Source organism: Vibrio sp. 10N.222.52.B7, assembly GCF_041474275.1.
Lineage (GTDB): Bacteria > Pseudomonadota > Gammaproteobacteria > Enterobacterales > Vibrionaceae > Vibrio > Vibrio crassostreae_C.
On sequence record NZ_JBFRTU010000019.1, the window covers coordinates 57672 to 115342 of the forward strand.

The following is a 57671-nucleotide window of genomic DNA, read 5'->3' on the forward strand; positions in this document are numbered from 1 at the left end:
TGGCGTTGTTCAGACACCATATCTTTGAAGCTTGGGCCTTGTGATAACTGAACGATCACTTCGTCACCTTCTTGTCGCAATACAGCACCGCTAATATCGATACTGTTGTTGTCATGCAACCTCAAGGTGCCGGCCATTGAAAAGCCACGATAAACCGGAATGATGTTACGCATCATCAGGCGTACACCCTTTTCAGAAACTTCGCTGACATGAAAAAGCTCATCCTTAATTCGCATCACCGGACGAGCCTTTTGAGGGTACTTTAAGCGGTAATATTTGCGTTTCTGGGTGAATGAATCTTCACGCATTAGTGACTCCCTGTCTCTGTTATTTCGGTCAAGCAATAGGCTGTAGCTTCAATTGGTCTCAAATAAACACATTCACCAAATTGATAGCTAATAATTATATCGACTTCCCGAGCTAATGCTTTAGAGATTTATACAGAGAAACACGGATTGCTTAGCATTCAGTAAAAAATGAGAACTGAATCGGAAATGAAAACTAAGATGGAAACGAGAACTAAGCCGGAAATGAACTGAACCAATAGCTAAAAACCCAATTCTTCGCATCGCACCCTAAAGCTGAAACAATGCCAACTGAATGCTGAAGCCCACGAATAGAATCCCACACACAATGTTCACCATTTGCGAGGTGCGCTTTTGAACTAACAAGCGCTTAAAGGTATCCGCCATTAAGATCACAACTAAGAACCACATCGACACCACTGACGCTTGAATTGCACCAAGTATCAAACTGTCTGTCACAATCGCATCTGTTGAAACAAATTGAGGGAATATAGAAAGATAAAACAGGACAATTTTAGGATTCAGTAGATTAGTGAGAAGCCCTTTGAAAAACTGATGATATAGCTTACTTCCCGATGCGCTCACCACAGAGAGCACGCCCTCTTGAGCGCGCAGCGCCGCACGAAAATGGTTATACCCAAGCCAGACAAGATACAAAACCCCAGCCCACTTTAGCCCTTCAAAGGCCATGGGAGTGTTCGACAGTAATAAGCTTATGCCGTTAGCCGAGATAAAGGCATGAAAAAAGAAACCACATGACACGCCCAACACGTTCACAAATGCGAACAGCTTCCTTTGAGTTAAGGCTGTGCTTAATACCAACAGCGCATTTGGGCCCGGGATAATGGCAATAAAAAACACGATAACGATAAACAGCCAGATACTGTCCCAACACATTTCGATCTCATTTCATGAACATTTTTAGGGCGGACATTGTACGTCCATTCAGTGCCATTACAATATGATAAACGCTTAATTATCGCGTATAGCTAACAGACATAATTCGCGCGTATAATGAATGTGTTTATCGTCTAACATACAAAACTGATTCTCTAACATTTGTAGCCCTGATAGACTCCACCTCCTTTTTGATACTTGGTTCATTTATGTCATTTGATAGCCTAACCCTTAACGCAAAAACCGTCTCCGCGCTCTCATCTCAATTCAATAAGCCGACAGAGATACAGCAAGCGGTAATTCCTACCATTATTGCGGGGAAAGACGTACTCGCATTGGCTCAAACGGGCAGCGGTAAAACATTGGCGTTCGGCTTACCTTTACTGAATAACATCAACCAAGATGTGAATGAACTGCAAGCACTGATCATTGTTCCAACCCGTGAACTTGCATCTCAAGTGACCAAATCTTTAGAACCGATCGCGACAACGCTCAATATCAAATTGGTAACGCTAACGGGCGGCGTAAATACTGATGATCAACAGCAACAATTATCGACTAAACCACAATTAGCCATCGCCACACCGGGCCGCCTACTTGCTTTAATCAAAAGTGATGAACTGGATATAGCTCGGTGTTCATCATTGGTTCTTGATGAAGCCGACCGCCTGATCGACATGGGATTTTGGCCAGATATTCAAGCGATTACTTCAGCACTACCGAGCAAACGTCAGTCACTGTTGTTCTCTGCGACACTTCCGCCCGAATTAGTAGGTCAGGCTGAAGAGCTTCTTTCAAATCCAGTTAAGGTCACGACACATCAAGAAAACAGCGTGGTCGCGGCTATTGAAGAAACCCTGTATTTAGTGAACAAAGGCAGTAAAGCTCAAGCGCTCATCGCACTACTCAATCAACACACATGGCCGCAAGTATTGGTATTTATTGGCGCAAAAGACAATGCCGATGCATTAACCAAACGATTGAATAAAGCCAAAATCAGTGTGAGTGCGTTACATGGAAATAAGAGCCAAGAAGAACGAGAGCAAGCATTAGAAAGTTTCAAAAATGGCGAGACTCGTGTGCTTATCGCGACAGACGTGATGGCTAGAGGCATTCATATTGATCAATTACCTGTCGTAATTAACTTCGAATTACCTTCTCACTCAGCAACTTACGTACACCGCGTTGGTCGTACAGCAAGAGCAGGAAGTACTGGCTGCGCGGTCTCTCTGGTTAGCCACAGCGAAACTGACTACCTCAATGCGATTCGCACCTTGACCAATAAGCCGTTAGTGCTGCAACCATTAGAGGGTTTCCCGGTTACCGACAAACCTGCATCTGAAACGACCGCTCGCAAGCGTCCACCTAAAGATAAAATGGCCAATCGAAGAACAGCTAAAAAGAAAAGCATTAAGCAATTTAAAAGCAAACCAAATAGCTCTAAGTAACCAGAAATAACTCTAAGTAACCAGAAATAGAATGGTCAGCTCAGTTTGTACTGGGCTTTTTTATATGCAACAAAATACAAATTCACACCCAAAAACTTCCCTAAAGTTGCCAACTTAAATGACACTTTTGTGAATTATGATGCCAACGTATTGATTCTTGGTTGCTCAAAAAAAATACTCTTAAATCACGTTGACGCCCCTATATCTAGCAACTAGATTTTTCTATTAGTGTCTACAACAGGAGGTCATTGAAATGAAACGTGCTAGCTCTACATATCGATTACAACTGATTAAGGAAGTGGCAACTCGCCGAGATCGTCAACGTTCCAATGACCCGATGGCAAACTACATACAAACCCTAATAGATAATAAAGATGATTGTGATACTTCGGTTGAACGCAACCAGAGGTTCAGTGGCAGTCATTTTGATGAGCACATAGGTGGTTGGGTAAGTGACCACTGGGGTAACAAGTAGGACAAAGAGAGTAATCCAACCAGCATAATCGCTGTAGAATTCGTCTCCGAATTAACCTATCATCTGCAACAATTCCCTATCCTAGAGTAAGCAGAAAGTGTCTGAGTTAAAAAGAGAAAAAGAAGTGATGGTTGCCTTCCAAGTGATACCTCGCGTTAAAGAAGGCAACAACTTCGAAGTGGTTGATAAAGCCATTGAAGTTGTGAAAGCTGCCGATGTGCCTTTCCAAGTCGGTGCGATGGAAACTACGATGAAAGGTGAACTCAACCAATTACTCGATATCGTTAAAAAAGCAGAACAAGCTTGCTACGATGCAGGGGCGGTAGAAGTGATCACAAACATTAAGATTCACAGTAAAACCACCGAGGCCGATGATACATTTTGCACGTACCATCGTGGTGTAACGAAAGCGAATCACATGTTTGTTTAATCACATTTTTGTTTCTGAAAACTGAGCTTTAAGAAAGGCTCTGAAGAACCAGTGGTGTTATTGGAAAGGCATGTCTGAGAGGTGAGAAAGGATTTCCATTCGTTCTTCTTCTGACATCGAATGCCAATCACGCGGAGTCTCTTCAGGGTCATCTTTTGCCCCGATCGGTTTTCGGTCAAGTGCTTTGACTGGCTCTTTTTTGATTTTTACGTTCTTTTTATTCATACCGACACCACTCCTTCAGGTACAAAGGTACCTACTTTAATATTACACCCCAACCATTATGTAAAGTAATAGTTACTTCGGAGTTAAATAAAATCTAAATACTTCCTCTTTAGCCAAAAAGATCTCTTTGGGGACTGGTATTTCCCTCTTCATCGACCTGCTTACCAATCAAGTTTTTTTGATTCATTATTTTTCTTCTATAGCGCTGACGACACAGCTTTATCACGTGCAATTGTTCTGACGGTGTCATCGACATCCAATTAAAGCGCTCTTCTCTCTTGCGCATACAACCGTTGCAATAGCCTTTGTCATCGCTTGAACAAACCCCAACGCAAGGGCTTGGAACTTGGAAAAACTCTAACTGCTCCACCATGCCTCCTTACACATTCAAAATTACGCTTACTCTCTCAAAAATAAGCGATTAATTTGTCGCCTGGCTCGTGAAATCCATACTAAACTATGACCTTATACTGACACATATAGTGTTTTGTAAACTATACTTTGAACCCATCAAGTTACACTTATCCGGTAACTTCGTTCTTTCCTTTGGAGCCTTATAATATGAAGTTTAGTTCAAAAAAATTACTAGCAGTAGCCGCTTTACCTATGATGCTAGCAGCATGCACAACAACAGGTGACAACGCGATGCAAGTAACACCAACCGATCTACAGCACCATAATTGGGAACTTGCGCAAATTGATGGCAAGGACATTGTGAAAAGCGAAGACCAAGCAGCTCCTCGTCTAGAGATCGGCGAAAAGATGACTGCAAACGGCATGGCTGGTTGTAACAACTTCTTCGGTCAAGGCGAGCTGAAAGACGGTCAATTCCGTATCAAGCAAATGGGCATGACAATGAAAATGTGTCACGGCTCTGCGATGGAAATCGAACAATCGGTTTCTGCTACTCTAAGCGAGTGGAGCGACGTAACGCTAACAAACGATACGCTAGTACTGAAAAACGATGTACACACGCTAACGTACACAATTCGTGACTGGGTAAACTAATCCGTCATCGAAACCAAATACTGATTAAAGGAGCCTGATGGCTCCTTTTTTATTGTCAGCTTGCCCTCACTACTTCTTCAAAATTGACGCTCATCGCCGACTTTTCGTACCAGCCTCCAATAAACCTCAAAAATCTCTCATTTAGATGCAATAAATTCAACGGTTCAGCGGTCTGTTGCTAGGATGGCAAAAGCCTAGAGTCTGTCGAGTTTTCGAGATGATTACGTATCGAACAAAACTCGACCGCGAACTCCCTGCTTATTCTCAAGTAATTGATTGAATTTACTGTTGAATTAGAATTTATTTCAGAAACAGATAGAATAACTATTAGGGCATGTTGATCTTTCGTTAACCACGAAGGGTCAATACGCACTAGGGAGTTCGAAAATACAATGCTCTTGCCCGTTCACTACCAAATGGAAAAGTTTATGAACAAGATAGTAAGTACGTTAGGAATCATGGCAACCGTTGCATACAGCGCAACCATTTATGCTGATGAAGCAACATCCACCGACAGCTGGAACCAAATAGAACAGCAGGCAGAGGGAGAAACTGTCTACTTTCACGCTTGGGGCGGAAGCCAAGAGATCAATCGTTACCTACAGTGGGCAGGCAAGAAATTACAAAGTGACTACGGTGTCACGTTAAAGCATGTGAAAGTGACCGATATTGCGGAAACCACCACTCGACTGCTTGCTGAAAAAGCAGCAGGAAAGAACAGTGAAGGCAGCGTCGATATCGTCTGGATTAATGGCGAGAACTTCCGCTCGATGAAAGACAACGCGCTATTGTTTGGGCCATTTACAGAGTCACTTCCAAATTGGCAGTATGTCGATAAGTCTCTGCCGATTGATGTTGATTTCTCAGAGCCGACAGAAGGCTTGGAAGCACCGTGGGGCGTGGGACAACTTGTGTTCATTCACGATCAAGAGACACTACACAACCCGCCACAATCGTTTTCAGAGATGTTGAGCTACGCTCAAGCTTTCCCAAATCGCTTAAGCTACCCTCGCCCACCAGAATTTCATGGCACGAGCTTCATTAAGTCTCTATTGATTGAACTAACAAACAATAACCCTGCACTGGCTCAGCCGGTTTCAGAAGACAACTTCCAAGAAGTGACGGCACCACTGTGGGCTTACTTAGATAAATTCCATAAAGTGGCTTGGCGCGGTGGCAAACAATTCCCAGCAGGCACATCGGAAAGCATCCAACTTCTGGATGACGGACAGATCGATCTCGCGATTACGTTTAATCCAAACTCTGTTTATTCAGCACAAGCCAGTGGTCGCTTAGCCGAAACCACTAAGGCTTATGCTCTAGAAAGCGGCGCTCTATCTAACATTCACTTCCTGGCGATTCCTTGGAATGCCAATGCAACCGCAGGTGCTCAAGTGACCATTAACTTCTTATTGAGCCCGGAAGCACAGTCTCGCAAGGGTGACCTCAATGTTTGGGGCGATCCTTCGGTTCTGAGCAGCAAATACCTGACTGGCAGCGCTAAAAACACCCAGCAATTTAAATCGGTTGATGAACCACACCCTAGCTGGCAAAACGCGCTCGAGAAAGAGTGGCTTAAGCGATACGGTAACTAGTCTTCATGCTACGCGCTCTATATTTTGTTGTTATAGCTGTATGCATTATCCCGACCATTCCTGGGGTAGCGGGAGTCGTGGCTTCGTCACTGAGTTTCATCCCGCCCCTTGGTTTAGAGGAGCCGACACTCAACGGTTTTAGCCAAGTCTTTCAATGGGAAGGGGCTTGGCACTCTATTGGCTTAAGCCTAGGTTCAGCAATTGCAAGCAGCTATATAGCCTGCTTCCTGACCTTTTGTATTCTTCAAGCCTCTTGGGGAAACAAGTTTTGGAGAAAGATTGAGTTTACGCTATCGCCAATGCTTGCCATTCCACATGTAGCTTTCGCTATCGGCTTTGCTTTTCTGTTTAGTCCAACGGGGCTTGGCGCAAGAGCGGTACATCACTTGCTCGGCGAATCGGCTACCAGCTCTGAATTGGCGTTATTGGTGAAAGACCCATACGCGTTCGGCTTAATTATTATGCTCGCACTCAAAGAAGTCCCCTTCTTATTGCTGATGAGCATTTCGATACTTCAGCAAATTGATGTAGAGCGTATCACCAAGGTCAGTGCATCGCTCGGTTACAGCCGCGCTCAGATCTGGTGGAAATGTATTTTCCCACAATGGTTTACCAAGCTTCGTTTCCCAATGCTGGCGGTACTCGCTTACAGTGTCTCGGTTGTCGATATTGCTTTGATCATAGGCCCAACCAACCCGCCGACCTTTGCCGTTTTGGTATGGCAATGGTTCAACGATCCGGATCTTAACCTACTTCCGCGAGCTGCTGCTGGTGCCATCGTTTTGTTTGGTTTAGCTTCGTTGATCATCGCCTTGGCGCGTTTAGTTGAATGGGCGGTTCTTAAGTACTTTCGAACTTGGCAGTATTCCGGAAGAACAGGGGCAAACCTTCCGGGGAAAACGGTATTCACTGTCCTTGCTAGCCTTTCACTGCTGATCATTCCTTTAATGGTAATTTGGAGCGTTGCTCAGCGTTGGCGCTTCCCTGATTTACTGCCGAGCCGCTACAGCATGCGCTTCTGGGAGTTCGAGTGGGATGCCATCATGAGTACTGTGGGTCAAAGCTTATGGATTGGTCTGATTGCCGCTTCAGTCGCTTTGTTGCTTGCGCTGGTGGCTCACGAATACAGAATCAAATACAAGTGGCAAGTTCCGGGCTTCATTATCGCTATTCCAATGCTAATACCACAGCTTTCAGTGTTGTTTGGTATGCAAGTCACGACCCTCTACATCGGCAGTAGTGCCTATGAGTTCTGGGTGATTTGGGCGCATGTTTTCTTTGCTTTCCCGTTCGTGTATCTGTCTTTGGATGGCCCGTGGAAAAGCTTCAATGATGGGTTGATTAAAGCCTCGCTGAGCCTAGGTAAATCGCCATTTCAGAGTTGGTATTCGATCAAACTACCAATCTTGCTTCCTGCGATTGCCTTTGCTTGGGCGGTCGGGATCAGCGTGAGTTTGGCCCAATACCTTCCAACATTAATGCTCGGCGCGGGCCGTATTAGCACGATCACCACAGAAGCCGTTGCACTTACCAGTGGTTTCGACCGCAGGGTGACAGCAATCTATGCCATTTGGCAGGCCCTATTGCCTCTGTTCTTTTTCTCTTTAGCGATATTAGTCAGCCGACTTCAACTCAGATATCGCCGTCTTACTTTTAAAGGTTTCCTAAGTAATGAGTCTGTACCTCAACGACCTCGCCATCCGTAAAACCGATGGAGATTCGCTGTTCTCAGCGCTAAACGTCACATTAGAATCTGGCCAAATACTGGCTTTGATGGGGCCGAGTGGCTGCGGAAAGTCGACCTTACTGGATGCGATTGCTGGTCACTTAAGTGAAGAGTTTTCGTACTCTGGCACCGTTGTGTTGAACAATATTCAGCTCGACGAGCTTCCATCACATCAGCGTGAAGTCGGTATTTTGTTTCAAGATGACTTGTTGTTTCCGCACCTCAAAGTATGGGAAAACTTGGCCTTTTCGTTACCGAACTCTGTTAAAGGTTCCGCTCGCCAAAAACAAGCAATGGCTGCACTAAAAGACATAGAGCTAACTCACTTAGCTGAATCTTTCCCGGATCAAATATCCGGCGGTCAACGCGCAAGAATAAGCTTGACTCGTATGTTGTTAGCCAAGCCTAAACTCGCCCTGCTTGACGAACCGTTCAGTAAGTTAGACCAAGAGCTCAGAGCACAATTTCGCGATTGGGTCTTCGAACAGCTGACCAAAGCGAATATCCCTACATTAATGGTCACGCACGACGAAGCCGATGTACCTCAAGGGGCAGAAGTACTGTCTTGGCCATGGAGAAGTAACCATGCTGGATAAGTACTCCATTAAGGTCATTAAGTGGCCATTAAATCAGTCTGCTAAGTTACTAAACCAATTGGGTATCACGGCCAATCAAACCACGTTATTCGGATTTCTGATTGGGTGTTTAGCGTTTCCAGCGTTGGCATTTCAACAATATGAGTGGGCGTTAGGCTTCATTGTGTTTAATAGAGTATGTGATGGGCTTGATGGAGCCTTGGCTCGAATCCAAGGCATTAGTGATGCGGGCGGTTTCCTCGATATCAGCCTAGATTTCCTATTCTACTCGCTGATCCCTTTTGGATTTGTCATTGCCAACCCAGAACACAACGCCATTGCCGGTGCATTTTTGATTTTCTCTTTTATCGGCACAGGCAGCAGCTTTTTAGCGTTTGCGGTTATGGCAGGCAAGCGAGGCATTGAAAACCCAGTCTATAAGCATAAGTCTCTGTACTACATGTCAGGGCTAACCGAAGGCACTGAAACCATCGCTTGTTTCATCGCGTTTTGTATTTGGCCTCAACACTTTGCAGTTATCGCTTACACCTTTGGTGCAGCTTGTTGGCTAACCACGTTCATGCGTATTTATTTTGGTTTTCAGACACTAAAAAACCAAGCTAGTTAATAAATGAGTTAGTTTCTTGCACCTATAAAAACGCCGCTCATTGTGAGCGGCGTTTTCTATATTAGTATGGATAATGCCCGCTAAATCATGACATCAAGCTTCAGCTGAAGCCGTGATTTTAAACCTCAATACCTTTAGGCTTGAATCAAGGTCGACATCGACAAACTCAGGCGGGTTGTCCAGACGCTCAATGAACTCAACGCTTGGTGCTTCTTCTGCCATCGTCTCAATCAGGAAGTTTGGTGATACTGCTGGTGAGTTCACACACGCAATCACTTCACCGCCTTCAGTTAGAAGTTCAGGCAAACGACGTAAGATTTTTTTGTAATCTTTGGTTAGAGCAAAGCTGCCTTTTTGGAACGAAGGTGGATCGATGATAACGAGCTCGTAAGGACCGCCCTTCTTGATTTTCCCCCACGACTTAAAGATATCGTAGCCAAGGAAGTTAACCGAGCGCATATCGTGTTCATTCAGACGGTGGTTATCGCGACCTTTGTTTAGCGAGCCACGTGACATGTCCACGTTCATGCATTGACGAGCGCCACCAGCGATAGCCGCGACAGAGAAACCACAAGTGTATGCAAACAGGTTAAGAACGTTCTTATCCTTGGCATTATCTTGTACCCACTGACGACCATTACGCATGTCTAGGAACAAACCGAAGTTCTGATTACGGCCAATGTCTAATTGGTACTTAAGGCCATGCTCAACCACAACCGGAGAGTCATTCAACTCACCCCATAGAACCTCTGAAGGCGCACCATCGGCATAACGGTGTTGCAGAACAATGCTTGTGCCCTGCTTTGATTGCCAGATATCTTTGTTGGTGAGTTCAACCAATCCAGCTTTAAGAGATGACAAGAATTCATCGTTGACTTCTTTAAACACGTTAACCAGTAGCTGTCCATCAACCCAGTCACATGTCAGTTGCTCTAGACCAGGCCAAAACTTACCGCGCCCGTGGAAAATACGGCGTAGTTCGTTTGGTACTTCATTAAGTTGCTGTTCAATATGACTAAAAAACAGAGGTAAAGCTGATGCTTCCATTATTTCACTCACTTAGTGTTTAGCTTTGGCCAAGTTAATGACCAAGGTTCAAGCCAACTGTCCAAACCGTTCGACACGGTTTCCTGATGCCACTTCTCACCCAAAGAGTTTAAGCTCCTTGGGTCGCAGACATATTCGTAGGCTTGTGATTGATAGGCAAATCGAATCGCGAAGGCATGTAGATAACCTCTGTCAGCCTCACTCGATGGATTATAAATAGGGTCACCAACAATGGCTGAGCCGATCGACTTCATCGCGACACGGATCTGGTGAGTTCGCCCTGTATAGGGTTTGCATAACAGCAGACGCTCACCGGGTTCAGCCGTTGCTGATAAAAACTGAGTAATCGCCGGGTTCTCTTTGGATGTCAGAAGTTTCCAACTTGAGCGTCGTGAACGCTCCATGTCTCCTGAGATCAAACCTTGCTTTTTCTTTGGCTTCTTAGAGCCAATCGCAAGGTAGTATTTTTCTACTTCACGCTTTGCAAATAGCTGTGAAAGCTCGCTCGCCGCCGACGCATTTTTTGCCAGCAGCAGAATGCCCGAAGTCATTTTATCTAGTCGATGAACGAGATACAGCTTAGGCTCATTAATTGCCTTAGCAACTTCTTGAAGCAACATGGTATCGCCATCGTCTTTGTGGACGCTGACTCCAGGATGCTTATTGATAAGTAAAAAATCAGAGTGGTTCAGAAGAATATCGAACATGTAAAGGCTAGCTCCATTGTAGAACGTGGAGTATACCTCGTCTGAACCCAGATTCCAGCTACGAAAAAGCCCAACTCACTCAATAAATATTGAATCGTTGGGCTTCTTTTCAGCAACTAGCGATCAGTGCGTGGTCTTTACTCGATTACCAATAGGTAAATAGAACCAAGCTACCGCTTTACCCCAGTTTAAACTTACCAACTAATGCTTCTAGCTCAGCAACCTTAGCGTTCAAGCCTGATGTATTTTCGGAGCTACGAGTTGCTAGCTGCAGAGATTGCTCAGAGATATCGCTAATCGCGGTAATGTCCGCTGCAATTTCTTTGGTCACAGCCGTCTGTTCTTCTGCCGCAGTCGCAATAGAGTTAACCATGCTTTGTACATTGCCCGCACCGCTCACAATCGCTTCTAGAGCCGAAACCGCACCTGAGCTTTGCTCAACACCAATCTCAACTAAACGACAGTTATCTTGAGTGTAAGTCACCGCTTCTTGAGTGCCCGATTGAATCGATTGAATGATGCCCGAGACTTCTCGTGTCGCTTTGGTTGTTCTTTCTGCTAGCGCTCGCACTTCATCGGCTACCACAGCAAAACCACGACCAAACTCGCCTGCACGCGCAGCCTCAATCGCAGCGTTAAGAGCTAACAGGTTAGTTTGCTCAGCAATGTCTTCGATTACCTTGATAACGCTACCAATCTGCTCACCGTGAGAACCTAGAGTATTCATTTGCAACGACATATCGCTCATTTGAGTCGACACTTGTTGAATACTCGCCACCATCTCAACAATCACGTTGCGGCCATCTTCTGCAGAGGTTTCTGAGCGACGTGCTTCTTCATAAGTAGACGTGCCCTGCTGCGCCACTTCTGAAATGGTCAAGCTTAACTCTTCAGCAGCCGTTGCAATTAAGTTGGCCTTATCAGCTTGAGCAGAAGCGCCCGTTACGATGTCTTGACTAATAGAAGATAGTTCGCCCGTAACAGATTGAACTTCATGGGTCACAGAAGAGATAGAACCTAATAAGTCCACTAACGACTTCTGCATCTGGTTAATCGACTTAGCCAGTTCAGCCAATTCATCACCAGAATCATCAATAATGTCGCCTGCCGTTAGGTCACCATTTGCTACACGTCGTGCTACTTGTTCTACACGAGTAAGACGATTGGTAATAGAGCTAGACAATAGATACGCAATCACACAACCAAAGACAATCGCAATAGCAGACAACACCATGATGGTGCGCTCGATGGTAGTAAACGTGTCGGTTAGTGTCAGTAGTGACTGTTCTGTATCTGCGCGCTCACTTGCTGACGCTTGATCCAGTAAGTTCTCAATAGGGATAAGATTGCTCTCATACAAAGATCGTAGCTGTTGAATATTGGCTAGTAGCGCAGCTTCATCATTGATCTTCGGCACAAGCTTTGATTCAAACTCTTGAGTGAAACGCCCCATCAGGTCTTCAATTCGCTGAATACGGCGGTGGTCTTCCGAACCTCTACTCTCCAAACGCTTAGCCTGCTCGATAGCTTGAGCAAATTCGTTCTTGTTGGTTCGATAATCATTGAGTGCATTATCGACCAGAGTGATTGCACCCAGAGCATCTCGATAGACATCTCCAGCTTCATCGATCAAAACAAGGTAGGTAACGGTACCCGGTACATCATCTAATCTAATCTCATCGGCGCTCTTATGAGCGCCAATAACTTCCATCCATACAATACCGACTAACGTGACAAGCACCGCCAATATAGAGCCAAAACCGGCATACAGTTTCTTTCTCACTGACAATTTCAAACAACACCTACCTAAATCAAAATATAGCTCTAACAGCTATTCGTTCCATTTATATCGGCTATCAGACGGATACCTTTAATGGTTATTTTTCTTAGATAATTAAGTTCCAGACATAAAAAAACGGGAGCTAATGAGCTCCCGTTTATCAAATTACTTTATCTTGCGATTAGAACTTCTTAGAAATCAGCGCAAAACCAGCAATGATACCAATACCTAGTAGCATGATTGCACCTTTACCGCTATCGAAGCCAGAAGAGATACCCATGAACGCAACGATTGCGATAGCTACAGGGATGATGTACTTAACTAGTGTGTACCATAGACCAAATAGTGGGAAAGAGACTTCACCGTCGTTAGTGATTTCTTTCTCTAGGTCTGCACGGTTTAGTCTCCAACCAGCGAAGATACATACCAACATACCGCCAACCGCTAGGAAAATCTTATCCGTTAGTAGGTCGAAAATGTCGAACGCGCCAGTATCAAACAGTGTTGGACCGAAGCCGCCAAGTGATAGAGAAGCGAAGATACATAGAATCGCCATTACAACACTTGCAGACAGTACCGCTGTTACACGCTTCATGCCTTTCTCATCGATTAGGTAAGAAACCACAACTTCAAGTAGAGATACTGAAGATGTTAGTGCCGCAACACTCAAACCAACGAAGAACATAAGAGCAAATAGAAGACCGATTACGCCGCCCATTTCAGCGAATAGCTGAGGAACAACAACGAATACTAAACCAGGGCCCGCTGCAGGTTCCATACCGAACGCGAACATTGCAGGGAACATTGCAACACCAGCTAGAATAGCAACACCAGTATCCATTGCGGTTACCATTGCTGTTGTCTGAACTAGGTTCTCTTTCTTCTTAAGGTAAGAACCGTATGTCATCATACAACCCATACCAAGACTTAGAGAGAAGAATGCTTGACCTAGAGCGGCTAGGATTACATTGCTGTCTACTTTAGAGAAGTCAGGACTGAATAGGAACTCAAGACCAGCCATCGCGCCCGGAAGCATAATGCCTTTGATTGATACTACAATAAGGATAATGAAAAGAAGCGGCATCAGAATCTTACCTGCTTTCTCAATACCACCAGAGATACCTTTCATAACGATAACAACGTTAAGTAGTAGGTATAAGCCCATCCACATTAGTGGTTGAACTGGGTTTGAGATAAAGCCACCAAAGCTATCACCAATTGCTTCTGGTGCGTCTAGAAGACCACCTGCAATTTTACCGATGTATGCGATTGACCAACCGCCTACTACTGGGTAGAAACCCATGATAAGTAGACCACTGAATACGCCGATAACGCCAGCGAACGTCCAACGACGGTCAGTTGTTTTAAATGCACCTACTGCTGATTTTTGCGTATGACGGCCAATCGCAAATTCAGTCAGCATGACACTGAAACCAATAAAAATTACAAAAAACAGGTAAATGGCAACGAATGCACCACCGCCACTTTCGCCTGCTGTGTATGGGAATTTCCAAATGTTACCTAAGCCAACAGCAGAACCTGCTGCAGCCATTACGAATCCTAACTTCGAACCCCAGGTATCGCGGGGTGTTGTGGTTGTATTACTAGTAGCCACGTGTACTCCAAACTTTTGTGTTATGTGATGTTGTGTTTTGCTTTGGGTGGCGTCTTTAAAAGGAAGGTGTATAAATAAATTTACACACCTAAAAGATTTGATTGACGCTCGTTGTCTAGCAAGTAAACCAGTTTAAGAATAAAATTGGAAGAGCATACCGTACAAATTTCGTTAAAGATGTAAATTTTTATGGTTAAATGCCGACTTTTCATACAAAACAATCGTTTTCTTCTTAAGTTGACCAAAAATTAACAACTTTAACCTATTTACATCTTTTGCTCTATTTTGTAAATAGTTGATTCCTTAAATTCCCATATCCGTTAAATAGCATTACTATCTAAGTGTCTCTTTTTTCGAGTATTCAATGTGGATAAGCTTTATCATTTTTTAACTTTGGCCTCTGTTGTTTTGTACTGGGTTCTCGTAGCCGGTGTGACGTTTCGTGTTGTACTAAAACGACGCTCTGTCAGCGTTTCTCTTGCTTGGCTAATGGTTATCTACATTATCCCGATTGTTGGTGTAGCTTGTTACTTCCTTTTTGGTGAGCTAAACCTAGGCAGAAAAAGGGCTGAACGCGCTCATCGTATGTTTACCCCTTTCGGCGACTGGTTCCGTCAATTGAATGATTGCCAACTTCACCAACCAGGGAAAGTCGGCTCCCCTATCCATAAGATTGACGAGCTTTGTAACAATCGAATGGGCATCCCTGCACTCAGTGGAAACACTCTATCGCTGCAATCTTCACCAAACGAGATCCTACACGCAATTATCGAAGATATAGAAAATGCACAAACCAGTATCAAGATGGTTTTCTATATTTGGCATCCAGGTGGCCTGACCGATTCGGTTGCCTCTGCGCTGATTCGCGCTGCAAAACGTGGCGTAGATGTTAAAGTTTTGCTCGATTCAGCCGGTAGCCCTCGCTTTTTCAAAAGCCACTGGCAGTCAATGATGAAGGACGCAGGCGTTCAAGTCGTACAAGCACTAGAAGTGAGCCCATGGCGTATTTTTTTACGTCGCCTAGATTTAAGACAACACCGCAAAATCATTGTGATTGACGAGACTATCGCCTATACGGGTTCAATGAACATGGTCGATCCTGCTCACTTCAAACAAAGTTCCGGCGTTGGTCAGTGGATTGATGTAATGGTCAGAGTGACTGGGCCAACCGTTAATGTGTTATCCGCTATTCATGGCTGGGATTGGGAAGTTGAGACTGGTGAACGCATTCTCCCTGATATACCTGAATGCCCAGTTGAAGAAATCATGACACATCATCCGGTTCAAGTAGTGCCGTCTGGCCCTGGCATGCCGGAATATTTGATCTTACAAGTACTGACCATCGCCATCAATCAAGCGAATCATTCTGTACGTATTACTACACCTTATTTTGTGCCAAGTGCTGACTTACTCGAAACACTTAAGATGACAGCTCAACGCGGCGTAACTGTAGAACTGATCATTCCACACAATAACGATTCACTAATGGTTAAATGGGCTTCTCGTGCGTTTTATACCGAGTTGCTTGAAGCTGGCGTGAAGATCTATGAATTTTACGGTGGCCTTCTTCATACCAAATCGGTAGTGATCGATGAAGAGTTTTGCTTGATCGGAACCGTCAATATCGACATGCGCAGTTTGTGGCTCAACTTTGAAGTGACTCTGGCTGTGGATGATGTGCATTTCACGCAAAAACTGTCTGAGCTGCAGAAATCTTATATCTCTTCATCCCACTCTGTAGAGTTAGAACAGTGGGAGCAAAGAAACCTTAGTAATCGCTTCTTTGAGAGGCTGTTCTACTTGTTCAACCCACTCCTATAATTCCAGCAATGAGTCGATTATGGCTCGTTGTTTCCCCATCGATCATTTTTAACCTTTCACTGTTAACTGAGTGAAAGGTTAAAAATCGTAAGAAAAGCGCAAAAAATCCCCGCTCCGCTCTTGCTTTGAACACTCTTGGCATGTTTTAAATAGGACATAACCGATTGATAAGGAATTCACAGCATGTCCGAGAACAAAACCACTAAACTTATCACTGCCGGTCGTGATAAGAAGTGGACCAATGGTGTTGTTAACCCACCAGTACAACGCGCTTCAACTGTCGTATTTAACTCAGTAGAAGAGAAGCGTAAAGCTACGATTAACCGCGCTAACAAGACCCTTTTTTACGGACGTCGTGGAACCAACACTCATTTTGCCTTCCAAGATGCGATGGTTGAAGTAGAAGGCGGCGCGGGTTGTGCACTGTACCCGTGTGGTACAGCAGCAATTTCGAATGCCATTCTCTCTTTTGTAGAAACAGGTGATCATATTTTAATGGTTGACACCTGCTACGAACCTACTCGTGATTTCTGTGACACCATCATGAAAAAGATGGGGGTAGAGACAACTTACTACGAGCCAACGATTGGTGAAGGTATCCAAGACCTTATCAAGCCAAACACTAAGGTGCTGTTTACTGAGTCTCCAGGCTCTGTCACCATGGAAGTGCAGGATATTCCAACACTAGCGCGTATCGCTCATGAACATGACATCATCGTTATGCTAGACAATACTTGGGCGGCTGGCGTGAACTTCTCACCGTTTGATTTTGGTGTTGATATCTCGATTCAAGCAGCGACCAAATACATCGTGGGTCACTCTGATGTGATGCTAGGTACGGCAGTCGCCAATGAGAAATGCTGGGATCAACTAAGAGAGCAAAGTTACTTGATGGGGCAATGTGTCTCACCTGATGATGCTTATTTAGGGCTTCGCGGCATTCGTACTCTTGATGTGCGTCTACGCCAACACGCAGAAAGCAGCTTGAAGGTCGCAAAATGGTTAGAGACTCGTCCTGAAGTTAACCACGTTCGTCACCCTGCTCTTGAGTCTTGCCCAGGCCATGAATTCTTCAAACGAGATTTTACTGGCGGTAATGGCTTGTTCTCTTTTGTACTAAACAACTCTAATATCAAAGCGACGACAGCGTTACTTGATGGAATGACACATTTTAGTATGGGTTACTCTTGGGGTGGATTTGAAAGTTTGATTCTAGCTAACGAACCAAGCAGTTTTGACAGCTTGAGAACTGTTGCCAATCCTAATTTCGAAGGTACCTTGATACGTGTTCATATTGGGTTAGAAGATGTTGATGACCTGATTGCTGATCTAGAGGCGGGATTAGAACGTTATAGCGCTCTGATTTAATCTGAGACGATAGGTCTAATATGCAAAAAAGGCAGGATATTCCTGCCTTTTTCTGTTTAAAGCATAACTCAAAATACTCATATTCAGATACTTCAGCTCATAATACAAACCGCTCATAGTCCAGAAGCTTTCAAAGCCAATATTGAACCTTAAAGCACATCCACTTAAAGATCTCAGAGCGATGAAAAAATGGCTATGAATTTTTCAATTTCTAAGTGATTGTTCCGCTGAAATAAATAACACTTTATTTGTGTGGGCAACCGACTAAATGATCATTAACCATACCTGTCGCTTGCATAAACGCGTAACAGATTGTTTCCCCTACAAACTTAAAGCCTCTTTTTTTCAAAAACTTACTCATTGCTTTAGATTGCTCGGTAGAAGCGGGAACTTGAGACATCTCAGTCCAGTTGTTTTCTATCACCTTGTTATCGACAAATTGCCACAAAGCATTTGATAAAGAGCCAAACTCTTTCTGGAGTTCAAGTGTTGCTCGAGCATTACCGTATACAGAGGCGATCTTGCCCTTATGCTTAACCACATCGAAGTTTTCAATGATATGAGGCACGTTGTCTTCATTCAACTCAGCTAGCTTGTTTAAATCGTAATTATCAAATGCAGCACGATAGCCTTCACGCTTTTTAAGGATCGTAATCCAGCTAAGACCCGCCTGAGCGCCTTCTAAAGTAATGAACTCAAACAGAACTTGGTCATCATAAACAGGCACTCCCCACTCTGCGTCGTGGTACTCCCTTTCAAGCTCATGTTTAAGCGCCCATGCACACGTTCTATCCACTGTATTCGCTTCCATTTCGATAGTCTCTTTTAGTAATCGTACATAAAAATAATGCCCCAATTAGGGGCATTATTTCAAAGGTTAGTTGACGTTAAGCCACTTCAATTTTATGGAATAAACGATACAGCACAGGTACTACGATTAGCGTGAGTACAGTCGCAAAGCCTAAACCAAACATGATGGTTACTGCCATTGGTTTAAAGAAGATGTCCGGTAGTAGAGGGATCATACCAAGAATGGTGGTGATCGCAGCCATACATACCGGACGAACACGACTCAGTGCCGCATCAACAACCGCTACATATGGATCTTTACCGGACTTCATCTCAATCTCAATTTGGTCAAGCAGTACGATACCGTTCTTAAGTAGCATCCCGGATAAACTCAAGAAGCCTAGCAATGCCATGAAGCCAAATGGTGTATTCAAGGCTAATAAGCCTGTCGTTACCCCGATTAGCGCTAATGGAACCGTTAGCCAAACAATTAGCGGTTCTTTGACCGAGTTGAACAAGAACACGGTAATCAAGAACATGAACAGGTAACCCATCGGCATAGTGGTAAACAGAGACGCTTGTGCATCAGCAGATGACTCATATTCACCACCCCACTCCAACGAATAACCCGGTGGCATCTCAATCGCTTCAATTTGTGGCTGTAAGCGTTTCTGTAACGTCGAAGCCGTTTCTTCACCCAATAGGTCGTTGTCGGCCATTACCGTCAGCATACGCTTACGGTTCTTACGGATGATAAGTGGATCTTCCCATTCCAATTCGTAGCCAAGCGTCACTTGCTGCAACGGAATATATTCGCTTAATGCCGGGCTCCAAATCTTCATACCTTCGATGTTGCGAATATCAACTCGCTCATCTTCAGGTAAACGAGCCACAATAGGCATCAACGTAGTACCATCACGATACACACCAATCGACTTACCAGAGAAAGACATCGCTAGGAAATCATCAACGTCAGACTTGGTAATACCATAACGACGCGCTTGGCTTTCATTGAACTGAGGCTCTAATACCTTAGTTCTTTCACGCCAATCATGACGAACGTTAAATGCTCCGTCATCAGCACGCATGATGTCCATAACTTGAGCTGCGATTGAACGTAGCACGGTTGGGTCTGAACCGACGATTCGAGCCTCAATTTTCGCACCGCCACTAGGGCCTAATTCAATTTGCTTAAGTTTGTAATCAATTTCAGGGAACTGACTGTCAACGTGTTCACGGAAGCGACGCATCAGCCCTTCAAGTACCTGATAATCTGTCACACGAACCGTGATTTCGCCATACGCGCTATAACTCTTCTCGGGTGAGTAGGTCAACATGAAACGCTGCAGACCTTTACCGGCCGTGGTCGTGATATGTTCAACTTCACTTTGTTCCGACAACCAACTCTCAAGCACTCTCAACTTGGTATTAGTTGCTCGAATATCCGTACCTTCTGGCATCCAAACATCCACTTGGAACATCGGAGTAGTTGAAGATGGGAAGAATGCTTGTTTCACAAAGCCAAAACCGTACACACTCGCACCTAAACCAATCACCAGAACGATCATGGTTAGCCACGCGCGTTTCATACAGAACTCAAGGAAGTTTTTATAGATAACAAAAACCATCCCGTTGTATGGATCTTTGCCTTCGTTATCGGGATCAACCTTCTGTCCTCTGAAGAAGATATCGGCAAAAAACGGCGTGATCGAGATGGCAGTAAACCAACTCAGCATCAATGAAATCAATAGCACCGTGAACAAAGTGCCACAGTATTCGCCCGTTGAATCTTCAGACAAACCAATTGGAGCAAACGCGGTGACCGCAATCACCGTTGCGCCAAGCAGTGGCCATTTGGTTTGGGTCACGATATCAGTGGCGGCCTGCATCCGGGTTCGCCCCTTCTGCGTGCCGATCAATATCCCCTCCACCACCACAATGGCATTATCCACCAGCATCCCCAAGGCAATAACCAACGCGCCCAGTGAAATACGTTGAAGGTCGATTTTGAAGTACTGCATGAAAATAAAGGTGCCGAATACGGTCAATAGCAGTATCAAACCAATCAACAGACCCGATCGTACTCCCATGAAGAACAGTAACACCACGATTACGATCGCAACCGCCTGCCCTAAACTCACCACAAATCCGCTTACCGACTTGTTCACCTCTTTAGGTTGGTTATAAACCTCGGAGATGTCGATACCGACGGGTTGTTGATATTTAAGCTCGGCGAGTCTTCGATCAAAGTCTTCACCCACTGCGACCACGTTCACGCCTTGCGCAAAAGAGACACCCAGGTTAAGCGCGAGTTCGCCGTTATAACCAATGATGTTACTCGGTACCTCAACGTAACCACGAGTTACATTCGCCACATCTTTTAGATAGATAAGCCCTTGAGCGCCACCTTCCGTAAGAATCAAATCTCCAAGCTGTTCAACGTTCTGGAACTCACCCGTTGGATGGATTCGAATATATTCATCACCAATCCTTACTGCTCCTGCACTTGATACAATATTTTGAGTCGATAAAAGGTTAAATACCGTGCTTGGAGACAGACCCAGAGAGCTTATCCGCTTCATCGATATCTCAATGAATACTTGCTCTTGTTGTTGACCAGAAACAGAGACCTTACTGACCCCATCAACCAACTCCAGCTCTCGCCTTAGATAATCAATGTAATCCAGCAGCTCTTTGTAGCTATAACCATCACCCGTCACCGCAAGCAAGATCCCGTAAACGTCACCGAAGTCATCAATGACTTGAGGATCATTGACCCCAGGTGGCAGTTCAACCTTAAGATCATTCACTTTTCGGCGAAGTTCATCCCAAATTTGCGGAAGATCGTCTGGGCCGTAGTTGTTCTTCATCGTTACCGTTACCTGAGACAGGCCACGGCTTGAAATAGAGTTCACTTCGTCGACATAGGTAAGCTGTTGAATCGCTTTCTCTAGTGGGTAGGTAACTTCTTCTTCCACCTGCTGAGGCGTTGCCCCCGGGTATGAAGTCACGACCATTGCATCTTTGATGGTAAAGGCAGGATCTTCTAAACGCCCCAAACCGAAGAATGCTGAAACACCACCAATAAGAAAGATCAGAGATAGCATCCAGCTAATGACTTTGTTACGTATAAAGTAAGAAGCAACACCTGTGATCTGATCATCACCCTGTTGATCGTCATTTTGGGGCTTGTTATTTACTTCACTCATTGTTCGTCTCCTGAGACAATACTTCCACTGTCATCCCATCTCGCAATCGCGATACGCCTGCAACAACGACATGCTGCCCCATTTCCAATCCTTTCACTACCTGCAATGTTTCCTGGTTTGCTTTTCCTAACACGACTTGTTGTTTCGAGACTGTCTTGTCGTCGTTAAGCACCCATACATAAGAGTTCTGGCGCGTTAAATCATCGCCATCCGCATTAAACACAGCTTCGATTGGGATAAGTACCCCAGCTTTTAACTCCAAGCCGATATCTCGCCCATTTGACGTCACCTCAACGGCCATACCATCCAGAATTAAATCATCTTCCGGCATAGGTAGAGCAAGCGTCACCGTGAACGTGCCCGTGCTTGGGTCAGGTTCAGTGGTGAACTCCTTAATAGCCGCCGTGTATTCATTGCCACTGGGTACTCTTACCACAGCCTCAACATTCGATAACAGCTGTTCGCTAGGCTGATTCACGTAAATCTGGTCAGGCAGTTGGATAACAACCTCAACATCTTCGACACTGTGAATGTTCACGACCTGCTGGCCTACCTGAATATTTTCATATTGATCAACACTGACACGAGAAATGATCCCATCAACAGGGGCACGAAGCTTAGTGAACGACAAGCGCAGTTTTGCGAGCTCCAGTTCGGCATAAGCGATCTGGCGTTGAGCAGCAATTTCATCAAACTGTGACTTCGCCAATAAACCTTTCTTCACTAGCGGACTTGAACGTCTGTATTGACTGTTAATTACCGTGTAACGCGCCTGAGCATTGTCGACATCCAGTTGATAATCGGTAGGGTCAAGCTCTGCAATGATGTCTCCTCGTGAAACACGCTCACCTTCTTTCACATCAAGCTTATTGATTTCACCAGCGACTCGAAAGCTGAGATGAGCCTTCTCGGCAGCGTTTGCAACCGCAGGGAAATAGAGTTTGTCGCTAAAGTCGATGACTGAAATCTCGATAGCTTTAACCAAGGGCGTGTTATTCACTTCTACAACTTGTTTATCTTCACAAGCCGTAAGTAAAGCCAAGCACGACAGTCCAGCGGCCACTTTAAGTGTTTTCATGTTATAGCCCCCTTTCCTTGATCCACTCTCGAACTTTAACGCCCGGTTCAAGACCATTAACACCAGAAGTTACGATGCGATCACCATCGTTCAACCCTGAAACAATATGGCGCTTTTCATCGATGATGATTGCGACATTTTCAACAATACCGTCGCTATTCACGCGCCACACAGAGACATCATCGCCATCAGTCATCATTGCTGATGTGGGAATTTTTGTGGCGGCTGCTAACGCTGAAACTAAATGAACTGTGCCTGACATACCCGGCAAAATACCAACATCGGTGGGTCTTTCCATTACCATGGTGACTTTGTACGACCCGGTTTTGGGATCCGCTTCAGTATCAACTTCTTGGAAGGTTAAAACGTAAGAGTTTTCAGGAAACGCATCAAAAACCATGGTTGCATCCATCTCGAACCCTGATGAAAAGCGCGTAATAAGTTGGTCGGGTAATAAGAAGACGACTTTAAGAATTTGATTGGTTTGAATATTCATCACGCCTTGTTTAGCCGCAATGTATTCATGGTTTTCAGCAGGAATGATGGAAATGGTTCCGTCATACGGCGCAACCAAAGTGGTGTAGCGAAGATTCGCGTTAGCTTGATTAAGCACCGCGCGAGCTGAATTGTGGTTCGCTTTCGCTTGGTCGAAATCTTGCTCTGATACCACACGATCTTTACGAAGTTTGATCGCACGTTGATATTGAACATCGGCTAGCTGAAAATTCGCTTTTGCTTGCTTCTCGAGTAGTTGATATTCATCGGGATTTAACTTAGCAAGCTCGTCGCCTTTAGACACGTGCTGCCCAGCGGTCACATCGATGCTCTGCAATAACCCAGGAACACGGAATGCGAGTACCGCTCTGTCACCAGCTTCTGTGGTAGCAGGGAAATTACGCTCAAAGGCATTATTACCGACGGAGACAGTGAAGAGTTTGGCGGGTCTGGACTCAGGTTCAGGCACGGGAGGAAGCTCCTTACCACACCCAGACAACCCAGCTAAGGCAGTCAATAGGACAAGGGAGGCTCTATACATTGGTGATCATCCATATCTATAAATATTTTTATAACATAGATTAATCACATGTAACTTACCAGTCAGCATAAGATTTATTTAGAGAAAATTATTAAAAAAAATAACGGCTTGGAATAAATTTTCCTAAACCGTTATCTAATCCTTTTTAGGTTTTACCACTACATGTTCTTAAATTCACGATTCACTTTAAACGTATCTGAGGTGACATAAGCTTCCATGTTGCGGACACTGGTCTCTAACTTCTGGAAATCACCCTCTAAAGTGTTCAATAGCGACTCTGCAGTTTGCCCTTTTTCCCAAGGCTTTTGCTTCAGCGTATGCTCTTGTTTCGCCTTCATTTGGTCGACATACTGAGGTGGTTGTTTTTCAAGCATAAATGTCAAAGCTAAATACGCTAATAACACCAGAAAACTACCACCAAGCAGTGCTGCTGAGATAACTAAGATGCGAACCAACCACACTTCAAGGCCAAAATAGTTCGCTAACCCTGCACACACACCAGACAATTTGCCGTTAATCGTGTCGCGATACAGTTCTCTACTCATAGTTTCGTCTCCAGTTAGGCGACTCCGCATCCAGTATTTTTTCTAGCGTTTTCACTCGGTCTTGCATGGATTCGGCTTGCGCAGAAAGCTTATGCAGACGTTGAAGATCCGTTTCAGAAAGACCATTGCTGGATTTCTTCTTGCTGCGGTAATGTAAGAATAACCATAGCGGTGCCACGAAGATTAAAAAGACAATCAGTGGACCTGCAATTAGAAATGTTGACATAGACAACTCCTAGATTATTTATCGCGGTTTTCAACTTGTTGCTTCAGTTTCGCTAGCTCTTTTTCGATTTCATCTTGAGCTTGTAGCTCGGCAAACTCTTGGTCTAAAGATTTTGCGTTGCCAGTCTTAGCGTAAACGTCCGCTTCAGCTTCTAATTCATCCACTTTACGCGAGAATTGCTCAAACTTCGCCATTGCTTCGTTGGTTTTGCTTGAGTGCAGGTGTTTTTGAACATCACGACGGTTGCTTGCCGCATTGTTACGAATCATTAATGCTTGTTGCTTTGCACGAGTTTCTGCGATCTTTGTTTCAAGTTTACCAATTTCACTCGTCAATTTTTCGATGGTTTCATGAACCAAGGTTTGTTCGGTGTAAAGGCTCTTGATGATGTCTTCCAGTTTTTGCTTTTCGATTAGCGCCGCTCTCGCCAAATCTTCGCGTTGTTTGGTCAGGGCAAGTGTCGCTTTATTTTGCCAATCTAGAATCTGTGTTTCGATAGCTTCTACTTTACGCGCTAGCTCTTTCTTGTCAGCAATTGCTTTTGCTGAGTTGGTACGAACTTCAACTAAGGTGTCTTCCATTTCTTGGATAATAAGACGAATCATCTTTTCTGGATCTTCAGCCTTATCTAATAGTGCACTGATGTTTGAATTTACAATGTCTGCAAAGCGAGAAAAAATACCCATGAGGAACTCCTTAATTACAATGATGGCAAATGCGTTTCAAATCGTTGTGCGACTTTATCAATCCACTTGCTCAAAAATTTACGTTTGTTGTTAAACCTACCATAAATAATCCAAGTAGCGTGCCAACTTTTAAGCCATTTATTATCAGTTACTTACAATAAAATGGTGATTAACTCGAACCATGCTATGATGAATTTAGCCAAGTATTGGTATTTTTCACCACTATGGCTCTTACATGACCTCTCCAGCGATTAATTCATACAAGGACCCGCTATGCAGCAGAACCTCATTGGTGAATCACCTAGCTTTCTCTCTGTGTTAGATAAAGTTTCCCAACTCGCACCAATAGAAAGACCCATTCTGATCATTGGCGAACGTGGCACAGGTAAAGAGTTGATCGCACAAAGACTGCATTACCTTTCAAGACGTTGGGATCAACCTTTGATCTCATTGAACTGCTCAACCTTAAGTGAAGGTTTGATTGATTCAGAACTGTTTGGTCATGAATCGGGATCCTTTACGGGTTCGAAAGGGCGTCATCAAGGTCGTTTTGAAAGAGCAGAAGGCGGAACGCTGTTTCTGGATGAGCTGGCGACCACTCCCCTTGCGGTTCAAGAGAAACTACTGCGCGTTATTGAATACGGGCAATATGAACGTGTCGGTGGGCAAAAGGCGCTAAGTGCCAATGTCAGACTGGTGTGTGCAACCAATGCCGACTTACCAGACATGGCATTAAAGGGCGAATTCCGAGCAGACCTATTAGATAGACTGGCGTTTGACGTCATTACTATCCCTCCTTTGCGTGAGCGAAAAGAAGACATCATGCTACTGGCAGAATATTACGCCATTAAGATGTGTCGTGAATTGGAATTGGAGTTGTTTGTTGGCTTTGCCCCCTCTGCCGTTGAATCGCTTTTGGATTATTCTTGGCCAGGGAATGTACGAGAACTCAAAAACGTCATTGAGCGAGCTATCTATCAGCACGGAAAAGATCCATATCCTATTGAATATTTGGTGTTTAACCCATTTAAACCCGCATGGAAAACAGAGCAAGATTCCTCTCCGGAAACTGGCAATGAGCCGTCTAACAGCCATACTTCATCAGAGAGCTTGTTTTCTTTGCCGCTTGATTACAAAGCATGGCAAGAACAACAAGACATCAAGCTACTCAACCAAGCCCTCAAACAGAGCAAATATAACCAGAAACAAGCCGCAGAATTACTTGGGTTAACCTACAACCAATTACGTGGAATGGTGAGGAAGTATGCGATTGTCGGACAAGCTAACGATAAATAGCTGTCCACGCTTGATTATTATTTGGAGCCGAATAAATAAAATGTTAAATTGTCCGGATCTTGAGGCTCCTCTAACGCCTCGTTTCGAAAAGTATTTCTTTTTATGAAAGCACTAATAAGACTATCACTGAGCATCTGCACGTTGAGCTTTCTCGCTGGATGTGGTGAGAGTGTGAATCACGAGCAAATCCGTGAAAAAGGCTTCATTTATTGCGGCCAAGGTAATCCTAGTACCTTCAATCCACAGCTAGTTGATAGTGGCATTACCGCAGAATCGCTGAGTCCTCAAATCTTCGATACACTGCTCACTCTTGATCCGATGACGTACCGACCAAAACAGAACTTAGCGACAAGTTGGTCTGTTGATAAATCAGGTACAGAATACACGTTCAAACTGCGCCCAAATGTTGCGTTCCAAACCACAGACTGGTTCACCCCAACTCGTAGCATGAATGCACAAGATGTGGTGTTTAGCTTTGAACGTGTCATTGATAGTTCAAACCCATTTCATTATGTGGGTGGCGGCCTATACCCATGGTTTGCCGGAATCGACTTCAAAAACCTGATTGTCGATATCACCGCAGTTGATGACCTAACGGTGAAATTCCAATTAAGTCGCCCAGACAATTCGTTTCTCAATAACATCGCCACCAGCTATGCAGTCATTCACTCTAAGGAGTATGCCAATCAGCTCATTGCAGCGGATGAGAAAAATCGAATCGATTCCAATCCAGTCGGCACTGGCCCTTTCTACTTAGATGAATACCAAATCAACGACCTAGTGCGCTTGAAAAAGAACAAGCACTACTGGAAAGGTGAAGTACAAATGGACCAAGTTGTGTTCGATACTTCGCAACGTGGAACAGGCACACTTGCCAAGCTTCTGCGTAGTGAGTGTGACGTGCTCAACTCACCAATTTCTAGCCAAATCCCTATTATTCAGGCTCATGAAGAGTTGAAGATTTCTGCTACTCCGGCGGTTAATGTCTCTTTCATCGCACTGAATACTGAGCACCCTGCACTGCGTGACTCTCGAGTTCGTAAAGCGCTCAACTTAGCCATCAATCGTCAGAACATTCTTGATTCTGTGTATTACGGTACAGGAACCAAAGCCTACACCTTGCTTCCTCCGACTTCTTGGGCTCACCAAAAAGACAGCGTTCAAGTTCGCTACGACCGAAACTATGCGGTTGCGCTTCTCAAAGAAGCTGGCGTTGAACCTGGGTTAGAGCTTTCAATGTGGGTACCACTAGAGCCACGCGCATACAATCCAAGTCCAAGAAAAACGGCAGAACTTATCCAAGCAAACTTAGCCGATATTGGTATTGAATTGAAACTCTATACCGACGACCGATTTGACCGCACACAGTTGTCCTCTATTTCCTCAACAGACTTGTTGCTTACAGGCTGGATAGGCAATACCGGTGACCCGGACAACTTCTTACGTCCGCTGCTCTCATGCAGCTCTGAGCGTGCAGGGTTAAACGTCTCGATGTGGTGTAATTCAGACTTTGATTTCCTTCTCGACTTAGCATTAGAGATAAATCAACAAAGGCACCGTGTGAACTTGTACCGACAAGCCCAAAATATTCTTAATGAAGAAGTTCCTGTGATTCCTCTGGCTCATGGCGTGCAATTTCGCGTGCACGATCGTTCGCTAACAGGCTTTAAAGCAAGTCCTTTCAATGCCCAACCTTTTGATCAAGTCAGAAGAGAGGTGCAGTAATGTTTTGGTATACATTAAGACGTGTAAACTTATTCGTTATTACGCTAGGGATTCTAACCTTAGTGGGTTTTTCTCTGCTTCGATTAGACCAAACCTCCCCATGGGCAATTCAAGATTTCTGGCCTGGATGGATTAGCTATATCACTGAATTATCGACGCTAAACTTTGGCCTAAGCAAACACGGTGTGCCTATCATCGATGAGTTGGTCCTGGTGTTCCCTGCAACGCTAGAACTGTGCTTCTTTGCCTTTGTGTTGGCACTCATCATCGGTATCCCTTTCGGCACCATTGCTGGTATGAGACAGGGTAAGTTTGTTGATACCACCATATCGTTTACCTCTATGGCTGGTTACTCTGCACCTATCTTTTGGGTCGCATTGCTGATGATCATGGTGTTTTCACTGCACTTTGAAATGTTCCCAGTTGGTGGCCGATACGACCTACTTTACGAGATTGAACACGTGACTGGATTCGCGATGATTGACGCCTTTTTTGCCGAAGGTCGCTACCGCGCGCACGCACTACAAAGTGTTATCGAGCATATGGCGTTGCCTTGTCTTGTTTTAGCACTGGCGCCAACGACTCAGGTCATCCGATTGATGAGAGCGTCAGTGGCTGAAGTAATGACACAAAACTACATCCGCGCTGCGCGAATTAAAGGTCTTTCCACCAGAGAGATCATCACGCAGCACGTGCTAAGAAACGCGATACCTCCGATTATTCCTAAGGTCGGTGTTCAGCTATCGAGTATGTTAACGCTTGCTATTGTTACCGAGTCTATCTTTAACTGGCCGGGCATTGGTCGTTGGTTGTTGGATGCCTTATCGAATCAAGATTACGTTTCAATTCAAGCAGGCGTAATTGTGGTAGCAACCTTGGTTTTGACCGCCAACATTCTGTCCGATCTACTGGGCGCGATGATCAATCCACTGGTAAGGAAGGAATGGTATGCTAACAAATAACGTCTACCAAGAAGAACAGATTCCAACCCAGTTCGAACGTTTCTGGCGCAGCTTCCGCAGCAATAATCTAGCTATGTTTGGCTTGTGGTGTTTGGTGCTTATCATTCTGGTCACCGTCACTTCACCTTGGTTAGCCCCGCATGATGCACAAGAACAAACCGGTCACCTATTAACGCCGCCCTCTTGGGATCCTGCGGGAACGGTAGAATACTTTCTAGGTACGGATGACTTAGGCAGAGATATTCTCTCTCGCCTAATAATTGGCTCTCAGTTAACGTTCGGCGCCGCGGTGGTGATTACCTTTATCGCAGCCGTCATTGGTTGTCTGATTGGCGTACTTGCTGGTATGACGCGCGGTTTACTATCAAGCACGCTAAACCACCTGCTTGATACTGTTATGTCGATTCCATCTCTTCTACTGGCGATTATCTTCGTGGCATTCCTTGGCTTTGGCGAGTTTAATATCTTGCTCGCCTTGTGCTTGGCACTGATCCCGCGCTTTATACGCTCGGTGTACATTGCCGTGCATGCTGAAGTAGAAAAAGACTATATTCTGGCTTCTCGCCTTGATGGTGCGAACGATTTTTACCTGCTATGGAATTCAATCCTTCCGAACATTCTTACCGTAATCGCACTTGAAGTTACGCTGGCACTGTCAGTCGCAATTCTTGATATCACGGCTTTAGGTTTCCTAGGGCTTGGCGCTCAAGCACCAAGTACCGAATGGGGCTCAATCTTGGGTGACTCTGTAGAGCTGATTTACCTCGCACCATGGACAGTAACCCTACCCGGTTTAGCCATTATGTTTACAGTGATCGTGATTAACCTCGTCGGTGAAGGTGTTCGCCAAGCGCTAAATGCAGGAATCGAATAATGCCTTTACTTGATATTCGACATCTAACCATCGAGATTGAGACCCCTCAAGGGATGGTTAAAGCCGTTGATAGAATGAGTCTTACCCTCAATGAAGGGGAAATTCGCGGCTTAGTAGGTGAATCAGGCTCAGGTAAGAGTTTGGTTGCAAAAGCGATCGTCGGAGTATGTAAAGAAAACTGGAAGGTTTCTGCAGACCGAATGCGCTTAGGTAATATCGACCTACTGCAACTGACGCCGAAAGAAAGACGCCGAGTGATCGCCCGCGATATCGCAATGATCTTCCAAGAGCCATCAACGTGTCTTGACCCTTCTGAAAAAGTAGGTAACCAGCTCGTTGAAGCGATCCCTTCCCATTCGTTTGAAGGTCGTTGGTGGCAACGATTTAAGTGGCGTAAGAAGCAAGCGATCGCATTACTACACAAAGTCGGCATCAAAGACCACTCTCGCCTAATGGACAGTTACTCTTATGAGCTGACAGATGGTGAGTGTCAAAAAGTCATGATCGCAATGGCGATCGCTGCCAAGCCAAAAGTCTTGATTGCTGACGAGCCAACCAACGATTTAGACCCAATTACACAGTCTCAAATATTGCGTCTTTTGAGTCGTATGAACCAGATCAATAACACCACCATCGTGTTGATCGGCCATGACTTAACCACCATTACCCAATGGGCGACTCGCATTACCGTGATGTACTGTGGTCAATCGGTAGAATCCGCTGATACACCGAAGCTGTTGGATGCACCAAAGCACCCGTACACCGTTGCTTTGTTAAAAGCGATGCCAGACTTTAACGACTGGATTCCCCACAAGGAGAAGCTCCAGTCTTTGCCGGGGTCAATTCCACCGCTGCAACATCTTCCTATTGGTTGTCGATTAGGGCCTCGCTGCCCATACGCACAAAGGCAGTGTGTCGAGATCCCACATACGAAACGTATCAAGAACCATAAGTTCAACTGTCACTTCCCTCTGAATATGGAGAAGAAAAAGAAATCATGAGTGCATTATTAGAAGTCAGTGATTTGTCTAAAGACTTTACGACTCGCTCTGGTCTTTTCCGTAAAAAGATTCATCAGGCGGTGAAGCCAGTTAGCTTTTCTCTTGAAGCAGGCCAGACAATTGGTTTTATCGGCCAGAATGGTTCTGGCAAATCAACATTAGCCAGAATGCTCGCAGGCATGGTGGAGCCAACCGCAGGCGAGATCCGCGTGAATGGCGAAAAGCTAGAGCACAAAGACTACTCGACTCGTTGTAAGCTGATTCGAATGATCTTCCAAGATCCGAATACGTCACTTAACCCGCGCATTCAGATCGGTCGAATTCTTGAAGGTCCATTAAAGCGAAACACCAACATGCCTCCAGAAGCTCGTATGCGTCGTGTGAAAGACACACTACTGCGCGTAGGCCTTCTACCGGAACATGCGTATTTCTACCCTCAGATGCTTGCTGCAGGCCAGAAACAAAGGGTTTGTTTGGCTCGTGCCTTAATACTTCAGCCATCCATCATTGTTGCTGATGAAGCTTTAAATGGTTTGGACATGGCAATGCGCTCGCAAATCATCAATCTGTTCTTAGAGTTACAAGAAGAGATGGGCGTATCGTTCGTTTATGTATCTCAACACCTCGGTATTGTTAAGCACATTACCGACAAGATTATTGTCATGCATGAAGGCAATGTGGTTGAGAGTGGGGAAACAGATCAAGTGCTAACCAATCCAACTCACCAAATCACCCAAAGATTGGTTGAGAGCCATTTCTCCAAAGCGCCGAACCACTAACCTGGAATCACGCTACATTTAGCAGAGGGGAAAAGTATGTATCGAACAGCTTCAATGCTTCCCCTCTTGTTGGTACTGTTGTCCTTTAACGCGACAAGCACACCGCTCACATGGCTAGATAGAAGCTTCGTCGAAACTGCCTTTTATAACGTCGCGCTTCAACACGAATACTCCCAAGGCAACAAACCGCTCGCCAAGTGGAAACAACCGATCAAGATTTGGATCGATCATCGAGTGGGCGATGAGGAACTGCATCAAGAGATCACAGAGCTTCATATCAAACACTTATCTGAAGTCACCCAACATCCAATAACAATCGTCAGTAAAGAGTCCGAAGCGAACGTTAAATGGATATACACAAGGCAGAGCCAGTGGGTATCTGAGGCGAAATCGGTGCTCAAGCTCAAATCAACTCAACATTTAAATAGCGCCATCTGCACGGCGGGCTATAGAACCAATTCTAAAGGCGAGATTGTATACGCTGGGATTGTAATCCCGGTTGATCAGGCAAGATCGCGAGGTAAGCTGGTCGCCTGTATCGTGGAAGAGATCACACAAGTTCTAGGCCTGCCGAATGATTCAGATAAAGCCTACCCTTCTATTTTCAACGACCACACGCCAGAAGACTTATTATCGCCGTTAGACGTAGTGCTACTGCAATTGCTGTATGAACCAGAATTGAAAGCTGGAATGACAAAATCTGAAGTAAAACCTATCGTTCGAAAGATACTCAAGAGATACAGCAAAACAGGTGTGCTTCAGCAAGCTTCTAAAGCCGCACAGCAAGCGCCTTTGTATCAGTTGATTGGGTATTGACGAATATACGTTGGAAGTAACTTAGATGGGATAATTGAATGATAGCGCTGCCTAAGAAAGGCAACGCTGACTTACGATGTTACTGTATTATGAAAGAACTAGCGCTTAGCTGCCTGCTTTTTCAATTCGAAGTCGAACTCATCCGGGAACAAGATAACGCCTTCTTCTTGCTCGTTCGGGAATACTACAACAGCAAGTTCGTCGTCTTCTAGACCGTTCGTCCAGCGACTGTGCCATTTGTTCAACGAAATAGACTCAGCTTTACACTCAGACCAATCACCCGTTGCCCATGATTCTGCGAACTCTTGGTTTGGCCATACTGGAACACAATCTTCATCTTCTGTGTTCAGCATTACACAACCGTGTTCATCGGTTAAGATCCATACTTCACGGTTTGCTACGATTTCTTTCACACAGTATTTCAGGCGTTGCTCGCCCGTATACTTGTTGATTTCAGCGATTTTTTTATCGTCTAGCTGTGTAGTCATCTTAATTTCCTACTTTAGTCAGTAACTTTGCTCTTAAAGCTATTTTATGCCGAGTGTTGTTAACTTCAAACATTATCGATGAAGAAGAAAGTCTACTTCAAAGAAAAACGCCTGCTAAATAAGCAGGCGTTTAATATTAAGCGACTTGATTAAACAAGCTCACCTTGTAGCCAAGGCCAGCCTTGCTTCTTACGGCTTAGTGTATTTTCCATCATTAATACGCCGCCTTTCTCGTGCTTAACCAATTTCTCAGCCCACTCACCTTTGTATAGAAGACGAGTTTGAGCAGTAGTGATATCTGTTAGCATTACCGCAGCGAACGCTAGACCGTCTTTCTCACAACGCTCTTCAAGATCAGCTTCTAGCGCTTCGATCATGCCGTCTACTTGCTCAAGAGTCGCAAGTTCAACTTGACCAACAACAACATCACGACCGTTGAATGGGTAGCCTTTAAGGTCTTTTTCTACTAGCTGTGCAGCAGATAGGCCTTCGATGTTTGTTTTTGCGATTAGAAGCGCTTTGATGAATGCATCAACGTCAGTTACGCCAGCAATTTCAGCAAGCTCAGCAACCGCGTCTTTGTCTTTTTGAGTACATGTTGGAGAAGCGAAACCAACTGTGTCTGAAAGAATTGCAGACATCATTAGTTTAGCGATTTGTTGAGAGATTGCGTGACCTTCAATCTTGAACATGTTGAAAAGTACAGTGTTTGTACAACCAACAGGCCAGATCCAAGCTTCCATTGGGTTTACTGTCATCACGTCGCCTAGACGGTGGTGATCAACAATACCTACGATCTCTGCATCAGCAACATCATCTGGTGCTTGTGCTAGATCTGAGTAGTCTACTAGCCAGATTTTCTCACCAGCAACAGAAGTACGAAGCTCTGGCTTTTCAGCACCAGCGACTTCTAGAATGTGTTGAGTTTCGCGGTTGATCTCGCCTTGGCGAATTGGTGTCGCTTCCTCGCCACGAGCCTTAAGAAGCTCAGTTGCAACTAACGCACTACAAATACTGTCACTATCAGGGTTTTTGTGACCAACAACTAAAATCATGTTTCTTCCTATTACACTAACAATTATGACTCTACCTTTAGAGCCTCTCTTTATTAGCCATACTTTACCTCATTTTTTTAGATTGGTCATGTTTCGTGGGTTTAGCCAATAGTAACAATAGATAAAAAAACAACAAATGCAATTGATAATTATTATCATTCGTATATATTTATCTTAAGCCACTAATTTTGAGTAACACCTATGGATCGACTAATCTCTTTTTTGCCAAGCAGTAGTGCTGCGAAAACAACTCAGTTTTCACTGTCATTTAAGCGCCTGCTTTTGCCTGTCTCACTTGCAGCTTTGGTTGCAGCCCCAGCTACACGAGAGCTGACGGTGACTACTTTGTCAGACGCGTTTTGGGCAGTGTCTTGTTATGTTGCTTTAACCTTGGCTATTTACCACTGGTTAAGTCTGTACATAAACAAAGATAACGTCTTCAATAAGCTCGTCCATCAATCTCGTTCAAACCAAGTGGTATTCGCGGCTCTCATGGGCGCGTTGCCCGGCTGTGGCGGTGCGATAGTGGTAACCACACAATTTATCTCGGGAAAACTCGGATTTGGTGCGGTAGTTGCGGTGCTCGTCTCAACCATGGGTGACGCGGCGTTCCTGCTCATAGCGAGCGAGCCTAAGACAGGTTTAACCATGATGGCGATGGGCGTGATTGTGGGTACTGCGTCAGGCCGAATCATTAACTTGTTTCACGCAGACGACTTCTTACGCCCAAAAAAAGCAGAGAAAAATGAAGTGGTGAGCAGCTGTGCTTCTCAATCTCAAGACAAAGAATCGGTCTCTAAAAAAGCGATAAACCTGCAAGGTTACCTGTGGTCTGTACTGATTATTCCGGGTGCTGCCGTTGCCCTACTTGGCTCTTTTCAAGTCGATGTGAACGAGCTGCTCGCTTTGCCTGAAATGTCGATGGAATGGGCGGGGACAGTTTTGCTGATCAGCTCGATGTTTCTATGGGGCCTCACTCGGGAAATTGAGGATTACAAATCAGCCGTGAGTGAGGACGAAAAGTGTATAGGCTCTCACCCATTGCAAAAGACCGCTCAAGATACAAACTTTGTCACCGCTTGGGTGGTGGTTGCCTTTCTTTTCTTTGAATTTGGCTCTGTGATAGCAAATGTTGATTTTGCGACGCTATTCTCAAGCTGGGGCATCATGCTCCCCCTGGCTGGCGTGTTGATGGGTTTGCTACCGGGCTGTGGACCGCAATTATTGGTCACTAGCTTATACCTTTCAGGCGCCCTGCCACTTTCGGCTCAGGTAGGTAACGCAATTTCAAATGATGGTGACGCGCTATTCCCTGCGATTGCGATGGCTCCCAAAGCGGCACTGGTCGCGACCTTATACTCTAGTGTGCCCGCACTAATCTGTGCTTATAGCTACTGGTTTATATTTGAGATCTAACTTGAGTAGAGTTAACTCCATAGGCTTCTGTAAGGTCGGTACTTTGTATCGGCCTTTTTGTTTCCGCCTGCTTAAGTCTTTCCACAGGTTCTTTTTACATTCCCTTCCTGCTTCACTGCTTCTACCACCTCTCTCAAACAGCGCGTTACAGCCTGTCTCAAAAACGCCCTCTATTAGCCCTGTATAATGCTTATTTAGAAACACCAACACTGATATCAAAAATACAAAAAGCCCCTGTAAGAGTGCTTACAGGGGCTTTAATTCAAGCTTTAATCTTGGTTCTTAAGACAAGACTTAAGAAACTTCGATTGGACCACCGAATGAAGTTACTGGAGGCAGTTTGCCTTGGAACTTCTCGAAATCAACCAAACATGTGTTTGCTGACGTTGCTTGAGCAAGTTCAGACGTACCGATATCTTGAGTCAGTGTGTTTGGATCGCCGTATGTATCTAGCGCGCCCACTTTCTCGTTGATCGGACCGTACCAAGCACCTTCTTCGATACGAACAACACCAGGAGCGTAGCTATCCATTAGAACAGCACCTGCTAGTAGTTGACCACGGTCGTTAAACACACGTACTACATCGCCATCTTTGATGCCTTTCTTCTTAGCATCTACTGGGTTGATGTAGATTGGCTCACGGCCTTGTACCGCGTAAGTCGCACGCCACTCTTCAGATTCACACATCTGAGAGTGAAGACGCTTGTCTGGGTGACAAGATTGTAGCCAGTACGGGTGCTTGTCAGAGCCTGGACCACCGTGTGAACGTTCAGATTTCTCGAACCACATTGGGTGTTCTTGACAGTGCTCGTAACCCATGTTGCCAACAGTACGGCTTGTGATTTCGATGAAACCAGAAGGCGTGCCTAGTGCGTTGATCTCTGGATCTTCACGGAATGAAGCGTGACGAGTCCATGGCTTACCTTTGCCGAAGTCTAGGAAACCTTTCTCCCAGAACTCATCAAACTCAGGCATTTCGAAGCTACCTTCGTTTGATGCGCGACATTCGTCGTACAGAGATTTAACCCACTGCATTTCGTCCATACCACGCGTGTAATCGTCGTAACGACCCCAACGCTTAGTTAGGCTAGACATGATCTCGAAGTCAGTCTTAGACTGGAACAGAGGATCCACTAGCTTGTGCATTGCGATCAAACCACGGCCAGAGTACGCGCCGTAACCATCGATATCGTTACGTTCCCACTGAGTACAAGCTGGAAGCACGATATCAGAGTGACGACAAGTTGCAGTCCAAGCGAAATCAACAGCCACTACAGTTTGTAGGCTCTTGAATGCTTTACGCATCTTGTTGCGATCTTGGTGGTGGTGCCACGGGTTGTTACCACTGAATACCATCATCTTGATGTCAGGCAGTGTCACTGTTGCGCCGTTTGCTTTGATCTTCTTACCTGGCTCTAACAGGCTATCTACCCAACGAGCAACAGGGATTACGCGGCTGTAACCGTTGTAATCAGTGTTAGTGTGCTTAGGCGATTGACCTTTGTCGATGTTCAGCGGGAATGAACCCGGAGCAGCGAAGCCAGTTGAAGATACACCGATACCAGAGTAGTGGTGACCGTAAGAGATACCACCGCCCGGAAGACCAATTTGGCCAACCATTGCTGCGATAACTGCACACATCCAGTAAGGCTGTTCACCGTGCTCTTGACGTTGGATACTCCAACCAACAAGAATCTGTGTACGACCGTTAACCAGCATCTTAGCGAAGTCACGAATAGAGTCCGCGCTTGCGCCACAGATAGCAGAAGCCCATTCTGGCGTCTTCTCAACTCTGTCTTTCGTTTCACCTTGAACGTACTTGATGAAATCTTCAAAACCTAGACAGTAAGTTTCGATGAACTTCTTGTCGTATAGGCCTTCGTTGTAAAGAACGTGAGCAACACCAAGCATGAACGCCACATCAGTTTGTGGGTTGATGTACATTTGCTCGTTTTCTAGGTAACGACCTGTTTTGTTTTTAACAGGGTCAACAGAAACAACGTTGATCTCTTTCTTAGCAACTTTTTCTTTCAGCTGTTCTAGGTATGCGAACGACTCGTGAGTCTCACATGTCCAACCTACTTGAAGGTTTTTAACTGGATCGTTACCCCAAAGAACAATGTTGTCACTGTTTTCTAGGATAAGTTCCCAAGATGTACCTTGTGCGTAAACTTCAGTAGAACCTAGCACGTAAGGCATGATCGTTTGACCAGCACCTGTTGAGTAGTCACCGATTTTCTTCACAGAGTAACCGTGAAGTGCCATTGCACGTTGCATGTGGTTAGTACAGCTATGGAACTGACCTGTTTGTCTCCAACCAGTTTGACCTGTGTGAAGCGCCCATGGACCGTAATCTTTCTGTACGCGCTCTAGCTCGCGGTAAACAAGGTCTAGTGCCTCATCCCAAGTCACACGAATAAAGCGGTTGTTACCACGCGTGTCTGCGCTGTACTTATGCTTCTTCAACCAATCTAGGCGAACCATTGGGTAACGCACACGTGATGGGCTGTAGATAATACCTTTAATACCTTTCAGCATCTCTGTTGGGTGCTGATCGATTTCTAGAGGTTTAATTTCTTGTACTTTACCCGCGTAAACGCGAGCTCGGAATGCACCCCAGTGAGAACCAGAGACTTTCCACGCGCCGTCTGTTTCTGCAGCAGACGCTGATGCCGACGCCAATAAGCTTGGACCGATAACCGATGCCGCACTTGTAGTAGCGACACCTTTCAGAAAACTTCTTCTTGTAATTGCCATTGTGTTACTCCAATTGACGTCTTATTAGTGATGGCCTTCAGAAAAATCTGATGAGTGCTTCTGTAGATACTTAAGAACCAGTGCTTCTGTATCTGTATCGAAGTTAACGAATGCAATCATACCATCTAGCATGCCTACCCAACCGTTAGCGCTGAAGTGAGCTTCATCTGGCTGTGAGTGACACGTTGAACAGTTAGATTGGTACGCTTGACCCGCTGCGTTCCAGATTGGATCGAAGTTATCAACCATAGACTCTTTCTTCATCCAAAGTGCTAGGTTAACTTCTTCCCATGGAAGGCCAGTAAGCTCATCTTCTTTCTTCTCACCAACAGTGATAACGTCACTTTGAGATACTTCTTTCGTCAAGATTGCAGTTGAGATGTTCATACCGAAGTCTTCTTGGATTACACGTCCGAAGCCTTTCGCTTTACGCCAACCGTCGATTTGAATCTTGATCATGTCGCCTTTTTCGTCGATAACCGCAACTTTACTTGCAGGGCTTAATAGACCCGCTTCAACTTCAGCTGTTTCATCTGTGTACATTGGTAGGTGACGAATAGAGATCACGTCTGAACCATTTGCGTAAGATGTGCTGCTTGCTACGTTTTCTAGCTCGCCAACAATACCGCTCGCTGATGCCATATCTAATGGAAGGTTGTGAGCAATACCTTTGTGACAGTCAACACAGCTTTGATCACGCTCTGCCGCGTTCTTCATCTGGATACGCGCTGTTGGGCGCATGTTTTCGAAATCCATTGAATCGTAGTTGTGGCAGTTTTTACACTCTAGAGATTTGTTCGAAGAGAAGCGATCCCATTCGTGTTTAGCCAGTTCGATACGACGAGCTTCGAATTTCTCAGGCGTATCTAGGTCACCAAATACTTGAGCGAATACTTCTTTAGAAGCTTGCATCTTACGAGCGATTTTTGCTGTCCATTCATGTGGAACGTGACAGTCAGGACAAGTAGCACGTACACCAGAAGTGTTTTTCCAGTGAACCGTTTCTTGTAGTTCTACGTATACGTTGTCACGCATGGTGTGACAGCTTACACAGAATTCTTCTGTATTTGTGTGCTCTAGAGCTGTGTTAAAACCGCCCCAGAAAATAACACCGGCGATAAAGCCACCCATAGTTAGTACACCAAGACTGATGTGTACTGCTGGGCGAGTCATTGTGCGCCATAATTTAACTAAAAATGATTTCATGTTTAGCTCTCTTAAATATTGATTTTAAAAAATGTTGTTACTAGAGGGCATTACATGCCGCCGTGAGCACCAGGAGGTCCGAATACAAACACTTGCAGTGCCCAAACTAGGAAGCCGTAACCGCCTACAAAAGCCACACTTAATATTGGGAAGAGAACCACCGCGATGAAGAGGAAAGACTTCCACTCCAGCGAATGTTTTTCGCTAGTTTCAATTTTATTAACATCACTCATACATTTTGCCTATTTTGTATTTAGTAATTTCGAGTAACCCATTCTATGGGGCTAAAGTTCTTAAGTATCTAACGACAAATTTTAGACCATACTCAAAGTAGGGTTCAATCAAATCTCCCGTTATAACCCTTGCTAATCAATACTTTTTTGAGCTCATCCAAAGTTGTTTTTAGTTAAACAAAGTTATTAAAAAGTATTAACAAATGTGAAGAATTAAGTATATTTCACAAATGTTAAATTCCAACACCTGCGTAACTGTATTGTAACCAATTTTAACGTTTTACCTACTAAGTAGTAGCCAAAAATGCCTCAAACAACCAATATTTTGTGGTTTGATTGTTAAATTATTGAGTATCTTTTGAAGCAACGGCTGAGAAGCTGAAATGCATCATTTGGCACTTTCATATATGATGGGGACCTACTTAAAAGGAAACATTATGCAAGACGTTATTGATATATCTTGGTGGCAGTTATTGTTCTTCAGCTCACTTCTCTTGCTACCCATTACCATCAACCACAAGTTAAAACTCGGCCTTGGCAAAGAAGCTTCTATCAGCATAATTCGTATGGTTATTCAGCTATTTCTGGTGGGACTTTACCTAGAATACTTGTTCACTTTGAATAGTTTGTGGGTCAATTTGCTGTGGTTATTTGCGATGATTATCGTCGGTGCAAGCTCGATTGTTGAAAAATCTAGACTGCCAAGAAACCTACTTTTGGCTCCTGTCGCCGTTAGCCTTGCGGTAACTTGTGTACCTATTGTCTTGTTCATCTGCTTTTTCATCATTAAACCGACACCGGTTTTTAACGCGCAGTACCTTATCCCGATCGCAGGGATGTTATTGGGTAATAGCTTAAGCAGTAATATAGTGGCATTGCAGAACCTGTTTGGTGCCTTTGAAACACAGAAATCAGAATATGAAGCCGCAATCGCGTTAGGCGCGTCTCCTACTTATGCTGCTGCGCCTTTTGTACGTAATGCGATACAGAAAGCGATGTCCCCTATCATGGCCTCTATGGCAACCACAGGCCTAGTAACGCTGCCGGGAATGATGACGGGACAAATCTTAGGTGGTGCTTCGCCGATGATCGCGATTAAGTATCAACTGATGATCATGCTGGCAATTTTCGTGATGATGAGCTGCTCTTTAGCACTTGCACTTCACCTCTCATTGAAGACATCTTTAACCAAAGAAGGGCGAGTTCTCGCTCAAATACAGCCTTCGAAATAACCTCCCTACTCCACTTAGATCTGGTTACTCACTGAATTTGAGACAGGTTATCCACAGAAACTGTGGATAACCAAATCAATATAGATCCTTTTTTGTCCATTTCGACCCAAGGAAAGATCATCGCCTTCGATCTTTGGGTGATTTCAAAGACATATACACACATGGTAATCAGCGCTGTTGAATTTTCAGATGATCATTAGAGATGATGAAGAAGTAGGTTTTCCACAAATAAAAAACGGCCTGCAATGCAGGCCGTCTTGTAAATGTCATAAGTCAGTTCAGTGTTTCCACTCTGAGCTTTAACTAATCTTGTCACTGAGCTAGTCACACAAGCTTTGTTGATCCGCCATCTTTATTAATCGCGTAAATAAATCAACCAATACCACATGCCAACAAAGATACCGCCGCCGATGATGTTACCGATAGTAACGGGCAGCAAGTTGTTCATCAGAAAGTCCATCATGTTTAGGTCAACATAGTCTGCTGGATTAGCCCCTGTCATTGTCCAGAATTCAGTTGGAGCAAATGTTTTGATACCGATAGCTAAAGGAACTTGGAACATATTCGCAATACAGTGCTCAAAGCCCGATGATACAAACATCGCGACAGGTAAAATCAGTACTGCAATTTTGTCAGTCAGTGTTCGTCCACTAAACGTCATCCATACCGCGATACAAACCAATACGTTACACATGATGCCGAGCGCGATAGCTTGGATAAAATCATGGTGCATCTTATGTTGAGAGATCGCCATTGCATTCAAACCCACTTGGCCTTGGTCGAACATGTACTGTTTGGTCAGTAACATACAAGCCACCAGCAGCAATGCGCCAATCAAGTTACCTATATAAACCGTAGCCCAGTTCTTAACGAGCGTGCGCCAAGTAATCTTGCCACTTGCACGAGCAACCAGAGTCAGCACCGAACTGGTAAATAGCTCACCACCGGTAACAACAACGAGAATTAAGCCCAAGCTAAATGCAAGACCACCTAATAAGCGAGTAATACCCCACGGCAAATCACCAGCACCAGTCGTTACGATGGTGTAAAACACAAACGCAATACCGATATGTATGCCAGCGGAAATCGCTAGGAGAAAAGATTTGATTGGATCTTTGGTTGCTTTACCTACGCCAATATCTGCAGCGCGCTCAGCCATTTGTGGCGGTAATAATGAGTCAAATTGGTTTAGATTCATGATGATTTACATTTTGAAACATGTCGTCGGGAGCGCGATAATCCTCTCTTTCATTTCTGAATTCAAGAGCTATTTTAGGCACAAAATAGCTCTCACAGCCTTGTTGAAAGCAAATAGTCCGAGTTATTCCAAATTCATACGACTTTAGTAGTAAAAAGAAAACTCTGCTGAATGATTAGTTATCAGCATAGAAAATAACACACCTATAAATATCAACAAGTTACGTTAAAACCAAAAGAATAACGTACACTAAAATGGCTCACAGAGCGCTTTTATTTCTAGATTTTGACATAGATCAACAGAACGTAAAAAAGCGCCCTAAGGCGCTTTTAACTCAATCACAAATAAAGAAATTAGTGATGCTAAACCGAAGGTTCAATCACTTCTTCTGATGATTGTTCTAGGGTTGAATCCTCTAGAGTAGATTCAACAGCCGGGGACATCACACCAGAGTCACTTTCGTTGGCCACTTTGCCACCTAAGCTTTTCAAACTATCCACTAACTCTTCTAAGCTTTTAATGTGAGCATCACTCTTGGTAATCTGCTCACCGAGCAACTCACTGTGCTTGGTTGCTTCAGACAGTTGCTGCGCTTGCTTCTGGTTTTCAGACTCCAGCTTAGCCAATTGCTCAGTCAAAGTTTCAATCTCTGACTTTAAAAGCCCTGTCATATCAGAGCTTTTTAACGCCTTAACACTCGCTACTATCTTCTGTGATTGCTGACGTAAACCAACATCACGGTAATCTTCATCATTAACGATTTGTGAAATGCTCAGTAGCTGGTTCTCGGCATTCAAAACCGACTGTTCGAACTGGTCGCCTTTTACGCTCGCCAGCACTTTGACTTCATGAGCGACACTGCGCACGTGGTTCAATTCAAACTCTGCAGCGTGAACCGCGTCTTCAATGATCGACTTTTCACGAGGGCTAGCTTTCACTTGGCTTTCGGCCAACGCAATTTGAGATGCTGCCTTAGCAAAGGTAAGCGGAGCAACGTCATCAAAATCTTCATCTTCCAAGAACTCTAATTCGTTCTTCAAAGGTTCGATGTATTTCTTATGCGCCACTTTAACTTCTAATAAGCGAGCATTGTTAAGAAATTCCACCTGCGCTTCTTGAGCGTCTTCAAGCTCATCGACCAGCACATACTCGAACAACTCGCTGTATTCTGAATACAAGCGTTTGTAGCTCGAGGTAAACATGGTATCTGCGCCAAGAAACTTCAGGTAATCCATTTGGACAATCGAATCAGCGAGTACTCGGTCAGCCTTCTTCTTTAACACTAAGATTGAGTCATAGTTTGATTTGATCAAAGCGATTTTTTCATCGAAGGCTTCAGCGTAAGTTAGGCTCGAAAAAATGGAGTAACTCTTGGTTATCCGAGTTTCGTCTTTCAGTAAGTCCGCATAAATGCTTTCAGCATCATCCCATGCGTCTAATAGTTCATTGTAATTCTCTGGTGCATAGAGAGACAATTGAGCATGGTCTTCAAGCTTAACTTCCCATTCGGAGTAAACGCTTTGGACAGACTGAAATGAACGGACCTCTATTGTCGATTCATTATTGTTGTTTGTGGTTTGGTTCGCGTCTGTCTGCTCTGAGGGTGTGCTTTGACAACCTGAGATAGCAAATAGCATACTGATCATTAATGCTACTTTGTTCGCTCTCACTTATGCATATCCTTTTAATACAATATTCGCTCAATGCAAATTATTTCTAGTCACAATATATTACAACCACTTAGCAATAAACATCACTGATGATTTAAGTGGGTGTAAATCACCCAATATAACCAAAATAAACTCATCACTCGATGATTAATCAATCAATTTGGTATCACTTATCAATTCTCTTTATTTGCTATTGCCTGAGCCGAGAATGCGCACTAAGGTGAAGGTAGAGAACGTTATGAATATATAGGTTAATTATGAAGTACAACGCTGAACATATTGCTGATTTAAACCTCCTTCTTCAATTTGATGTAAGTAGTGCAGCTACTGGAATTAAAGTTCATCAAGAGGCTGCTCAAGAAACTCAAGACGCTGTTAAGCGCCTATTCGAAAAAAACCTTTGTACTCAGCCAGACGGCGGTTACCTAACAGATGAAGGTATCGAGATGGCAGAGCGCGCAGACAAGCTTCTTCGCGTACTAAACTAAAGCTCCATTGTTCTAGTAAAAACTCCACTTGCTTCGGCCGTGGAGTTTTTTCATTTTTGGGCAAAGCTTTGTTAGGCTTATTGTAAATTCGTCATTTGCAGTTGTGAGGAACACATGGCTTCTATATTTATTGTCGGTGCAGGATGGGTAGGTGCACCTTTATCTGAACATTTAGAAAAACATGGTAACCGAGTAGTGGTCACGAAAACGACCCAAGCGGGAGCAGATGCCATTGGTAGCGAACAAATTCCATGTGAAGTGTTTAGCTTTGATTCATCCGATCCACAACAGACTATCGGGCGACTCTATTCATTGTTACTCGAAAACAACACTGAAATTGTGATTGGCAGCTTCCCTCCTGGCTTTAGAAAAGGAGCAGGACAAGAGTATGCCGACTACTGGCAGCAACTCACCAATGCATGCCAAAAGGCCAACATTAAAAAGCTCATTATGGTTAGTTCAACTACGGTATACCCAACTAAGCCGGGTGTGCTGAACGAGCTGGATGCATCACTCCCCCTTTCGACCTCAGATAACGAGCACGCGTCTTTATTTTCCGATAACGCACGAATCATGCTGCAAGCTGAACAGTCAGTGATTGATTCCGGTATCGACTACACCATTCTTCGCTTTAGTGGCTTAATCGGCCCAAGCCGTCACCCATCACGCTTCGCAAGCAAGTTAAAACAAGTCAGCACTCAAGCTCCAGCCAACATGCTGCACCTTGATGATGCAATTGGTGCTGTCGATTTCGCTATCAGTCAACTGCACAATGAAATAGTTAACGTGACCACACCAAATACAGTCAGTAAGGCGGAGTTTTATGCCGCGGCACTGAAAAGCGCCAACAGCAGTGAGCCTCTGCCCGCTGTTGTTGATACCCCAGACAAGTTAATCTCTTCGAAGAAGATTCTCGACTTAGGTTATTCATTTAAATTCGAATCCACACTGGACGCACTTCATGACTGAACAATCTATTGCTAACAAAAATCCCAACATAAAACTGCATCGCTCAGTCGACACCCTTTGGAACTTTATGTCGATGGGTCACAAGGTTACGCCTTCCGACTGTATCTTTGTATTGTGTAGCAACGATACTCGCGTAGCTGAATATGCAGCCGAGCTTTATCACCAACAGATCGCGCCTTACATCGTTTTTTCTGGCGGTGTGGGACGCTTTACCGAAAGAAGCTTTGAACGCTCAGAAGCAGAAACATTCGCTTCTATCGCACGAGATTGTGGCGTGCCTGACTCTGACATTATCATAGAGAAACACGCAACAAATACTGGGGAAAATGTACGATTCACTCATGAGTTGCTGACAGAAAAAGGGTTATCGCCGAAGAGGCTAACCTTAGTTCAGAAGCCCTTCATGGAGAAACGTACCTACGCAACCTTCAGTAAACAATGGCCTGACGAAACTTCCGAGATTACCGTGACGTCGCGATGGCAAACTTGGGATGATTACTTTAACGAAGAGTTGCCGTTAGATATGGTGTTAGGCGCATTAATTGCTGATTACGAGCGAATCAAATCCTACCCAGAGAAAGGCTTTCAGATTGAGATGCCGATCCCCGACGACGTTGACCACGCCTATCAAGCATTGAAGAAGCTCGGTTTCGAATAAGCAAAAGTTAGACTTTGAACAAAGTAAAAGCTCGGCAGGAAATAAAATAAAAGCTCGGCTTGGAAGAAAGCAAAACACAGGCCCAATAAACAAAAACGGTGACACTTGGTCACCGTTTTTCGTTCTTTCGCGTTAGCAAATAGAGCTGCTTATTTACCTAACGCTTCTTTGTAGTGCAGACGGCAAACAGAAACGTATTTGTCGTTACCGCCAATAGCCACTTGGTCGCCCTCAGCAATCGCCACACCGTGCTCGTCGGTACGAATTACCATGTTCGCTTTACGGCCACAGTGACAAATTGTTTTAAGCTCAACAAGTTTATCTGCCCAAGACAGTAAGTAACGGCTACCCTCAAACAGTTCACCCAGGAAATCGGTACGTAGGCCGTAACAAAGTACAGGGATGTGCAGCTTATCAACCACTTCTGTTAATTGGTACACCTGCTCCTTCGATAAAAATTGGCACTCATCGATCAAAACACAATGACGCTTTTCTTCCTCATTGAGCTTTTTGATCGCATCAAACATGTTGGTGTCATTTTTAAACAGCTGAGCTTCAGATTGCAGACCAATTCGTGAGCTCACTTTACCGATACCATAGCGATCGTCCAAAGCTGCCGTAAAGATTACTGGCGTCATGCCACGTTCTTGGTAGTTGAATGAAGATTGAAGAAGCGTTGTTGATTTACCCGCATTCATTGCCGAGTAATAAAAATACATCTGAGCCACAGAAATATTCCTGTTAATTAAAAGTTGAAGATAGAAAAGGTGAAAATAGAGAATTCGTGCTAGAAAAAAGGGCTGAAAATCAGCCCTTTTTATAAGATTTACTTACGACGCCAAGTCGTACCTTCTGGGCCATCTTCCAGAACAATACCCAACTCGTTTAGCTTATCACGTGCAAGGTCGGCATTTGCCCAATCCTTTGAAGCACGAGAGTCGTTACGCAGTTTGATCAACGCTTCGATTTCAGCCACTTCGTCGTCGTTACCTGCCGCATCACCTTGTAGGAAGGCTTCTGGCTCTTGGTGAAGAATACCGATGATGTCTGCTAGTTCACGCATCAATGCACCCAGTCCGCTTGCTTTTTCAATGCTTTCAGGCTTGATACGGTTGATTTCACGAGCCATTTCAAACAGTACTGAATAAGCTTCAGGTGTGTTGAAATCATCGTTCATCGCTGTAGAGAATCGAGTCACGTACTCTTCGCCACCGGCAGGAGCGGCTGTAAGGTCTAGGCCACGAAGTGACGTGTATAGACGCTCTAGTGATGCGCGAGCTTGGTTTAGGTTATCTTCGCTGTAGTTTAGCTGGCTACGGTAGTGACCAGACATTAGGAAGTAACGTACCGTTTCAGCATCGTAATGTGCTAGCACGTCACGGATAGTGAAGAAGTTACCTAGTGACTTAGACATCTTCTCTTTGTCTACCATCACCATACCACTGTGCATCCAAGTATTTACATACTGAGTGCCGTGCGCGCAGCAAGACTGTGCGATTTCGTTTTCGTGGTGAGGGAACTGCAGATCTGAACCACCACCGTGGATATCGAAGTGGTTACCAAGAATAGACGAGTTCATTGCTGAACATTCGATGTGCCAACCTGGACGACCCGGGCCCCATGGCGATTCCCATGTAGGTTCACCTGGCTTAGACATCTTCCAAAGAACGAAGTCTAGTGGGCTGCGTTTTGCAGATTCAACATCAACGCGAGCACCCGCTTGAAGCTGATCAAGGTCTTGCTTTGAAAGCTTACCGTATTCGTCGAATTTCTTTACTTCAAACATCACGTCGCCGTTGCTTGCAACGTATGCGAAACCACGTTCAATCAGCTTTTCAACAAGCTCGATGATTTCAGTGATGTATTCTGTCGCACGAGGCTCAACATCTGGACGCTTCATGTTCAATGCATCAAAGTCAGCGTGCATCTCACCGATTAAACGCTCAGTCAGAGAGTCACAAGACTCACCGTTTTCGTTAGCGCGCTTGATGATTTTGTCATCGATATCTGTGATGTTACGAACGAAATTCAAATCGTAACCAAGGTAACGAAGGTAACGAGTTACTACGTCGAAAGAAACGAACGTACGACCATGACCAATATGACAGAGATCGTATATGGTTACCCCACAGACATACATGCCGACTTTGCCAGCTGTAATTGGTTTGAATTCCTCTTTCTGTCTTGTGAGCGTGTTATATATCTTCAGCATGATCTCTATCTATTTTATGGATTAATCAAAATAAGCTCGCAGTATAACAAGTCATACCTTAATAGGTAATCCCTAAAAGCAGGAATTACCTCAAACATCCGAGTTAAGTTAATGATTTGGTGATTTGAAAGTCTGCCAACATGCGCTAGAATTCGAACTTCATATTAAAAAGACAGTAAGGTAACAATCATGATCATCCTTCACACAAATTTTGGTGATATCAAAGTTCAACTTAACGAAGAAAAAGCACCAGAAACAAGCGCAAACTTTCTACAGTATTGCCGTGACGGTTTCTACGACAACACACTATTCCACCGTGTTATCGATGGTTTCATGATTCAAGGCGGCGGCATGACTTCTGGCCTTAAAGAAAAGGCAACTCGTGCAACGATCAAGAACGAAGCAAACAACGGTCTAGCGAACAAAGTTGGTACGCTAGCAATGGCTCGTACTATGGAACCGCATTCAGCGAGCTCTCAGTTCTTCATCAACGTTAACGACAACTCTTTCCTAAACTTCCGTAGCGAAAGCCTAGACGGTTGGGGCTACTGTGTATTCGCAGAAGTTGTTGAAGGCATGGACATCGTAAACAAGATTAAAGGTGTTAGCACTGGTTCTATGGGTATGCACCAAGATGTACCTCTAGAAGAAGTGATCATCACTGGTACTACAATCGAAGCTTAATTCATCGCTTTCGGTTAGTATTGATGAGCCGATAAAATCAGGATATAGGGAGCGAATCGCTCCCTTTTTTTAGACCTATGAAAACATATTTTATATCAGATCTGCACCTTTCTCCGTCACGAGAAGACATCACAGACTGCTTCTTAACCTTTATGAAGAAAGAAGCCGTAGAAGCGGATGCACTTTACGTATTAGGTGACCTTTTCGAATTCTGGATTGGTGACGATGATAAGAGTGAATTCGCGACTTCTATCCGCCAAGCGTTTATCGACTTAGTGAAAACAGGCGTGCCTTGTTACTTTACTCAAGGGAACCGCGACTTCTTAGTCGGCAAAAAATTTGCTAAGCAAACGGGCGTACAACTTCTCGACGAAGTTTCTACGATCGATATCTACGGGCAAAAAGCGGTAGTATTGCATGGAGATACCCTATGTACTGAAGATGTAAAGTACCTCGCCTTTCGCGAAAAAGTGCATCAGCCATGGTTACAATGGGTCTTCAACCGAATTCCATTTTTCATCAAGAAGAAAATTGTTTCAAAGGTTCAATCAGATATCAAAGATGACAAGCAGACCAAGTCTCTCGACATCATGGATGTGACACAGCAAGAAGTCGAAGATGTGATGGAACGAAACAATGTCGATCTGATGATCCACGGCCATACTCACCGCCCAGACATCCATACATTCAATGCTAACAATTGCACTAAAACCCGTATCGTACTTGGCGATTGGTATACGCAAGGCTCAGTGCTGGTGTTCACGCCGCAAAGTTTTGAACTACAGAATCGAGCGTTTAGCAATAGCTTTTAACATCACGCTTAAACTTTCACTTTGATTATTATTGTCGGTCAGACTTTCTTAGAAAGTGTATGGTAATTTCTAGTGAATTAGCTATTATCTCTCTACCAGAAATAAACCGAACACAGTACCAAGTTGAAATATTCATACGTAGCGCGTCAACCAATACTCGACACAGGCAAGAAAACCATAGGTTACGAGTTGCTATTCAGGGATGGTCCTAAGAACACTTTCCCTGAAGTAGAGCCGGAGCTCGCTACTAGCCGTTTGCTTTCCGATCACTTCTTATCGACCCACTATAATACGTTGGGTGATAAGCTTGGGTTCGTGAACTTCCCATATGCAAGCCTAATCAACTTAGTCCCTACTCTGTTCCCCAAAGAAAGCCTCGTTGTTGAGGTTCTTGAAGACTGCGAACCAACAGACGAATTACTTGAAGCAATCAAAACCATCTTTGACGCGGGTTATACCATTGCGCTAGACGACTTTGTGCCAAGTAAAGCTTGGAAGCGCTTCTTACCCTACGTTTCAATTATCAAGTTCGATATCCGTTTGACGCCAATTGCCAAAGCAGCGATGTTTATGAACTCTCTCAAAGGGCTAGATATCAAGTTCCTTGCTGAGAAAGTAGAAACGTACGAAGAATACCAAGAAGCGAAAAAAGCAGGCTTCACCTACTTTCAAGGTTATTTCTTTAGCAAGCCAGAGATGATCCAAACGCGTGCGCTCAACCCGGCATTCCTGACGACCGTTCAGCTGTTAAAAGAGATTGCGCACGACCCTATCGACTTTGGTGAAGTAGAGCGTTTGATTACGCTCGATGTGACCATGTCGTATAAGCTACTTACCTACGTAAACTCCGCTGGCGGTTCACCAACAACGATTCGTTCATTCCGCCAAGCGCTTATTTACCTTGGTGAACAGAAACTGCGTAAGTTCGTTTCACTGGTGGCTATCGCATCCGCGAAAGAAGATAAGCCGGACTCACTTTATGGCTTAGCGGTAATACGCGCACGTCAGTGTGAACTCTTGGTTGAGAAGATGAATGTTAAGGTTGAGCCTGGACAAGCCTTTTTGACCGGTATGTTCTCTCTGTTGGACTCACTCTTTGACCAACCATTGAAACAAGTACTCGATTCAGTGCCGATCGACATCGAGATCAAACAAGCCTTGATTCAACGTAAAGGTGTGTTAGGTGCTGTATTGGCGATGGTGATTGCGTATGAGCAAGCTCGTTGGGAAGAAGCGACTCGTATTCGCCAGCTTCTCAAACTGAGTGAAGCTCAACTTGGTCAAGCTTATGACGAAGCGACGACTTGGGCTCAAGAGCTATTGTCTCCAGCCTTGAAATAGTAAACTTCGCGCTAACACTTTGATAATTTCAATAACTTCAACAGAAACTAAACTTTGGTGAGCGATCGTTTCTTGGTAAACTCCCACGCATTCACTTATGGCCTCTTAATAGAGGCCATTTTTACAGGATCTGACTATGTCTTTATGCCCATGCGGTAGCAAAAATACTTACCAACAGTGCTGTGAATCAGCGCACCTTCACCACAGTGCTGTTGAAACGCCTGAACAGTTGATGCGCTCTCGTTATTCAGCGCACGTGTTTGGTTTAGTTGACTATGTTGTTGCGACTTACCACCCTAGCTGCAACGCAGAAGCGCAAAGAGAAGGTATTGCCGAATCTATCAACAGTGATTGGGCAGGACTAGAAGTCATCGATACTGCGGTAGGCTCGCACCAAGACGAAGGCTTTGTTGAGTTTAAAGCTTACTTCAATGAAGAAGGCGCACAATACTGCATGCAAGAACGCTCTCGCTTTATACGTGAAGACGGTCTTTGGTACTACATTGATGGTACCTTCCCAGAGCAGGAACAAACTACACAACCAGAAATTGACCCACGCTTAAATCAAACCGTTGAGAGCTTTAAAATCGGCCGTAATGATCCGTGTATTTGTGGCAGTGGTAAGAAATACAAGAAGTGCTGCGGGTAACTCGTTCGACTAAGAAGTCAGATTAAGAGAAGAGATTCCTGATGTCGCTTAGGCTCCTCGGAATGACGCAAAGTCAGAGGTTAGAAAAGTGACGTAGGGCTTAGAAATCTTGAAATCTTGAAATCTTGAAATCTTGAAATCTTGAAATCTTGAAATCTTGAAATCTTGAAAATTAAAAAACTAAAAAACTAAAAAGCCCCGTAAACATGTTTGTTTGCGGGGCTTTTGTCTGTCTTTTACGCGGTTCTATTAATCTAAAGAGAGCTTACTTATGACGCTCTTTCAGCTTGTTTACCACATCATCCATCGATAAGCCTTGGTCTTGAAGAAGAACCATTAGGTGGTAAATCAAATCTGCTGATTCACACACTAACTCCGCCTTATCGCCCGACGTCGCCGCAAGCGCGACTTCAACGCCTTCTTCGCCCACTTTTTGCGAAATACGCTTGGTGCCACGGGCATATAGACTGGCAGTATAAGAAGATTCAGGATCGGCGTCCTTGCGGGCAGCCAATAGCTGCTCAAGCTGATGAAGCCACACCATCTGAGACTCTTCTTGCTTGTCTCCATCCCAACACGTTGTTGTACCTGTGTGGCACGTTGGACCAATGGGATTAACTTTAACCAGTAAGGTGTCGCTGTCACAGTCCAAGGCGATGTTTTGCAGTTGCAATACATTGCCCGACGTTTCACCTTTCGTCCAAAGACGCTCTTTTGTGCGAGAGAAAAACGTCACATTGCCAGTTTCACCCGTTTTCTCAAGTGCGGCTGGGTTCATGTATCCCATCATTAGCACTTGGCTTGACTGGTAATCTTGAACAATCGCTGGCACTAAGCCATCTACTTTTTCCCAGTTAATACGCTCTGACAATGCGCCTACTTCTGTTTTTGATAAGCTTACGGGTTCAAAACTCATAGTCGCACCTCTACATCTTGTTGTTTTAAATACTGTTTAAGTTCACCAATATTGATGACTTGTTTGTGGAATACCGAAGCCGCAAGTGCTCCATCCACGTTGGTCTTTTTATAAGCTTCAGCAAAGTGCTCCATTGCACCAGCGCCACCAGAGGCAATCAATGGCACATTACACACTTCACGCACCATGTTTAACTGATCGATATCATAGCCGTTACGAACGCCATCTTGGTTCATCATGTTTAACACAATCTCACCTGCGCCACGCTTCTGTACTTCCTGCACCCAATCTTTGGTTTCCCATTTGGTTGCTTTAGTACGCGCTTCATCGCCTGTAAATTGGTAAACCTGATATTTACCGGTTTCTTTGTCGAAGTATGAATCGATACCGACAACGATACACTGAACGCCAAACTTATCAGCAAGGTCAGTAATCAGCTGTGGATTAGCCAATGCCGGTGAGTTGATTGACACTTTATCCGCACCAAACTCAAGAATGCGCGCTGCATCTTCTGCTGATTTAATACCACCAGCGACACAGAAAGGGATATCGATCACTTCAGCTACGCGTTTCACCCAGCTTTTATCGACCACACGGCCATCACTTGATGCGGTGATGTCATAAAATACCAATTCATCGGCGCCCTCTTCTGCATAGCGTTGTGCTAGCGGAACGATGTCACCAATAATTTCGTGGTTACGGAACTGAACGCCCTTAACCACTTGTCCGTCACGGACATCCAAACAAGGGATTATTCGCTTTGCCAACATGCAAATGCCTCCTCTGCGGTAAACTTGCCATCAAGTAGCGCACGACCCACAATCACACCCGCAACACCGCTGCCTTTAAGCGCTTCGATATCAGCTAGGCTGCCAATGCCGCCCGATGATTGGAATTGCACTTGTGGGTACTGCTTACAAAGATCAACATAGAGCTCTACGTTTGATCCTTCTAGCGTGCCGTCACGTGAAATATCGGTACACAGCACGTGTTTAAGGCCAACCGTGAGGTAGTCTTCAATCAGCGCTTCAATAGTCACACCTGAATCTTCTTGCCAACCTGAAATCGCCACTTTACGTGTGCCGCTTTCATCAATGTTGATGTCTAGAGCCAGCACGATTTTTTCCGCGCCATACTTCTCCATCCAACCTTTCACCAACTCAGGTTGCTTAACGGCTGTAGAACCAACCACAACGCGCTGTGCGCCAGCTTCTAGCAGATCAACGACATCTTGTTCGTTACGCACGCCACCACCAATCTGGATGTTCGCAGGCGTGCTAGCAAGGAGCTTAGCAATCAAGTCTAACTGACGAGCCGTTGTGTCTTTTGCGCCCGTTAAGTCAACAAGGTGCAGCCAGCCAGCGCCAGCTTGGTGGTACAGATTAAACTGCTCTGCTGGGTCTACTTTGTATTCTGTTACTTGCCCGTAGTCTCCTTGGAATAAGCGAACTACTTGGCCTTCAATTAAATCTAACGCGGGAATAATCATTTACATTCCTTATATGGCAACGTTAGCCGCTGCCTAATCCTTATTACAATTCCAAGAAGTTCTGAATCAGCTTAGAGCCAGCTTTCGAAGATCGCTCTGGGTGGAACTGAACACCATAATAATTGCCACTTTGAACCGCCGCAGTGAACGGATTACCGTAATCACATTGTGCGATTGTGTAGTCGCCCACTGGCATTGCGAAGCTATGAACAAAGTAGAAGTATTCGCCTTCTTCAATGTCTTTAAATAGCGGGTGATTAGGCGTTGCTGTTACTGTGTTCCAACCCATGTGTGGTAATGGTAAGTCGCCCGTTTCAAGTAAACGAACTTCGCCATCACACAAACCTAGGCATTCAACTAACTCATCAGCCTTTTGACCTTTCTCTTGAGACAGTTTGCCTAACAGCTGCATACCTAAACAGATACCCAGCAGAGGCTTCTCAACTTGCTTGACAAGGGTAACAAGGTCACGCTCTTGCAGGTTCTTCATTGCCTCACTTGCTGTACCTACACCGGGTAGGAATAGCTTGTCGGCAGCAAGAACAACTTCTGGTTCTTTTGAAATTTCAACTGCGTAGCCCAGACGTTCAATCGCAAACTTCACCGATGAAACGTTGGCACAACCAGTATCAATAATAACGACTTTTTGCTCTTTCATACCGAACCCTTACAGAACGCCTTTGCTGCTTGGTAACTCGTTACCTTCAACTTTGATTGCTTGGCGAAGAGTACGGCCAAACGCTTTGAACAGGCTCTCAATGATGTGGTGATCATTATTGCCATCAGAAGAAAGGTGTAGCGTACAAGCCAATGTATCAGTTAGAGAACGGAAGAAGTGAACCACCATCTCGGTTGAAAGATCACCCACTTGCTCACGGCTGAACTTAGCATCGAACTTCAGGTATGGACGACCAGAAAGGTCTAACGCACACTGAGCCAAACACTCATCCATTGGTAGGCTGAAACCAAAACGGCCAATACCACGTTTGTCGCCTAGTGCATCTTTCAATGCTTGGCCTAAAGCCAGAGCGGTATCTTCGACTGTGTGGTGATCATCAATGTGCAGGTCGCCCTTCACAGTCAGGTTCATTTGGAAACCACCGTGTGTCGCGATTTGATCAAGCATGTGGTCGAAGAAACCCATGCCGGTATCGATCTTGTTGCCACCGGTTTCATCAAGGTTTACTGCAACCTTGATATCGGTTTCTTTAGTAGTACGAACTACTTCAGCAATACGCGCATTAACCGTCAGATCTTTAACGATTTGTGGCCAGTTAAGCGTGCCTTCAGTTTCCGCATCCGGGCCATATTGAATACCGCGGATAGCCATGTTCTCTGCCAGTTGAAGATCCGTCATTCGGTCGCCAATCACAACAGAGTGTTGGAAATCGACTTTACCGCCTTGTAGGTACTCTTTAACCATACCCAGTTTAGGCTTACGGCAAGAGCAGTTGTCTTCGTCAAAGTGAGGGCAAATAAGCACGTCGTCAAACTTAACGCCTTGAGATTCGAAGAACTCCATCATCATATTGTGTGGTGCATCGAAATCTTCTTGTGGGTAGCTATCGGTACCTAGACCATCTTGGTTAGTCACCATCACTAGACGGTAACCAGCGTCTTGCAGTGCAAGTAGGCTAGGAATTACTCGCGGTTCGAATTTTAGCTTGTCTAAACGATCTACTTGAAAGTCAACTGGCGGCTCTACAATTAAGGTGCCGTCACGGTCTATAAAAAGTATTTTCTGTTGTTTACTCACTTGAACTTCCTTTTAATTTTAAATCTGGTGGCCTAGCTAAAATCAAACGCTAACCCAAAATATTGGTTTCACTTGCCAATCTGCGATTAATCAACTCAAACTGGCAAATGTTATTACTGGTAAGCCTTTCGTTACTGATAAAAGTTACGAATGAATCCAAGTGTCTTTTCGCACTCTTCGCGGTTACCAATACTAATACGAACACAGTCTTCAATAGGTGAATTACGCAAAATAATGCCCGTATCCCAAGCCGCTTTAAATAACTCATCGCCGTTCGGGAATTTCACCAGTAAGTAGTTACCCCAGCCATCAAAAACCGTCACTTGAGGCATACCTAATAGACCCGCCTGCAAATACGCTCGGTTAGCACTTAAATCCAGAACTTGGAACTTAGCTCGCGCGAGTCCTTGCTCTGAAAGTGCTTGAACGGCAATGTCAGCAACAGGGATTGGCACTGGATAAGGAGCAATCACTTTCAACAGTACATCGATAAGCTCTTTGTTCGCTAGCGTAAAGCCACAACGTAAGCCCGCCAGAGCAAAGGCCTTCGACAAGGTGCGCAGAATCGCTAGGTTTGGATATTGCTCAAGCAAATCAACGGTTGACGCTTCTGGACAAAAATCGATATACGCTTCATCCATCACCACAATCGCTTTGTCTTGTGTCATTTCAAGCAACTTGATGATGTCTTTGCGATCAACCAAATTACCGGTTGGGTTATTTGGGCTACAAACAAACACCACTTTTACGTTGTCGAGCTGAGCTTCGATAGCTGGAAGATCCAATTGCCATTCAGAAGTCAGAGGCACAACCTTACGCTCAACACCAATCGTCTCTGCACTGATTGCGTACATACCGTAAGTGGGTGGGCAGTAAAGAATAGCGTCTTCGTTCGGCTCACAGAAAGCACGAATCAGTAATTCAATACCTTCGTCAGCACCACGCGTTGTCAGAGTTTGCTCTGATTTCACGCCTGCGTATTGAGCGTAAGCATCAATCAGCTCTTTTGGCTGACATTCGCTGTAACGGTTAAGACGAGACAAGTTCAGGTTGTACTCGTTATCAAACGGAGATTCGTTGGCGTTTAGCCATACATCACCAGTACCGCCTATGCGTCTTGCAGACAAGTAAGGTGTTAGAGCCTGAACTTGTTTTCTTGCTAACTTTTCCATGCCCTACCCTTATTTCGCTTTATTTAACTTTTCAACTCGGATAGTCACAGCGCGTTTGTGTGCATCCAAACCTTCGGCTTCCGCCATTGTTACTACTGTTGGCGCTAGGCCTTTCAACCCATCGGCTGTTAGCTCCTGCACCGTCATTCGCTTAGAGAAATCAGCCAAACCTAGGCTTGAATACGTCTTGGTATAACCGTAAGTCGGAAGAACGTGGTTTGTGCCGGATGCGTAGTCACCTGCAGATTCTGGAGACCAGTCACCAAGGAAAATTGAGCCTGCATTATCTAGCAATGGCAGCAATTCACGTGGGTTCTTGGTTTGAACGATCAAGTGCTCAGGACCGTAGAAATTCGAAATCGCAATCGCTTGAGTGATCGATTCAGCAATGATGATTAAGCTTGAAGCCAATGCTTGCTGAGCGATGTTCGCACGAGACAGTTCTTTCAGTTGCTTTTGAACCGCTTCTGTTACTTGGTCTGCAACCACTGGAGATGGAGTTACCAATACTACTTGAGAGTCAGGCCCGTGTTCCGCTTGGCTCAACAAATCCGCTGCAATGAAGTCTGCATCAGCCGTTTCATCAGCAATCACTAAC

At 44.7% G+C, this 57671-nt stretch carries 57 protein-coding genes (2 of these 57 cut by a window edge); 26 read left to right on the plus strand and 31 right to left on the minus strand.

The annotated features are described in order from the left end of the window. Positions 1-308, minus strand: the 5' portion of a protein-coding gene (locus AB4512_RS07465) for a hypothetical protein (RefSeq protein WP_017060329.1). It extends 49 nt beyond the left edge of the window; only the first 308 of its 357 coding nucleotides appear in the window; it begins with the start codon at positions 306-308; its stop codon lies beyond the left edge, outside the window. Positions 309-575: 267 nt separating this feature from the next. After that, positions 576-1202 (minus strand): LysE family translocator, encoded by a 627-nt coding sequence (locus tag AB4512_RS07470; protein WP_372174700.1) that lies wholly within the window; start codon positions 1200-1202, stop codon positions 576-578. Between the two features lie 209 nt (positions 1203-1411). Between AB4512_RS07470 and AB4512_RS07475 the strand changes: the two genes are divergently transcribed. The 3 genes from AB4512_RS07475 (at position 1412) to AB4512_RS07485 (ending at position 3555) form a co-directional block, all read left to right on the plus strand. After that, complete coding sequence (locus AB4512_RS07475) at positions 1412-2650, plus strand: DEAD/DEAH box helicase (RefSeq protein WP_017071932.1); 1239 nt, start codon at positions 1412-1414, stop codon at positions 2648-2650. Positions 2651-2903: 253 nt separating this feature from the next. Then, entirely contained in the window at positions 2904-3125 is a 222-nt protein-coding gene (locus tag AB4512_RS07480; RefSeq protein WP_017057116.1) for a hypothetical protein, read from the plus strand. Positions 3126-3252: 127 nt separating this feature from the next. Then, entirely contained in the window at positions 3253-3555 is a 303-nt protein-coding gene (locus AB4512_RS07485) for a thiamine-binding protein (RefSeq protein WP_017065764.1), read from the plus strand. 57 nt (positions 3556-3612) lie between these two features. On the opposite strand, the gene AB4512_RS07490 is transcribed toward AB4512_RS07485, so the two are convergent. Together AB4512_RS07490 and AB4512_RS07495 are read right to left on the minus strand one after the other, a co-directional pair. Continuing rightward, positions 3613-3780: a hypothetical protein gene (locus AB4512_RS07490; protein WP_017060325.1), complete on the minus strand. Its 168-nt coding sequence runs from the start codon at positions 3778-3780 to the stop codon at positions 3613-3615. A 109-nt stretch (positions 3781-3889) separates the two neighbouring features. Then, positions 3890-4153, minus strand: a complete 264-nt coding sequence (locus AB4512_RS07495; RefSeq protein ID WP_017060324.1) for a DUF1289 domain-containing protein — start codon at positions 4151-4153, stop codon at positions 3890-3892. 188 nt (positions 4154-4341) lie between these two features. Here AB4512_RS07495 and AB4512_RS07500 point away from each other — a divergent pair, with 188 nt between their 5' ends. The 5 genes from AB4512_RS07500 to AB4512_RS07520 all read left to right on the plus strand — a co-directional run bounded on the left by AB4512_RS07500 (position 4342) and on the right by AB4512_RS07520 (position 9312). Then, positions 4342-4788: an META domain-containing protein gene (locus AB4512_RS07500; protein WP_004734625.1), complete on the plus strand. Its 447-nt coding sequence runs from the start codon at positions 4342-4344 to the stop codon at positions 4786-4788. Positions 4789-5216: 428 nt separating this feature from the next. Continuing rightward, positions 5217-6383: an ABC transporter substrate-binding protein gene (locus AB4512_RS07505; protein ID WP_017060323.1), complete on the plus strand. Its 1167-nt coding sequence runs from the start codon at positions 5217-5219 to the stop codon at positions 6381-6383. 5 nt (positions 6384-6388) lie between these two features. Beyond that, positions 6389-8089, plus strand: coding sequence for an ABC transporter permease (locus AB4512_RS07510; protein WP_017060322.1), 1701 nt, complete (start codon positions 6389-6391; stop codon positions 8087-8089). Further along, a complete protein-coding gene (locus AB4512_RS07515; protein WP_017065359.1) occupies positions 8055-8705 on the plus strand; it encodes an ATP-binding cassette domain-containing protein in 651 nt (216 codons plus the stop codon). Before AB4512_RS07510 ends, AB4512_RS07515 begins: the two co-directional genes overlap by 35 nt. Next, the gene (locus AB4512_RS07520) at positions 8695-9312 is read left to right on the plus strand and encodes a CDP-alcohol phosphatidyltransferase family protein (RefSeq protein WP_017060320.1); all 618 of its coding nucleotides are present in this window, start codon (positions 8695-8697) and stop codon (positions 9310-9312) included. The genes AB4512_RS07515 and AB4512_RS07520 overlap by 11 nt, the downstream gene beginning before the upstream one ends. A 93-nt stretch (positions 9313-9405) precedes the next feature. Here AB4512_RS07520 and AB4512_RS07525 read toward each other — a convergent pair whose 3' ends face one another. The 4 genes from AB4512_RS07525 to AB4512_RS07540 all read right to left on the minus strand — a co-directional run bounded on the left by AB4512_RS07525 (position 9406) and on the right by AB4512_RS07540 (position 14461). Then, positions 9406-10359 carry a class I SAM-dependent methyltransferase gene (locus AB4512_RS07525; protein WP_372058812.1) on the minus strand — a complete coding sequence of 318 codons (954 nt, stop codon included), beginning with the start codon at positions 10357-10359 and terminating at the stop codon, positions 9406-9408. Positions 10360-10367: 8 nt separating this feature from the next. After that, positions 10368-11066, minus strand: a complete 699-nt coding sequence (locus AB4512_RS07530; protein ID WP_017060318.1) for a TIGR01621 family pseudouridine synthase — start codon at positions 11064-11066, stop codon at positions 10368-10370. 178 nt (positions 11067-11244) lie between these two features. Continuing rightward, positions 11245-12861: a methyl-accepting chemotaxis protein gene (locus AB4512_RS07535; RefSeq protein ID WP_372131669.1), complete on the minus strand. Its 1617-nt coding sequence runs from the start codon at positions 12859-12861 to the stop codon at positions 11245-11247. Between the two features lie 166 nt (positions 12862-13027). Then, the gene (locus tag AB4512_RS07540; RefSeq protein ID WP_050543975.1) at positions 13028-14461 is read right to left on the minus strand and encodes a sodium-dependent transporter; all 1434 of its coding nucleotides are present in this window, start codon (positions 14459-14461) and stop codon (positions 13028-13030) included. A gap of 366 nt (positions 14462-14827) precedes the next feature. On the opposite strand from AB4512_RS07540, the gene cls reads away from it, so the two are divergent. Both cls and AB4512_RS07550 read left to right on the plus strand, forming a co-directional pair. Next, a complete protein-coding gene (cls, locus tag AB4512_RS07545) occupies positions 14828-16282 on the plus strand; it encodes a cardiolipin synthase (protein WP_372131667.1) in 1455 nt (484 codons plus the stop codon). Between the two features lie 183 nt (positions 16283-16465). Next, positions 16466-17650, plus strand: coding sequence for a cystathionine beta-lyase (locus AB4512_RS07550; protein WP_017065338.1), 1185 nt, complete (start codon positions 16466-16468; stop codon positions 17648-17650). A 244-nt stretch (positions 17651-17894) separates the two neighbouring features. Here AB4512_RS07550 and AB4512_RS07555 read toward each other — a convergent pair whose 3' ends face one another. The 7 genes from AB4512_RS07555 to pspA all read right to left on the minus strand — a co-directional run bounded on the left by AB4512_RS07555 (position 17895) and on the right by pspA (position 25219). After that, positions 17895-18461, minus strand: coding sequence for a DNA-3-methyladenine glycosylase I (locus tag AB4512_RS07555; RefSeq protein WP_372131665.1), 567 nt, complete (start codon positions 18459-18461; stop codon positions 17895-17897). Positions 18462-18537: 76 nt separating this feature from the next. Further along, on the minus strand, positions 18538-21648 hold the full coding sequence (locus AB4512_RS07560; protein ID WP_108208853.1) for an efflux RND transporter permease subunit: 3111 nt from the start codon (positions 21646-21648) through the stop codon (positions 18538-18540). Next, positions 21641-22726 (minus strand): efflux RND transporter periplasmic adaptor subunit, encoded by a 1086-nt coding sequence (locus tag AB4512_RS07565; RefSeq protein WP_108208854.1) that lies wholly within the window; start codon positions 22724-22726, stop codon positions 21641-21643. Before AB4512_RS07565 ends, AB4512_RS07560 begins: the two co-directional genes overlap by 8 nt. A 1-nt stretch (position 22727) precedes the next feature. Then, entirely contained in the window at positions 22728-23762 is a 1035-nt protein-coding gene (locus tag AB4512_RS07570; RefSeq protein WP_108223631.1) for an efflux RND transporter periplasmic adaptor subunit, read from the minus strand. Positions 23763-23920: 158 nt separating this feature from the next. Then, the gene (pspC, locus tag AB4512_RS07575; protein ID WP_017065334.1) at positions 23921-24307 is read right to left on the minus strand and encodes an envelope stress response membrane protein PspC; all 387 of its coding nucleotides are present in this window, start codon (positions 24305-24307) and stop codon (positions 23921-23923) included. Beyond that, positions 24300-24533 carry an envelope stress response membrane protein PspB gene (gene pspB / locus AB4512_RS07580; protein WP_004734605.1) on the minus strand — a complete coding sequence of 78 codons (234 nt, stop codon included), beginning with the start codon at positions 24531-24533 and terminating at the stop codon, positions 24300-24302. Before pspB ends, pspC begins: the two co-directional genes overlap by 8 nt. 14 nt (positions 24534-24547) lie before the next feature. Beyond that, complete coding sequence (gene pspA / locus AB4512_RS07585) at positions 24548-25219, minus strand: phage shock protein PspA (RefSeq protein WP_372174704.1); 672 nt, start codon at positions 25217-25219, stop codon at positions 24548-24550. A 273-nt stretch (positions 25220-25492) separates the two neighbouring features. On the opposite strand from pspA, the gene pspF reads away from it, so the two are divergent. The 7 genes from pspF to AB4512_RS07620 all read left to right on the plus strand — a co-directional run bounded on the left by pspF (position 25493) and on the right by AB4512_RS07620 (position 32672). Then, positions 25493-26515, plus strand: coding sequence for a phage shock protein operon transcriptional activator (gene pspF / locus AB4512_RS07590; protein WP_017060309.1), 1023 nt, complete (start codon positions 25493-25495; stop codon positions 26513-26515). A 102-nt stretch (positions 26516-26617) separates the two neighbouring features. Then, entirely contained in the window at positions 26618-28240 is a 1623-nt protein-coding gene (sapA, locus tag AB4512_RS07595) for an ABC transporter substrate-binding protein SapA (protein ID WP_017065332.1), read from the plus strand. Then, a complete protein-coding gene (locus AB4512_RS07600) occupies positions 28240-29202 on the plus strand; it encodes an ABC transporter permease subunit (RefSeq protein ID WP_017060307.1) in 963 nt (320 codons plus the stop codon). The genes sapA and AB4512_RS07600 overlap by 1 nt, the downstream gene beginning before the upstream one ends. Then, positions 29189-30076, plus strand: a complete 888-nt coding sequence (gene sapC, locus AB4512_RS07605; protein ID WP_017065331.1) for a putrescine export ABC transporter permease SapC — start codon at positions 29189-29191, stop codon at positions 30074-30076. Before AB4512_RS07600 ends, sapC begins: the two co-directional genes overlap by 14 nt. Then, the gene (locus AB4512_RS07610; RefSeq protein ID WP_372174706.1) at positions 30076-31077 is read left to right on the plus strand and encodes an oligopeptide/dipeptide ABC transporter ATP-binding protein; all 1002 of its coding nucleotides are present in this window, start codon (positions 30076-30078) and stop codon (positions 31075-31077) included. The genes sapC and AB4512_RS07610 overlap by 1 nt, the downstream gene beginning before the upstream one ends. Continuing rightward, positions 31074-31856 (plus strand): ATP-binding cassette domain-containing protein, encoded by a 783-nt coding sequence (locus tag AB4512_RS07615; RefSeq protein ID WP_017060304.1) that lies wholly within the window; start codon positions 31074-31076, stop codon positions 31854-31856. The genes AB4512_RS07610 and AB4512_RS07615 overlap by 4 nt, the downstream gene beginning before the upstream one ends. A gap of 36 nt (positions 31857-31892) precedes the next feature. Beyond that, the gene (locus AB4512_RS07620) at positions 31893-32672 is read left to right on the plus strand and encodes a DUF2927 domain-containing protein (protein WP_029235328.1); all 780 of its coding nucleotides are present in this window, start codon (positions 31893-31895) and stop codon (positions 32670-32672) included. A gap of 98 nt (positions 32673-32770) precedes the next feature. Here AB4512_RS07620 and AB4512_RS07625 read toward each other — a convergent pair whose 3' ends face one another. Together AB4512_RS07625 and AB4512_RS07630 are read right to left on the minus strand one after the other, a co-directional pair. After that, a complete protein-coding gene (locus AB4512_RS07625) occupies positions 32771-33160 on the minus strand; it encodes a DUF2750 domain-containing protein (RefSeq protein WP_004734596.1) in 390 nt (129 codons plus the stop codon). A gap of 149 nt (positions 33161-33309) precedes the next feature. Then, positions 33310-34215 carry a manganese-dependent inorganic pyrophosphatase gene (locus AB4512_RS07630; protein WP_017065328.1) on the minus strand — a complete coding sequence of 302 codons (906 nt, stop codon included), beginning with the start codon at positions 34213-34215 and terminating at the stop codon, positions 33310-33312. A 201-nt stretch (positions 34216-34416) separates the two neighbouring features. On the opposite strand from AB4512_RS07630, the gene AB4512_RS07635 reads away from it, so the two are divergent. Then, positions 34417-35631: a putative manganese transporter gene (locus tag AB4512_RS07635; protein ID WP_017060301.1), complete on the plus strand. Its 1215-nt coding sequence runs from the start codon at positions 34417-34419 to the stop codon at positions 35629-35631. A 294-nt stretch (positions 35632-35925) separates the two neighbouring features. On the opposite strand, the gene torA is transcribed toward AB4512_RS07635, so the two are convergent. Genes torA through torE form a run of 3 tightly spaced genes read right to left on the minus strand, consistent with a single transcriptional unit; the run spans position 35926 to position 39827 of the window. Beyond that, on the minus strand, positions 35926-38388 hold the full coding sequence (torA, locus tag AB4512_RS07640) for a trimethylamine-N-oxide reductase TorA (RefSeq protein WP_017060300.1): 2463 nt from the start codon (positions 38386-38388) through the stop codon (positions 35926-35928). A 24-nt stretch (positions 38389-38412) separates the two neighbouring features. Next, positions 38413-39594 carry a pentaheme c-type cytochrome TorC gene (gene torC / locus AB4512_RS07645; protein WP_017060299.1) on the minus strand — a complete coding sequence of 394 codons (1182 nt, stop codon included), beginning with the start codon at positions 39592-39594 and terminating at the stop codon, positions 38413-38415. A gap of 50 nt (positions 39595-39644) precedes the next feature. Continuing rightward, positions 39645-39827, minus strand: a complete 183-nt coding sequence (torE, locus tag AB4512_RS07650) for a trimethylamine N-oxide reductase system protein TorE (RefSeq protein ID WP_017060298.1) — start codon at positions 39825-39827, stop codon at positions 39645-39647. A gap of 437 nt (positions 39828-40264) precedes the next feature. Here torE and AB4512_RS07655 point away from each other — a divergent pair, with 437 nt between their 5' ends. After that, complete coding sequence (locus tag AB4512_RS07655; protein ID WP_048609403.1) at positions 40265-41059, plus strand: ABC transporter permease; 795 nt, start codon at positions 40265-40267, stop codon at positions 41057-41059. Positions 41060-41414: 355 nt separating this feature from the next. On the opposite strand, the gene focA is transcribed toward AB4512_RS07655, so the two are convergent. Both focA and AB4512_RS07665 read right to left on the minus strand, forming a co-directional pair. Continuing rightward, positions 41415-42257 (minus strand): formate transporter FocA, encoded by an 843-nt coding sequence (focA, locus tag AB4512_RS07660; protein WP_372174708.1) that lies wholly within the window; start codon positions 42255-42257, stop codon positions 41415-41417. A 362-nt stretch (positions 42258-42619) separates the two neighbouring features. Then, positions 42620-43927 (minus strand): ATPase, encoded by a 1308-nt coding sequence (locus AB4512_RS07665; protein WP_081228765.1) that lies wholly within the window; start codon positions 43925-43927, stop codon positions 42620-42622. 257 nt (positions 43928-44184) lie between these two features. On the opposite strand from AB4512_RS07665, the gene AB4512_RS07670 reads away from it, so the two are divergent. The 3 genes from AB4512_RS07670 to AB4512_RS07680 all read left to right on the plus strand — a co-directional run bounded on the left by AB4512_RS07670 (position 44185) and on the right by AB4512_RS07680 (position 46042). Beyond that, the gene (locus tag AB4512_RS07670) at positions 44185-44415 is read left to right on the plus strand and encodes a TIGR02647 family protein (RefSeq protein WP_017060280.1); all 231 of its coding nucleotides are present in this window, start codon (positions 44185-44187) and stop codon (positions 44413-44415) included. Between the two features lie 114 nt (positions 44416-44529). Next, positions 44530-45384 carry an NAD(P)H-binding protein gene (locus AB4512_RS07675; protein ID WP_017060279.1) on the plus strand — a complete coding sequence of 285 codons (855 nt, stop codon included), beginning with the start codon at positions 44530-44532 and terminating at the stop codon, positions 45382-45384. Continuing rightward, positions 45377-46042 (plus strand): YdcF family protein, encoded by a 666-nt coding sequence (locus AB4512_RS07680; RefSeq protein ID WP_032545711.1) that lies wholly within the window; start codon positions 45377-45379, stop codon positions 46040-46042. Before AB4512_RS07675 ends, AB4512_RS07680 begins: the two co-directional genes overlap by 8 nt. A 149-nt stretch (positions 46043-46191) precedes the next feature. Here AB4512_RS07680 and AB4512_RS07685 read toward each other — a convergent pair whose 3' ends face one another. Further along, positions 46192-46770, minus strand: a complete 579-nt coding sequence (locus tag AB4512_RS07685) for a thymidine kinase (RefSeq protein ID WP_017060277.1) — start codon at positions 46768-46770, stop codon at positions 46192-46194. Positions 46771-46868: 98 nt separating this feature from the next. Next, positions 46869-48254: a cysteine--tRNA ligase gene (gene cysS, locus AB4512_RS07690; RefSeq protein ID WP_017060276.1), complete on the minus strand. Its 1386-nt coding sequence runs from the start codon at positions 48252-48254 to the stop codon at positions 46869-46871. A gap of 189 nt (positions 48255-48443) precedes the next feature. On the opposite strand from cysS, the gene AB4512_RS07695 reads away from it, so the two are divergent. The 4 genes from AB4512_RS07695 (at position 48444) to AB4512_RS07710 (ending at position 51740) form a co-directional block, all read left to right on the plus strand. Continuing rightward, positions 48444-48938: a peptidylprolyl isomerase gene (locus tag AB4512_RS07695; protein WP_017060275.1), complete on the plus strand. Its 495-nt coding sequence runs from the start codon at positions 48444-48446 to the stop codon at positions 48936-48938. A 77-nt stretch (positions 48939-49015) separates the two neighbouring features. Next, entirely contained in the window at positions 49016-49750 is a 735-nt protein-coding gene (gene lpxH, locus AB4512_RS07700) for a UDP-2,3-diacylglucosamine diphosphatase (protein WP_017060274.1), read from the plus strand. 123 nt (positions 49751-49873) lie between these two features. Continuing rightward, positions 49874-51091, plus strand: a complete 1218-nt coding sequence (locus tag AB4512_RS07705; protein ID WP_372174710.1) for an EAL and HDOD domain-containing protein — start codon at positions 49874-49876, stop codon at positions 51089-51091. Between the two features lie 136 nt (positions 51092-51227). After that, positions 51228-51740, plus strand: a complete 513-nt coding sequence (locus tag AB4512_RS07710; RefSeq protein WP_372174712.1) for a YchJ family protein — start codon at positions 51228-51230, stop codon at positions 51738-51740. A gap of 265 nt (positions 51741-52005) precedes the next feature. On the opposite strand, the gene hisIE is transcribed toward AB4512_RS07710, so the two are convergent. The 7 genes from hisIE to hisD form a co-directional block, all read right to left on the minus strand. Beyond that, on the minus strand, positions 52006-52656 hold the full coding sequence (hisIE, locus tag AB4512_RS07715; protein ID WP_017060271.1) for a bifunctional phosphoribosyl-AMP cyclohydrolase/phosphoribosyl-ATP diphosphatase HisIE: 651 nt from the start codon (positions 52654-52656) through the stop codon (positions 52006-52008). Next, positions 52653-53426, minus strand: a complete 774-nt coding sequence (gene hisF, locus AB4512_RS07720) for an imidazole glycerol phosphate synthase subunit HisF (RefSeq protein ID WP_017060270.1) — start codon at positions 53424-53426, stop codon at positions 52653-52655. The genes hisIE and hisF overlap by 4 nt, the downstream gene beginning before the upstream one ends. Then, positions 53408-54145 (minus strand): 1-(5-phosphoribosyl)-5-[(5-phosphoribosylamino)methylideneamino]imidazole-4-carboxamide isomerase, encoded by a 738-nt coding sequence (hisA, locus tag AB4512_RS07725; protein WP_012604374.1) that lies wholly within the window; start codon positions 54143-54145, stop codon positions 53408-53410. The genes hisF and hisA overlap by 19 nt, the downstream gene beginning before the upstream one ends. Before the next feature lie 43 nt (positions 54146-54188). Beyond that, entirely contained in the window at positions 54189-54803 is a 615-nt protein-coding gene (gene hisH, locus AB4512_RS07730; RefSeq protein WP_017060268.1) for an imidazole glycerol phosphate synthase subunit HisH, read from the minus strand. Between the two features lie 9 nt (positions 54804-54812). Continuing rightward, on the minus strand, positions 54813-55901 hold the full coding sequence (gene hisB / locus AB4512_RS07735) for a bifunctional histidinol-phosphatase/imidazoleglycerol-phosphate dehydratase HisB (RefSeq protein ID WP_017060267.1): 1089 nt from the start codon (positions 55899-55901) through the stop codon (positions 54813-54815). 131 nt (positions 55902-56032) lie between these two features. After that, positions 56033-57073: a histidinol-phosphate transaminase gene (gene hisC / locus AB4512_RS07740; RefSeq protein WP_017060266.1), complete on the minus strand. Its 1041-nt coding sequence runs from the start codon at positions 57071-57073 to the stop codon at positions 56033-56035. A gap of 9 nt (positions 57074-57082) precedes the next feature. Next, positions 57083-57671 carry the 3' end of a histidinol dehydrogenase gene (gene hisD, locus AB4512_RS07745; protein ID WP_017065318.1) on the minus strand. Its footprint extends 713 nt past the window's final position, so only the last 589 of its 1302 coding nucleotides appear in the window; the start codon falls outside the window, past its right edge; it ends in the stop codon at positions 57083-57085.

Coding starts and splice junctions, on each gene's coding strand:
- AB4512_RS07470 (WP_372174700.1), bottom strand. CDS start 1,202: ATGTGTTGGGACAGTATCTGGCTGTTTATCGTTATCGTGTTTTTTATT.
- cysS (WP_017060276.1), bottom strand. CDS start 48,254: ATGCTGAAGATATATAACACGCTCACAAGACAGAAAGAGGAATTCAAA.
- AB4512_RS07600 (WP_017060307.1), top strand. CDS start 28,240: ATGTTTTGGTATACATTAAGACGTGTAAACTTATTCGTTATTACGCTA.
- AB4512_RS07570 (WP_108223631.1), bottom strand. CDS start 23,762: ATGTATAGAGCCTCCCTTGTCCTATTGACTGCCTTAGCTGGGTTGTCT.
- AB4512_RS07635 (WP_017060301.1), top strand. CDS start 34,417: ATGGATCGACTAATCTCTTTTTTGCCAAGCAGTAGTGCTGCGAAAACA.
- AB4512_RS07495 (WP_017060324.1), bottom strand. CDS start 4,153: ATGGTGGAGCAGTTAGAGTTTTTCCAAGTTCCAAGCCCTTGCGTTGGG.
- AB4512_RS07620 (WP_029235328.1), top strand. CDS start 31,893: ATGTATCGAACAGCTTCAATGCTTCCCCTCTTGTTGGTACTGTTGTCC.
- AB4512_RS07515 (WP_017065359.1), top strand. CDS start 8,055: ATGAGTCTGTACCTCAACGACCTCGCCATCCGTAAAACCGATGGAGAT.
- AB4512_RS07475 (WP_017071932.1), top strand. CDS start 1,412: ATGTCATTTGATAGCCTAACCCTTAACGCAAAAACCGTCTCCGCGCTC.
- torA (WP_017060300.1), bottom strand. CDS start 38,388: ATGGCAATTACAAGAAGAAGTTTTCTGAAAGGTGTCGCTACTACAAGT.
- AB4512_RS07560 (WP_108208853.1), bottom strand. CDS start 21,648: ATGAGTGAAGTAAATAACAAGCCCCAAAATGACGATCAACAGGGTGAT.
- AB4512_RS07530 (WP_017060318.1), bottom strand. CDS start 11,066: ATGTTCGATATTCTTCTGAACCACTCTGATTTTTTACTTATCAATAAG.
- hisH (WP_017060268.1), bottom strand. CDS start 54,803: ATGAAAGAGCAAAAAGTCGTTATTATTGATACTGGTTGTGCCAACGTT.
- AB4512_RS07655 (WP_048609403.1), top strand. CDS start 40,265: ATGCAAGACGTTATTGATATATCTTGGTGGCAGTTATTGTTCTTCAGC.
- hisIE (WP_017060271.1), bottom strand. CDS start 52,656: ATGAGTTTTGAACCCGTAAGCTTATCAAAAACAGAAGTAGGCGCATTG.
- AB4512_RS07630 (WP_017065328.1), bottom strand. CDS start 34,215: ATGATTTTAGTTGTTGGTCACAAAAACCCTGATAGTGACAGTATTTGT.
- torE (WP_017060298.1), bottom strand. CDS start 39,827: ATGAGTGATGTTAATAAAATTGAAACTAGCGAAAAACATTCGCTGGAG.
- AB4512_RS07670 (WP_017060280.1), top strand. CDS start 44,185: ATGAAGTACAACGCTGAACATATTGCTGATTTAAACCTCCTTCTTCAA.
- pspA (WP_372174704.1), bottom strand. CDS start 25,219: ATGGGTATTTTTTCTCGCTTTGCAGACATTGTAAATTCAAACATCAGT.
- sapC (WP_017065331.1), top strand. CDS start 29,189: ATGCTAACAAATAACGTCTACCAAGAAGAACAGATTCCAACCCAGTTC.
- AB4512_RS07525 (WP_372058812.1), bottom strand. CDS start 10,359: ATGGAAGCATCAGCTTTACCTCTGTTTTTTAGTCATATTGAACAGCAA.
- hisF (WP_017060270.1), bottom strand. CDS start 53,426: ATGTTGGCAAAGCGAATAATCCCTTGTTTGGATGTCCGTGACGGACAA.
- AB4512_RS07500 (WP_004734625.1), top strand. CDS start 4,342: ATGAAGTTTAGTTCAAAAAAATTACTAGCAGTAGCCGCTTTACCTATG.
- hisC (WP_017060266.1), bottom strand. CDS start 57,073: ATGGAAAAGTTAGCAAGAAAACAAGTTCAGGCTCTAACACCTTACTTG.
- AB4512_RS07625 (WP_004734596.1), bottom strand. CDS start 33,160: ATGACTACACAGCTAGACGATAAAAAAATCGCTGAAATCAACAAGTAT.
- AB4512_RS07550 (WP_017065338.1), top strand. CDS start 16,466: ATGTCCGAGAACAAAACCACTAAACTTATCACTGCCGGTCGTGATAAG.
- AB4512_RS07520 (WP_017060320.1), top strand. CDS start 8,695: ATGCTGGATAAGTACTCCATTAAGGTCATTAAGTGGCCATTAAATCAG.
- AB4512_RS07695 (WP_017060275.1), top strand. CDS start 48,444: ATGATCATCCTTCACACAAATTTTGGTGATATCAAAGTTCAACTTAAC.
- AB4512_RS07490 (WP_017060325.1), bottom strand. CDS start 3,780: ATGAATAAAAAGAACGTAAAAATCAAAAAAGAGCCAGTCAAAGCACTT.
- focA (WP_372174708.1), bottom strand. CDS start 42,257: ATGAATCTAAACCAATTTGACTCATTATTACCGCCACAAATGGCTGAG.
- AB4512_RS07485 (WP_017065764.1), top strand. CDS start 3,253: ATGGTTGCCTTCCAAGTGATACCTCGCGTTAAAGAAGGCAACAACTTC.
- AB4512_RS07710 (WP_372174712.1), top strand. CDS start 51,228: ATGTCTTTATGCCCATGCGGTAGCAAAAATACTTACCAACAGTGCTGT.
- AB4512_RS07505 (WP_017060323.1), top strand. CDS start 5,217: ATGAACAAGATAGTAAGTACGTTAGGAATCATGGCAACCGTTGCATAC.
- AB4512_RS07610 (WP_372174706.1), top strand. CDS start 30,076: ATGCCTTTACTTGATATTCGACATCTAACCATCGAGATTGAGACCCCT.
- AB4512_RS07680 (WP_032545711.1), top strand. CDS start 45,377: ATGACTGAACAATCTATTGCTAACAAAAATCCCAACATAAAACTGCAT.
- pspB (WP_004734605.1), bottom strand. CDS start 24,533: ATGTCAACATTTCTAATTGCAGGTCCACTGATTGTCTTTTTAATCTTC.
- hisA (WP_012604374.1), bottom strand. CDS start 54,145: ATGATTATTCCCGCGTTAGATTTAATTGAAGGCCAAGTAGTTCGCTTA.
- lpxH (WP_017060274.1), top strand. CDS start 49,016: ATGAAAACATATTTTATATCAGATCTGCACCTTTCTCCGTCACGAGAA.
- torC (WP_017060299.1), bottom strand. CDS start 39,594: ATGAAATCATTTTTAGTTAAATTATGGCGCACAATGACTCGCCCAGCA.
- sapA (WP_017065332.1), top strand. CDS start 26,618: ATGAAAGCACTAATAAGACTATCACTGAGCATCTGCACGTTGAGCTTT.
- pspC (WP_017065334.1), bottom strand. CDS start 24,307: ATGAGTAGAGAACTGTATCGCGACACGATTAACGGCAAATTGTCTGGT.
- pspF (WP_017060309.1), top strand. CDS start 25,493: ATGCAGCAGAACCTCATTGGTGAATCACCTAGCTTTCTCTCTGTGTTA.
- AB4512_RS07480 (WP_017057116.1), top strand. CDS start 2,904: ATGAAACGTGCTAGCTCTACATATCGATTACAACTGATTAAGGAAGTG.
- AB4512_RS07565 (WP_108208854.1), bottom strand. CDS start 22,726: ATGAAAACACTTAAAGTGGCCGCTGGACTGTCGTGCTTGGCTTTACTT.
- AB4512_RS07675 (WP_017060279.1), top strand. CDS start 44,530: ATGGCTTCTATATTTATTGTCGGTGCAGGATGGGTAGGTGCACCTTTA.
- AB4512_RS07615 (WP_017060304.1), top strand. CDS start 31,074: ATGAGTGCATTATTAGAAGTCAGTGATTTGTCTAAAGACTTTACGACT.
- AB4512_RS07510 (WP_017060322.1), top strand. CDS start 6,389: ATGCTACGCGCTCTATATTTTGTTGTTATAGCTGTATGCATTATCCCG.
- AB4512_RS07555 (WP_372131665.1), bottom strand. CDS start 18,461: ATGGAAGCGAATACAGTGGATAGAACGTGTGCATGGGCGCTTAAACAT.